Source organism: Streptococcus sp. SN3, assembly GCF_030439905.1.
Genome location: NZ_JAQFJF010000001.1, coordinates 689,987 through 746,392, shown reverse-complemented (window position 1 = coordinate 746,392; position 56,406 = coordinate 689,987). Strand labels below are relative to the sequence as shown.

The 56,406-nt window shown below is 41.6% G+C and carries 59 protein-coding genes and 1 other annotated feature (2 of these 60 only partly in view); of the genes, 48 read left to right on the top strand and 11 right to left on the bottom strand.

Annotated elements, in window-relative coordinates:
* The 8 genes from PCY71_RS03420 to PCY71_RS03385 form a co-directional block, all read left to right on the top strand.
* Positions 1-260: the 3' portion of a PspC domain-containing protein gene (locus PCY71_RS03420; protein WP_023916493.1), read on the top strand. It extends 16 nt beyond the left edge of the window; the window shows 260 of its 276 coding nt (coding positions 17-276); the start codon falls outside the window, past its left edge; its stop codon occupies positions 258-260.
* 71 nt (positions 261-331) lie between these two features.
* Complete coding sequence (locus PCY71_RS03415) at positions 332-820, top strand: histidine kinase (RefSeq protein WP_301412445.1); 489 nt, start codon at positions 332-334, stop codon at positions 818-820.
* Positions 821-832: 12 nt separating this feature from the next.
* The gene (locus tag PCY71_RS03410; RefSeq protein ID WP_048774221.1) at positions 833-1,267 is read left to right on the top strand and encodes a hypothetical protein; all 435 of its coding nucleotides are present in this window, start codon (positions 833-835) and stop codon (positions 1,265-1,267) included.
* Positions 1,268-1,314: 47 nt separating this feature from the next.
* Positions 1,315-1,806, top strand: a complete 492-nt coding sequence (locus PCY71_RS03405; RefSeq protein WP_002909312.1) for an NUDIX domain-containing protein — start codon at positions 1,315-1,317, stop codon at positions 1,804-1,806.
* Between the two features lie 138 nt (positions 1,807-1,944).
* Positions 1,945-2,880, top strand: coding sequence for an HPr(Ser) kinase/phosphatase (gene hprK, locus PCY71_RS03400; protein WP_002909313.1), 936 nt, complete (start codon positions 1,945-1,947; stop codon positions 2,878-2,880).
* Positions 2,873-3,658: a prolipoprotein diacylglyceryl transferase gene (gene lgt / locus PCY71_RS03395; protein ID WP_002894973.1), complete on the top strand. Its 786-nt coding sequence runs from the start codon at positions 2,873-2,875 to the stop codon at positions 3,656-3,658. Before hprK ends, lgt begins: the two co-directional genes overlap by 8 nt.
* A gap of 57 nt (positions 3,659-3,715) precedes the next feature.
* Positions 3,716-4,114: a DUF948 domain-containing protein gene (locus PCY71_RS03390; protein ID WP_002897219.1), complete on the top strand. Its 399-nt coding sequence runs from the start codon at positions 3,716-3,718 to the stop codon at positions 4,112-4,114.
* A 15-nt stretch (positions 4,115-4,129) separates the two neighbouring features.
* Positions 4,130-4,609: a YtxH domain-containing protein gene (locus PCY71_RS03385; RefSeq protein WP_002909316.1), complete on the top strand. Its 480-nt coding sequence runs from the start codon at positions 4,130-4,132 to the stop codon at positions 4,607-4,609.
* A 121-nt stretch (positions 4,610-4,730) separates the two neighbouring features.
* Here PCY71_RS03385 and PCY71_RS03380 read toward each other — a convergent pair whose 3' ends face one another.
* Positions 4,731-5,033 (bottom strand): DUF3270 family protein, encoded by a 303-nt coding sequence (locus PCY71_RS03380; protein WP_009659279.1) that lies wholly within the window; start codon positions 5,031-5,033, stop codon positions 4,731-4,733.
* A 130-nt stretch (positions 5,034-5,163) separates the two neighbouring features.
* Between PCY71_RS03380 and PCY71_RS03375 the strand changes: the two genes are divergently transcribed.
* The 3 genes from PCY71_RS03375 to PCY71_RS03365 all read left to right on the top strand — a co-directional run bounded on the left by PCY71_RS03375 (position 5,164) and on the right by PCY71_RS03365 (position 8,003).
* Positions 5,164-6,093, top strand: coding sequence for a peptidase U32 family protein (locus PCY71_RS03375; RefSeq protein WP_048774328.1), 930 nt, complete (start codon positions 5,164-5,166; stop codon positions 6,091-6,093).
* A 227-nt stretch (positions 6,094-6,320) separates the two neighbouring features.
* Positions 6,321-7,607 (top strand): U32 family peptidase, encoded by a 1,287-nt coding sequence (locus PCY71_RS03370; RefSeq protein ID WP_032912412.1) that lies wholly within the window; start codon positions 6,321-6,323, stop codon positions 7,605-7,607.
* Positions 7,608-7,679: 72 nt separating this feature from the next.
* Positions 7,680-8,003: a CHY zinc finger protein gene (locus PCY71_RS03365; RefSeq protein ID WP_032912414.1), complete on the top strand. Its 324-nt coding sequence runs from the start codon at positions 7,680-7,682 to the stop codon at positions 8,001-8,003.
* A gap of 26 nt (positions 8,004-8,029) precedes the next feature.
* Here PCY71_RS03365 and PCY71_RS03360 read toward each other — a convergent pair whose 3' ends face one another.
* Complete coding sequence (locus PCY71_RS03360) at positions 8,030-8,386, bottom strand: hypothetical protein (RefSeq protein WP_002899965.1); 357 nt, start codon at positions 8,384-8,386, stop codon at positions 8,030-8,032.
* 90 nt (positions 8,387-8,476) lie between these two features.
* Here PCY71_RS03360 and PCY71_RS03355 point away from each other — a divergent pair, with 90 nt between their 5' ends.
* Entirely contained in the window at positions 8,477-8,689 is a 213-nt protein-coding gene (locus tag PCY71_RS03355; RefSeq protein WP_002897227.1) for a YdbC family protein, read from the top strand.
* 24 nt (positions 8,690-8,713) lie between these two features.
* Here the strand turns inward: PCY71_RS03355 and PCY71_RS03350 are convergent, their stop codons facing one another.
* On the bottom strand, positions 8,714-9,259 hold the full coding sequence (locus PCY71_RS03350) for a biotin transporter BioY (protein WP_032912415.1): 546 nt from the start codon (positions 9,257-9,259) through the stop codon (positions 8,714-8,716).
* Positions 9,260-9,730: 471 nt separating this feature from the next.
* On the opposite strand from PCY71_RS03350, the gene PCY71_RS03345 reads away from it, so the two are divergent.
* On the top strand, positions 9,731-10,462 hold the full coding sequence (locus PCY71_RS03345) for a cyclase family protein (protein WP_032912416.1): 732 nt from the start codon (positions 9,731-9,733) through the stop codon (positions 10,460-10,462).
* Between the two features lie 274 nt (positions 10,463-10,736).
* Here PCY71_RS03345 and gorA read toward each other — a convergent pair whose 3' ends face one another.
* Complete coding sequence (gene gorA / locus PCY71_RS03340; RefSeq protein WP_048774218.1) at positions 10,737-12,086, bottom strand: glutathione-disulfide reductase; 1,350 nt, start codon at positions 12,084-12,086, stop codon at positions 10,737-10,739.
* A gap of 209 nt (positions 12,087-12,295) precedes the next feature.
* Between gorA and PCY71_RS03335 the strand changes: the two genes are divergently transcribed.
* The 3 genes from PCY71_RS03335 to PCY71_RS03325 are packed head-to-tail and all read left to right on the top strand — an operon-like array spanning position 12,296 to position 15,409.
* Positions 12,296-13,459 carry an efflux RND transporter periplasmic adaptor subunit gene (locus tag PCY71_RS03335; RefSeq protein ID WP_002897231.1) on the top strand — a complete coding sequence of 388 codons (1,164 nt, stop codon included), beginning with the start codon at positions 12,296-12,298 and terminating at the stop codon, positions 13,457-13,459.
* Entirely contained in the window at positions 13,443-14,141 is a 699-nt protein-coding gene (locus tag PCY71_RS03330) for an ABC transporter ATP-binding protein (RefSeq protein WP_002909326.1), read from the top strand. The genes PCY71_RS03335 and PCY71_RS03330 overlap by 17 nt, the downstream gene beginning before the upstream one ends.
* Positions 14,141-15,409 (top strand): ABC transporter permease, encoded by a 1,269-nt coding sequence (locus tag PCY71_RS03325; protein WP_061592583.1) that lies wholly within the window; start codon positions 14,141-14,143, stop codon positions 15,407-15,409. Before PCY71_RS03330 ends, PCY71_RS03325 begins: the two co-directional genes overlap by 1 nt.
* 99 nt (positions 15,410-15,508) lie before the next feature.
* On the opposite strand, the gene lysS is transcribed toward PCY71_RS03325, so the two are convergent.
* The 6 genes from lysS to PCY71_RS03295 all read right to left on the bottom strand — a co-directional run bounded on the left by lysS (position 15,509) and on the right by PCY71_RS03295 (position 20,805).
* Positions 15,509-16,999: a lysine--tRNA ligase gene (lysS, locus tag PCY71_RS03320; protein WP_002909329.1), complete on the bottom strand. Its 1,491-nt coding sequence runs from the start codon at positions 16,997-16,999 to the stop codon at positions 15,509-15,511.
* A 100-nt stretch (positions 17,000-17,099) separates the two neighbouring features.
* Entirely contained in the window at positions 17,100-17,735 is a 636-nt protein-coding gene (locus tag PCY71_RS03315; protein WP_002909330.1) for a histidine phosphatase family protein, read from the bottom strand.
* A gap of 60 nt (positions 17,736-17,795) precedes the next feature.
* A complete protein-coding gene (locus PCY71_RS03310) occupies positions 17,796-18,281 on the bottom strand; it encodes an aminoacyl-tRNA deacylase (RefSeq protein WP_048774215.1) in 486 nt (161 codons plus the stop codon).
* Positions 18,274-19,122: a DUF368 domain-containing protein gene (locus tag PCY71_RS03305; protein ID WP_032913618.1), complete on the bottom strand. Its 849-nt coding sequence runs from the start codon at positions 19,120-19,122 to the stop codon at positions 18,274-18,276. Before PCY71_RS03305 ends, PCY71_RS03310 begins: the two co-directional genes overlap by 8 nt.
* Before the next feature lie 142 nt (positions 19,123-19,264).
* Entirely contained in the window at positions 19,265-20,122 is an 858-nt protein-coding gene (locus tag PCY71_RS03300; RefSeq protein WP_002894996.1) for a glycoside hydrolase family 25 protein, read from the bottom strand.
* A 206-nt stretch (positions 20,123-20,328) separates the two neighbouring features.
* Positions 20,329-20,805, bottom strand: a complete 477-nt coding sequence (locus PCY71_RS03295) for a glutathione peroxidase (protein WP_002904937.1) — start codon at positions 20,803-20,805, stop codon at positions 20,329-20,331.
* A 154-nt stretch (positions 20,806-20,959) separates the two neighbouring features.
* Between PCY71_RS03295 and PCY71_RS03290 the strand changes: the two genes are divergently transcribed.
* The 20 genes from PCY71_RS03290 (at position 20,960) to PCY71_RS03195 (ending at position 47,047) form a co-directional block, all read left to right on the top strand.
* Entirely contained in the window at positions 20,960-22,192 is a 1,233-nt protein-coding gene (locus PCY71_RS03290) for an FtsW/RodA/SpoVE family cell cycle protein (protein ID WP_002904936.1), read from the top strand.
* A gap of 46 nt (positions 22,193-22,238) precedes the next feature.
* The gene (gene ppc, locus PCY71_RS03285; protein WP_002904935.1) at positions 22,239-25,085 is read left to right on the top strand and encodes a phosphoenolpyruvate carboxylase; all 2,847 of its coding nucleotides are present in this window, start codon (positions 22,239-22,241) and stop codon (positions 25,083-25,085) included.
* 121 nt (positions 25,086-25,206) lie between these two features.
* Positions 25,207-25,677 carry an RNA polymerase sigma factor gene (locus PCY71_RS03280; protein WP_002909338.1) on the top strand — a complete coding sequence of 157 codons (471 nt, stop codon included), beginning with the start codon at positions 25,207-25,209 and terminating at the stop codon, positions 25,675-25,677.
* The gene (locus PCY71_RS03275) at positions 25,664-26,662 is read left to right on the top strand and encodes an anti sigma factor C-terminal domain-containing protein (RefSeq protein WP_002909339.1); all 999 of its coding nucleotides are present in this window, start codon (positions 25,664-25,666) and stop codon (positions 26,660-26,662) included. The genes PCY71_RS03280 and PCY71_RS03275 overlap by 14 nt, the downstream gene beginning before the upstream one ends.
* A gap of 122 nt (positions 26,663-26,784) precedes the next feature.
* Positions 26,785-27,981, top strand: coding sequence for an elongation factor Tu (gene tuf, locus PCY71_RS03270; protein ID WP_002895003.1), 1,197 nt, complete (start codon positions 26,785-26,787; stop codon positions 27,979-27,981).
* A 314-nt stretch (positions 27,982-28,295) separates the two neighbouring features.
* Positions 28,296-29,624 (top strand): lipopolysaccharide biosynthesis protein, encoded by a 1,329-nt coding sequence (locus PCY71_RS03265; protein WP_002909340.1) that lies wholly within the window; start codon positions 28,296-28,298, stop codon positions 29,622-29,624.
* A gap of 6 nt (positions 29,625-29,630) precedes the next feature.
* Entirely contained in the window at positions 29,631-30,623 is a 993-nt protein-coding gene (locus PCY71_RS03260; RefSeq protein WP_002909341.1) for a glycosyltransferase family 8 protein, read from the top strand.
* 36 nt (positions 30,624-30,659) lie between these two features.
* The gene (locus tag PCY71_RS03255; RefSeq protein ID WP_002909342.1) at positions 30,660-31,376 is read left to right on the top strand and encodes a glycosyltransferase family 2 protein; all 717 of its coding nucleotides are present in this window, start codon (positions 30,660-30,662) and stop codon (positions 31,374-31,376) included.
* The gene (locus PCY71_RS03250) at positions 31,376-31,735 is read left to right on the top strand and encodes a DUF2304 domain-containing protein (RefSeq protein WP_002909343.1); all 360 of its coding nucleotides are present in this window, start codon (positions 31,376-31,378) and stop codon (positions 31,733-31,735) included. Before PCY71_RS03255 ends, PCY71_RS03250 begins: the two co-directional genes overlap by 1 nt.
* Entirely contained in the window at positions 31,725-32,504 is a 780-nt protein-coding gene (locus PCY71_RS03245; protein ID WP_002904930.1) for a glycosyltransferase family 2 protein, read from the top strand. The genes PCY71_RS03250 and PCY71_RS03245 overlap by 11 nt, the downstream gene beginning before the upstream one ends.
* Before the next feature lie 24 nt (positions 32,505-32,528).
* Positions 32,529-35,510 carry a rhamnan synthesis F family protein gene (locus PCY71_RS03240; RefSeq protein WP_048774212.1) on the top strand — a complete coding sequence of 994 codons (2,982 nt, stop codon included), beginning with the start codon at positions 32,529-32,531 and terminating at the stop codon, positions 35,508-35,510.
* Complete coding sequence (locus tag PCY71_RS03235) at positions 35,497-36,804, top strand: DUF2142 domain-containing protein (RefSeq protein ID WP_002909346.1); 1,308 nt, start codon at positions 35,497-35,499, stop codon at positions 36,802-36,804. Before PCY71_RS03240 ends, PCY71_RS03235 begins: the two co-directional genes overlap by 14 nt.
* A gap of 3 nt (positions 36,805-36,807) precedes the next feature.
* Entirely contained in the window at positions 36,808-38,055 is a 1,248-nt protein-coding gene (locus PCY71_RS03230) for a glycosyltransferase family 4 protein (RefSeq protein WP_048774210.1), read from the top strand.
* 113 nt (positions 38,056-38,168) lie between these two features.
* Positions 38,169-39,317: a beta 1-4 rhamnosyltransferase Cps2T gene (gene cps2T, locus PCY71_RS03225; RefSeq protein ID WP_002909348.1), complete on the top strand. Its 1,149-nt coding sequence runs from the start codon at positions 38,169-38,171 to the stop codon at positions 39,315-39,317.
* The gene (locus PCY71_RS03220) at positions 39,314-40,249 is read left to right on the top strand and encodes a glycosyltransferase family 2 protein (RefSeq protein ID WP_002909349.1); all 936 of its coding nucleotides are present in this window, start codon (positions 39,314-39,316) and stop codon (positions 40,247-40,249) included. The genes cps2T and PCY71_RS03220 overlap by 4 nt, the downstream gene beginning before the upstream one ends.
* A gap of 5 nt (positions 40,250-40,254) precedes the next feature.
* Positions 40,255-41,061 (top strand): ABC transporter permease, encoded by an 807-nt coding sequence (locus PCY71_RS03215; RefSeq protein WP_002897250.1) that lies wholly within the window; start codon positions 40,255-40,257, stop codon positions 41,059-41,061.
* Positions 41,061-42,266 (top strand): ABC transporter ATP-binding protein, encoded by a 1,206-nt coding sequence (locus PCY71_RS03210; protein ID WP_002909350.1) that lies wholly within the window; start codon positions 41,061-41,063, stop codon positions 42,264-42,266. Before PCY71_RS03215 ends, PCY71_RS03210 begins: the two co-directional genes overlap by 1 nt.
* 16 nt (positions 42,267-42,282) lie before the next feature.
* Positions 42,283-43,953 carry a rhamnan synthesis F family protein gene (locus PCY71_RS03205; protein WP_002909353.1) on the top strand — a complete coding sequence of 557 codons (1,671 nt, stop codon included), beginning with the start codon at positions 42,283-42,285 and terminating at the stop codon, positions 43,951-43,953.
* A 57-nt stretch (positions 43,954-44,010) separates the two neighbouring features.
* Positions 44,011-46,479 carry an LTA synthase family protein gene (locus tag PCY71_RS03200; RefSeq protein ID WP_002909354.1) on the top strand — a complete coding sequence of 823 codons (2,469 nt, stop codon included), beginning with the start codon at positions 44,011-44,013 and terminating at the stop codon, positions 46,477-46,479.
* 79 nt (positions 46,480-46,558) lie between these two features.
* The gene (locus tag PCY71_RS03195) at positions 46,559-47,047 is read left to right on the top strand and encodes an EbsA family protein (protein ID WP_002895031.1); all 489 of its coding nucleotides are present in this window, start codon (positions 46,559-46,561) and stop codon (positions 47,045-47,047) included.
* On the opposite strand, the gene PCY71_RS03190 is transcribed toward PCY71_RS03195, so the two are convergent.
* Positions 47,044-47,241 (bottom strand): ferredoxin, encoded by a 198-nt coding sequence (locus PCY71_RS03190; RefSeq protein ID WP_301280215.1) that lies wholly within the window; start codon positions 47,239-47,241, stop codon positions 47,044-47,046. The two genes, PCY71_RS03195 and PCY71_RS03190, sit on opposite strands and share 4 nt — an antisense overlap.
* 45 nt (positions 47,242-47,286) lie before the next feature.
* On the opposite strand from PCY71_RS03190, the gene PCY71_RS03185 reads away from it, so the two are divergent.
* From PCY71_RS03185 to PCY71_RS03130, 12 genes are all read left to right on the top strand, one after another.
* Entirely contained in the window at positions 47,287-47,724 is a 438-nt protein-coding gene (locus PCY71_RS03185) for an SAG1386/EF1546 family surface-associated protein (RefSeq protein ID WP_002897255.1), read from the top strand.
* A gap of 9 nt (positions 47,725-47,733) precedes the next feature.
* The gene (gene cmk, locus PCY71_RS03180; protein WP_002909356.1) at positions 47,734-48,411 is read left to right on the top strand and encodes a (d)CMP kinase; all 678 of its coding nucleotides are present in this window, start codon (positions 47,734-47,736) and stop codon (positions 48,409-48,411) included.
* 26 nt (positions 48,412-48,437) lie between these two features.
* Positions 48,438-48,568 (top strand) — a sequence feature (ribosomal protein L20 leader region).
* A gap of 16 nt (positions 48,569-48,584) precedes the next feature.
* Complete coding sequence (gene infC, locus PCY71_RS03175) at positions 48,585-49,115, top strand: translation initiation factor IF-3 (RefSeq protein ID WP_002895037.1); 531 nt, start codon at positions 48,585-48,587, stop codon at positions 49,113-49,115.
* A gap of 33 nt (positions 49,116-49,148) precedes the next feature.
* Positions 49,149-49,349, top strand: coding sequence for a 50S ribosomal protein L35 (gene rpmI, locus PCY71_RS03170; protein WP_002895038.1), 201 nt, complete (start codon positions 49,149-49,151; stop codon positions 49,347-49,349).
* A 44-nt stretch (positions 49,350-49,393) separates the two neighbouring features.
* Positions 49,394-49,753 carry a 50S ribosomal protein L20 gene (rplT, locus tag PCY71_RS03165; RefSeq protein WP_000124830.1) on the top strand — a complete coding sequence of 120 codons (360 nt, stop codon included), beginning with the start codon at positions 49,394-49,396 and terminating at the stop codon, positions 49,751-49,753.
* Between the two features lie 214 nt (positions 49,754-49,967).
* The gene (locus PCY71_RS03160) at positions 49,968-50,435 is read left to right on the top strand and encodes a cytidine/deoxycytidylate deaminase family protein (protein WP_101771547.1); all 468 of its coding nucleotides are present in this window, start codon (positions 49,968-49,970) and stop codon (positions 50,433-50,435) included.
* A gap of 33 nt (positions 50,436-50,468) precedes the next feature.
* Positions 50,469-51,083, top strand: a complete 615-nt coding sequence (locus PCY71_RS03155) for a tetratricopeptide repeat protein (protein WP_101771546.1) — start codon at positions 50,469-50,471, stop codon at positions 51,081-51,083.
* Between the two features lie 341 nt (positions 51,084-51,424).
* Positions 51,425-52,615 (top strand): methionine adenosyltransferase, encoded by a 1,191-nt coding sequence (metK, locus tag PCY71_RS03150; RefSeq protein ID WP_101771545.1) that lies wholly within the window; start codon positions 51,425-51,427, stop codon positions 52,613-52,615.
* Between the two features lie 245 nt (positions 52,616-52,860).
* Positions 52,861-54,120 (top strand): UDP-N-acetylglucosamine 1-carboxyvinyltransferase, encoded by a 1,260-nt coding sequence (locus PCY71_RS03145; protein ID WP_002895048.1) that lies wholly within the window; start codon positions 52,861-52,863, stop codon positions 54,118-54,120.
* A 33-nt stretch (positions 54,121-54,153) separates the two neighbouring features.
* On the top strand, positions 54,154-54,705 hold the full coding sequence (locus PCY71_RS03140) for a GNAT family N-acetyltransferase (protein ID WP_002897261.1): 552 nt from the start codon (positions 54,154-54,156) through the stop codon (positions 54,703-54,705).
* Positions 54,698-55,975: a CBS-HotDog domain-containing transcription factor SpxR gene (gene spxR / locus PCY71_RS03135; protein ID WP_009659239.1), complete on the top strand. Its 1,278-nt coding sequence runs from the start codon at positions 54,698-54,700 to the stop codon at positions 55,973-55,975. Before PCY71_RS03140 ends, spxR begins: the two co-directional genes overlap by 8 nt.
* Positions 55,976-55,996: 21 nt before the next feature.
* Positions 55,997-56,406, top strand: the beginning of a protein-coding gene (locus tag PCY71_RS03130) for a methionyl aminopeptidase (protein ID WP_002900015.1). 448 nt of this gene lie beyond the right edge of the window; 410 of the gene's 858 nt are visible here — the first part of the coding sequence; the start codon lies at positions 55,997-55,999; its stop codon lies beyond the right edge, outside the window.

Here is a 56,406-nt window from a genome sequence, read left to right as displayed (position 1 = left end):
ATAAGTTGAAAAAGAATCGACTGATTTCCGGTGTCTTGTCCGGTCTGTGTGATAAATTTGATTTTGATCTGAGCCTGGTGCGCTTCCTCTTTATTATCTTTACTGTGGTCAATTTCGGCTTGGGAATTCTCATCTATATCCTGCTGGCTATGGTTATGCCCTATAAAGAAGACATAGAAGAAGAAATGTATGGAACCGGCCCGCGCAAACGAAAAGAAGCGGAAGCTATCAAAGACGATAAAGACGGCTGGTTTTGGTAATTCTTAATAAAATAGAAAATTTCGGGATGCACTCCCGATTTTTTACTAGATGAAGAGGAGAGAATGATTTTATGAAAAAATTTTCAATCATACGGTATGCATTCAAGTTCTTGCTTTATATTATTCTGTCATATATTGTTAGTTTTGGAGGACTTGGTCTTCTGGCTTTTCTCCTTAAGTTTAACTATGGTACTAGTCTGACAGTGTCTTTTCTAGGGATGATGATTTTTAGCTATGGTTTTTTAAATTTTTTCTTCTTTCTGTTTACACCGCCAATTAGTCAATCTCTGAAAAAAAGTGTTTTGCTACTATCTATTTTCATGCATCCGCTTTTTATTGCAGTTTCTGTTTTCTTTTTGAATATTTCTCATGAAAATGGTCTAAGTAATTGGCTCAATAGTTTTAAAAGCATGATTCCAATATTATTCATTTGTCTTCTAGTTAATACTTCCCTTTATTTCTTAGCCTATTCTATTAAAAAAGCACGTGAGCAGCTACATATAGCTAAACAAATGGAAAAGGCTGAGTCCCTTGATTTATCAGATCATTTTGAAGATTAGAAAGGCAGTATTATGAAACAATTCTCTTTACCGGTGTATTTATGGAAATTTTTCCTGTACTTGATTATTAGTTTAATTCTACATATAGTTCTTATTTTTGCTGCTGGCATGGTAGTAGGAGGATATGCTGGCTTGTTTGTTTTCTTTATAGGTATTCTAGCTTTTCCATTTGGCCTGTGGAATTTATTCTTTTTCTTGAAAGTATTACCTCCGGATCAAAGCTCAAATCGTTTAGTAGGATTTGTATCTATCTTATTTCTGCCAGTTCTAACTCTCATAATTTATGGTTTTGTTGGAGGTATCCAAATAATTATAAACTCCCTTCCTAACAGCCTATTTTATATTTTTGGTATGCTAGTTTCAAATACAATCCTCTACTCTATAGCTCATTCAATCAATCTTTCTAACTATAAAAAGCGATCTATATCTCAAACTGAAATAGACTAAACCTGGAAAATTCAACGAAATCCTAAGCATTTATTCAAGGAGGAAATATGACAGAAGTTTGGAATGCCTATGACTTAAATCGAAATCAACTCCCTCATCTCTTAGTTCGAGGAGAAAAAATTCCTGAAGGACAGTTTCATCTCTGCGTCAATGTCTTGGTTCGCCATCAGGATGGTGATATTCTCTTTATGCGGCGGTCAGCCAATAAAAGCCTTTATCCTGGCTATTATGAGTTCGGAGCAGGAGGGAGTGTGCTGGCTGGAGAGGATAGCCAGACAGCCGCCTTACGTGAATTAAAAGAGGAAACAGGCTTGGTTCCTGACAGCATAAGACTTTTGGAGCAGGTGTGCTCTGTCAAAGATCAGTGCCATTTCGACTATTATGAAGTGCTTGTGTCTGGCGATAAGAGTCAAGTCCGCTATCAGGAAGGCGAAACAGATGCTCATGTCTGGTTGCCTCTGAAAGAGGTCCCAGATTTTGTAGAAAACCATCCCTGTTTTAATAACCAAAAGAAGATTCTTAACAGCCTGCTTGACTAAGACCATGGCTGTTTTTCTATTTTTACTAAAAAGTTGATTTAAATCAAAATATTTTTTCGCTCTAAAATCAATCTTAAAGATTCTTTTGAGGTAAAAATTTGCTATAATAGAAGCAGACAAATTTGAAGGGAGAAGACAATGTCAGTAAAGGTCAAAGACCTCTTAAAAATGTCTCGTCTGTCTCAGGAGTACGGAGATAAAGTTTTACTGGAGAAAGAAATTAAAACTTCAGATATTTCTCGGCCTGGACTTGAAATGACTGGATATTTTGATTTTTATACACCCGAGCGGATACAGCTGATTGGGATGAAAGAGTGGTCTTATCTGATGAAGATGAGCTCTCATAATCGCCATCAAGTACTGCTGAAAATGTTCCAGCCTGAGACGCCGGTGGTTATCATTGCTCGAAATTTAGAGATTCCTAAAGAAATGATTGATGCGGCTGATGAGAAGCAGGTTGCTATTCTTAGAAGCAAAGCCTCTACTAGCCGCTTGTCTGGAGAAATTTCCAGTTATCTTGATTCTCGTCTGGCTGAGAGGACCAGTGTTCATGGGGTTCTGATGGATATCTATGGCATGGGAGTTCTCATCCAAGGGGACAGTGGAATTGGTAAAAGTGAGACAGGACTTGAATTGGTTAAGCGTGGCCATCGTTTGGTTGCGGATGACCGAGTGGATATCTATGCCAAGGATGAAATGACCCTTTGGGGAGAGCCAGCTGAAATTCTGCGCCACCTATTGGAAATTCGTGGTGTTGGTATCATTGATGTCATGAGCTTATACGGAGCCAGTGCAGTCAAAGATTCTTCTCAAGTTCAGATAGCTGTTTATTTAGAGAATTACGATACTCAAAAAACTTTTGACCGTCTAGGTAATGATACAGAGGAGCTGGAGGTTGCCAGTGTCAGAATTCCACGTATTCGGATTCCTGTAAAGACTGGTCGCAATATCTCTGTCGTGATTGAGGCTGCGGCGATGAACTATCGAGCAAAGCAAATGGGCTATGATGCTACAAAGATCTTTGAAGAGCGCCTCACCGATTTAATTAGCCGGAATGAGGTGAAACATGATTGATCCAGTAGCTATCCAACTAGGACCTATCAGTATTCGCTGGTATGCCATCTGTATTGTCACAGGCTTAGTATTAGCCGTTTATCTTGCCATGAAAGAGGCTCCGCGTCGGAAGATTATTCCTGATGATATTTTGGATTTTATCCTAGTGGCTTTTCCCGTAGCCATCGTGGGTGCCCGGCTTTATTACGTGGCCTTCGAGTGGGATTATTACGGTAAGAATCTGATAAAAATCATTGATTTCTGGAATGGCGGAATAGCAGGTATTGCTATTTACGGCGGGCTGATAGCTGGTGCTATCGTTCTCTACTTTTTTTGTAGGAGAAGGCTGATTCACCCAGTTGATTTTCTGGATATTGCAGCACCAAGTGTGATGATTGCCCAGAGTATTGGTCGCTGGGGAAATTTTGCCAACCATGAGGCCTATGGTGCGGCAGTTAAGAGTTTGGACTATCTGCCTAGCTTTATTCGTGAAAATATGTATATCGAAGGCAGCTACAGACAGCCAACCTTCCTCTATGAATCTGTATGGAATCTGATTGGTTTTATTTTGATTATTGTTCTCCGCCGTCGGCCTAAGTTGCTGAGACAAGGAGAAATCGCCGCCTTCTATCTGATTTGGTATGGATTTGGCCGGATGATTATTGAGGGTATGCGGACGGACAGTCTCATGTTTGCTGGTCTGCGTGTTTCCCAATGGCTGTCGCTGATTCTTATTTTTGTTGGAATCGGCATCATCATTTACCAAAGAAAAAAGAAAGCCCCTTATTATCAAGAATAAGAAATGCTTAGAGCCGCTGACTCTTGTAAGAGATGTCTGCAATGAAAGGAGAGAAATATGATAATTGAAATTGCTTATGCTTTACTGGCGGTTGCCCTCATTATCTTCGTGATTTACTTGACGATTACTGTCAAAAATCTGGGCGAAAAAGCTGGTAAGATGCTAGATGAAACAGAAAATACCATTAAGGTCTTGACTTCTGATGTCAACGTGACCCTTCACCAAACCAATGATTTGCTGGCCAAGGTCAATGTCTTAACTGACGACATCAATCAAAAAGTCGCAACCATTGATCCTTTGTTTACAGCTGTGGCGGACTTATCTGAATCTGTTTCAGATTTAAACGTTCAGGCGCGTACGCTGAGTAAAAAAGCAGTGTCTGCTGGTAAGGGAACAGTCAAAACTACAGCTGGTTTATCTGCTTTGCGTTTTGCTTCAAAATTGTTTAAAAAATAAGAAAGAAGGTCTATTATGGGAAAATTTTCATCACTGTTATTGGGAGCTGTCACTGGTGCAGCTGCTGCCTATTTCCTGACCAGTAAGAAAGGAAAGGAAACGACAGATAAGGTTCGGGACTTTGTAAAGGAATATCAAGAAAATCCTGATGATATCCATGAAGCTGTCGTTCAGTCTGCTAAAGACTTTTCAAATCAAGCTGTTAGCGCAATTCAACAAACCAAAGAAAAGGTTGAGAAAGGCGAGATTACAACTGAAACAGTCATCGAATCTGTCAAAGAAACGACAAAATCTGTCGTTGACTACTCACAAGATAAGTTTAACGAAATCAAAGAAAAATTTGATAAAGAAGAAAGCAGCTTAGCTGAGGAAGAACCTGTGATCTTCGAAGAGGGAGAAGAACCTTCAGAAGAAATCATCATTGACTTCGGAGCAGAAGCGACAGAAGGACAAGAAGAAAAGGCTGTTGAAATAGACAGTCAAGAAGAAAAATAAAACAAAGAAGACTAGCAAAATTGCTAGTCTTCTTTGTTTACAAGAATGAAAAAAAGAACCGAGGACTTAAAGCGTCGTCGGTTTTTCTTATATTTTAAAATCGTAGAATCACAAGGTTGGTTTATTTGTTAGTTTGGCGTTTCTTTGCGAACAGGCGATAAGATTGAATGCTAATCAGGCTGGAAGCAATGGCCAAAGTGAAGGACATAAATGTATTCATTTTTAAACTCAAAAATACAAAGCTAAACAAAACTGTCAAGACACAGAAAACAGCAATATTTAAGAAGAAAAAGAGTTCACTTAATCTTGGTGATGTTTCTGCTTCAGGTAAGTACTCTTGATAGAGTGGTGTTTGTTCAGATTCAATTTCTTGGTAGTAGTAGTCAGTTGGGTCATCATATTGTTGGTATTTTCTTACGTGCATAATTCTCTCTCCTTACAGTACCCTCTAATTCTACCATTTTTTTGCAGTTTTAAATATTACAAAAGAGTTACAAAACGAATAAATTCGAATGAAAAACCACTCCTTTATATTTTTTTGCTATAATGGTTTTATGAAAAAGATAATTATTACAGCAACAGCTGAAAGTATAGAACAAGTTGAGGAACTTTTGGAGGCAAATGTCGATCGAATTTATGTCGGTGAGAAAAATTACGGCCTTCGTTTGCCTCATAATTTTAGTTTAGACGAATTAAATCGAATTTCTGATTTGGTTCACCAAGCAGGAAAAGAGTTGACCGTTGCGGTGAACGCTCTCATGCATCAAGAAATGATGGATAAGATCAAGCCCTATCTTGATTTTCTGCAGGAAATTGGGGCAGATTATATTACCGTTGGAGACGCTGGTGTTTTCTATGTGCTGCAGCGCGATGGTTATAAATTAAAGACCATTTACGATGCCTCGACCATGGTTACCAGCAGCCGTCAGATTAACTTTTGGGCTAAGAACGCAGGAGTTTCAGAAGCTGTCCTAGCGCGTGAGATTCCTTCTGCTGAGCTTTTTAAGATGCCAGAAATTCTGGAAATTCCTGCTGAAGTCTTGGTATACGGAGCTAGTGTCATCCATCACTCCAAGCGTCCTCTTTTGCAGAATTACTATAATTTTACTCATATCGATGATGAAAAGACACGGGAGCGAGACCTCTTTCTGGCGGAACCAAGCGATCCGCAGAGCCATTACTCGATTTTTGAGGACAATCATGGTACTCATATTTTTGCCAATAATGACTTGGATTTGATGACCAAGCTGATAGAATTGGTTGACCATGGATTCTGCCACTGGAAGTTGGAAGGGCTCTACACACCTGGTCACAACTTTGTCGAGATTGCTAAGATTTTTGTAGAGGCGAGAGATTTGATTGAAGCAGGCAAGTTTAGCTCAGACCAAGCATTTGTGCTGGATGAGGAGATTCATAAACTGCATCCGAAAAATCGTATTCTCGATACAGGATTTTATGACTATGATCCCGATATGGTAAAATAAACATTGAAACTAGAGCTCCTTTTAGGAGTTCTTTTTTGAAAACAAAAATAATATTTCTAAAACATGAGTAAAAAATAGATGTTTCAAACTATTTTTTGAATTAATTCGAAAAATCCGAAAATTAGAATTGTGAAAATAATTCAAAGAACCTTGCTTTTAGGGGTAAATTACTATAAAATAATAAGGATTAGACATCAACACTTTTATATTGCAAATAGGAGAAAATGATGGCAAGAAAATTGAAACGACCAGAGGTGTTGTCACCTGCTGGTACTTTGGAAAAGCTAAAAGTAGCTGTTCGATATGGAGCAGATGCTGTTTTTATTGGCGGACAAGCCTATGGTCTGCGCAGCCGAGCTGGCAATTTTACCTTTGAACAGATGGAAGAAGGGGTTCAGTTTGCGGCTCGTTATGGTGCTAAGGTCTATGTCGCGGCCAATATGGTCATGCACGAGGGAAATGAAGAGGGGGCTGGTGAGTGGTTCCGCCGTTTGCGAGACATCGGGATTGCGGCTGTCATTGTTTCAGATCCAGCTTTGATTGCTATCGCAGCATCAGAAGCACCTGGTCTAGAAATCCACCTATCGACTCAGGCTAGTGCGACTAACTATGAAACGCTTGAGTTTTGGAAGAACTTAGGACTAACTCGCGTTGTCCTAGCTCGCGAAGTTTCTATGGCTGAGCTGGCTGAAATTCGCCGACGGACTGACGTTGAAATAGAAGCCTTTGTTCATGGAGCAATGTGTATTTCCTACTCTGGACGCTGTACATTATCCAACCACATGAGTATGCGCGATGCCAATCGTGGAGGCTGCTCGCAATCCTGCCGTTGGAAATACGATCTCTACGATATGCCTTTTGGACAAGAACGTAAGAGTTTGAAGGGGGAAGTTCCAGAAGAATTTTCTATGTCCGCAGTTGATATGTCCATGATTGATCGCATACCAGATATGATTGAAAATGGAGTGGATAGCTTGAAGATTGAGGGACGGATGAAGTCTATTCATTACGTTTCTACGGTGACTAACTGCTATAAAGCGGCAGTTAATGCTTATCTAGAAAGTCCTGAAAAGTTTGAAGCTATCAAGCAGGATCTGGTAGATGAGATGTGGAAGGTTGCTCAACGTGAATTGGCCACAGGATTTTACTATCATACTCCAACAGAGAATGAGCAGCTGTTCGGGGCGCGTCGTAAGATTCCAGAATACAAATTTGTGGCAGAAGTAGTAGCCTATGACGCAGACAGTCAGACAGCGACTATTCGTCAGCGTAATGTTATTCATGAAGGGGATCAGGTTGAGTTTTACGGACCAGGCTTCCGTCATTTTGAAACCTTTATCACAGACCTTCGTGATGCTGATGGTAACAAAATTGATCGGGCTCCTAATCCGATGGAGCTTCTGACCATTCACTTGGAGCAGCCAGTAGAGGCTGGCGATATGGTGCGGGCTCGAAAGGAAGGCTTGATTAATCTTTATAAGGAAGATGGTACTAGCGTGACCATCCGAGCTTAATCTTATATTCATAGATGGCTTTTTAATCTAAAAGCCATTTTTATGAATAGAGGTTATCAGAGAGGAAATAGCATGATTCAGGTTTACGGAGATATTCTTGATGAGGAGACTCGCTGCCAGCATTATCACAGTGAGAGAGATATCATAGCTCTTAAGTGCTTTGCTTGTCAGAAATACTATCCTTGCTTTCTCTGTCATGACCGCTACGAAGACCATTCTTTTATGGCCTATCCTGTGAGTCGGTCAGAAGATCGAGTAGTCCTTTGCGGCCATTGCAGGACTGAGCTGACTATTTCTCAGTACCTTGGCTGTGAGGATACCTGCCCTTTCTGCGCTCATTCTTTTAATCCTGGATGCAAGAAGCATCGATCAATTTATTTTCAGACAAATAAATAACTCTTCCATCCAGCTGGATGGAAGAGCTATCTTTTGAAACGACGATTGGTGATGCGAATGTCTTTCTTTTGGGCTTCACGGATATTATTGGGTACGAGACTGATTCGCTTTATGTCCTGCACGCGGATAATAGTGGTCATACTTTTCTTGAAATTCTTGATAATCAGCTGCAGGCGCTCGCGATCGTATTTGACAATATCGCCGGTGAAGCTTTTATCCAGAAAGATAACGTGGACACCAGATTGTTTACGCAGAGCTAACTCGATGGTACGCAGGATGCGGCCGCTGTCCTCTGGTCCTTGTTCATTCTTTTTGCCACTGATAAATTCGTTGGCTCTTTGCAAAATCATTTCGAGATATTTTTTCATAGCTAAAATCTCCATAACTTGTTACAATATATTATATAACAAAATTCCCTAAATTGTAAATTCTTTTACGAATTATTAATTGGAAAATAAAACAAGAGGTGAAATATGGCTGAATTTACATTCGAAATCGAAGAAAAACTTCTGGTCTTGTCTGAAAATGACAAGGGCTGGACCAAGGAACTTAATCGCGTTAGCTTTAACGGAGCGCCAGCTAAGTATGATATTCGGACTTGGAGTCCAGACCACAGCAAAATGGGCAAGGGAATTACACTTTCTAATGAAGAATTCCAAGTTCTCGTGGATGCATTTAAAAACTGATAGAGAAAGCTTTATCAGTTTTTTCTATTTCTCTGAAAAGTAGGGATGAAATTTCAGACTCTTAAAAATAGGAATGCTGATAATGGTGATGGCAACCATTTTTAGCAAGTCAGGCAGGATAAAAGGAGTTAGGCCAACCGCGACCGACTTAGAGAAATCAAATCCTCCCAAGAAATGCAGTCCTAGGATACCACCGACAAAGACGAGAGCGTCACCCAATACATTGGCTATAAAAATCATATAGAAAGGACTGTCCTTATGAGTCAGACTGGATGTCACAAGCGCAAAGAGTAAGTAGAACCAGAGATAGCCGGCGCTAGGGCCAAAGAGAGCCTGAAAACCACCGCTTCCTCCAGCAAAGACCGGCAGACCAATAGCTCCCAGCAGTAGATAAATAAAGACTGACAAAACAGCTTCGCGAGGTTTGAAAATCGTTGCAATCAAACCGACAGCAAAAGTCTGCAGCGTGATAGGAACGGGGCCAATGGAAATAGTTAATTGGGATAGGACAGCTAGGAAGGCAGCTCCGATAGCTGGGAGGGCAAGAAGAAATGCTTTGTTCTTGTTCATAAATAGTAAACCTCTTTTTAATTTTATGGTAACTATTTTAAAAGCTAAATAAAAAAAAGTCAAGTCCTTCTTAATCGGACGAGACAATTATACAGACAGATTCTTATTTTCGTTTCTTGCTTCTGATGAGCAAGATGAAGAAGGCGATAAGACCAAAAATATTAAAGAAAAGGATGCCCAAGGCCGCAAGAAGTTTTTTTGTTTTACTCATCAGTTTTCCTCATTTCTGGATTGCTTTGTACTATCATATCAAAATTTTCAATGTTTGAATAGGCTTCATTAGAAAAATTAGCTATAGCTTTAAACTATATTATTTTCAATAAAAAAGGATTATCTAAAAGAGCTATAAAGAATTGCAGCAGCACACTTTGATTGATATAATAATGCAAAAGTAAATAAGAGTTTTTGCTAGAGGTGTGGGTGCGTAATCAACATCTTCCCAAAGCAAGACTGACTAGATTGGAGAAGGCTATGACAGATTTATTAAAAATTTATCAGGAATTACAGGAGAAAAAATGGGTTAACTTGTCCCATCAGATTAGGGAAGACAGTCCGCATTTTCCAGCTCTGCCTGCCTTGGAGAAGAAGGACATTTTCACTTTGAAAGACGGTTTTCATGTTCAGCAGTTTTCTGTAGTTGGCCAATACGGGACTCATATTGATGCTCCGATTCACTTTGTGGAGGGTGGTCGCTGGTTGGAAGAGATTGAACTAAAAGATCTTTTCCTGCCTTTGGTGGTTATTGATAAGTCTAAGGAAGTAGCAGAAAATCCAGACTTTATTCTGGCCAAGCAGGATATTTTAGATTTTGAAGCGGAGCACGGGCAGATTGAGACAGGAACGTTTGTTGCTTTTCGCTCAGACTGGTCCAAGCGTTGGCCGAGTCAATCAGCTATGCGCAATCTGGATGATCAGGAGATTCAGCATACTCCTGGGTGGGGACGAGATGCTCTAGAGTTCCTTATCCATGAGCGTGGTGTCAAGGCGGTAGGTCACGAAACTTTTGATACAGATGCGGGTATTCCTACAGCGGAGCATGGGCTGCTCAATGAATACTATCTTTTGGAGCAGGACATTTATCAGCTAGAAGTTATGACCAATCTGGATCAGCTGCCGGCTAAAGGTGCTCTCATCTCGATTAGTTTTCCCAACTGGCATCAAGCCAGCGGTTCACCAGTTAGAGCTGTAGCTATTTTACCATAAAGAAAAAGGAGTCTGAGATTTCATTTCAGGCTCCTTGTCTCATATAATAACTAATAAAAAAATCGCTTTTTATAATCTTTGGAATTTCTTGATGGATATTTCAAAGGAATATCAAATGAAGCTGAAATAGCTAAAATTTACAATCTTACAAAAATGTAAGATTCGTCTGTAAAATGAAAGATTAGGTTATGGAACGGTCATCATCTTTATTATAAAATGGTAGCAGAAGTCAAAAAGAGGCTGGAATACCAAACCTCTTCTGATTTTGAATTTTTTATCGCATGGTCACGAATTCTTCTGAGCCAGTCGGGTGAATAGCAACTGTAGCATCAAAGTCAGCCTTGGTAGCACCCATCTTGATAGCAACAGCGAAACCTTGAATCATCTCGTCTACTCCGTAGCCAATACCGTGCAGGCCAACGACCTTTTCATCCTCACCGGCAGTGATGAGCTTGAACTTGGCCTGTTGGCGATGCTGGGTGACAGCTGAATACATGGATGTGAAGCTAGATGTGTAAACGTGAATATTTTCTGCTCCGTAAGTCTTGATAGCCTCTACCTCAGTCAGGCCGACTGTCCCAATAGCAGGATGGGAGAAGACAACAGTTGGAATAGTTGAGTAGTCCATCTTAGCATTTGTTTTACCATTGAAAAGACGCTCAGACAGAGTTCGTCCAGCCTTGATAGCAACAGGAGTTAATTCTTTTTCACCTGTTACATCGCCAAGAGCATAGATACCTGGTACAATAGTGTTTTGATACTCATCTACAGCGATGAAGCCACGTTCATTGAGAGTGACGCCAGCTGCGTCTAGATTAAGGTCTTGAACGTTTGGCTTACGACCAATTGCCCAGATAACATGCTGGGCTGTGTGACTGCTGCCATCTTCAAAGTAGAGTTTGAGCTGACCATCAGGAAGTTTTTCCAGCTTTTGTGGAATCTTATGGGTATGAAGCTGGAGTCCAGAGTTTTCCATTTCTTGGAGTAAACCGTCAATCAGATAGCTGTCAAAGTTGCGCAGTGGTCGATCCTTACGGACAAAAAGGTCTGTTTTAACTCCCAGAGCATGGAGCACGCCGGCTAGCTCGACTGCTATATAGCCTGCTCCGACAATGGCAACAGATTCAGGTAATTCTTCCCAAGCGAAGACATCGTCGGAATTCTCTCCGTAGCCTGCGCCAGGGATATTTGGAATAGCAGCATGAGCACCCGTCGCGATGACAATGTGCTTGGCGCGAATAAGCTCACCGTTGACTTGGACAGTGTTTGCATCCACAAAGCGGGCACGGCCTTCAATCAGCTCAACCCCATTCCGCTTGAAGCTACCGTCATAGGACGAACGTGCTCGGTCAATATAAGCTTCGCGATTTTTCCGAAGGGTAGCAAAATCAAAAGCTTGATTATCAGAGGTAAAACCGTAGTCCGGTCCATAATGCTGGATAGCTTCAGCGATTTGAGCACCATACCACATAATCTTCTTTGGAACACAGCCAACATTGACACAGGTGCCACCTAGTTTCTTTTCTTCAATAACGGCAACCTTGGCACCGTATTCGCCGGCCCGATTCATGGTAGCAATTCCCCCGCTGCCACCGCCAATAGCAATCATATCAAATTCTTTCATTTTGTTAGAATCTCCTTCTATTATATGAGGTAATTGTACCTTTTTTAGCAGGTGAATGCAATAATCTGCTACGGATTTTAGTGGAGTGACTATCTGAGATAAAATAGCAACCATTTGTGAAAAACTGTAAATTTTTTTAGAAGAATTATGATAGCCTTGTGATATAATATAACAAAAGAAAATCGTTTTCATCAAGAGGAGGAAAAGAGATGAAAAAGTTAAAGAAATGGCAATTATTTAGTATTATTGGAGCTGCGATTGCAGTTGTTGCAGGAGCAATTCTCTTCATGTTTCTAAATGGAGGGAATCCTTCTGAGGCACCAATCGATACGACTCCCTTAGTTCAAAAGGCCAAGGAAGGCTCAGTGGCTTCTTCAGTCTTACTGACAGGAAATGTCACAGCCAGCAATGAGCAGTACATCTACTATGACAGCACCAAGGGTGACTTGGAAAATGTACTGGTCAATGTCGGTGACCAAGTGACAGCCGGTCAAGCATTGGTTACTTATAAAAGTGCAGAGGCTCAGGCTGCTTATGATGCAGCTGCTCGGGCGGTTAGCAAAGCCGATCGTCAATTGCATGACTTGCAAACCAATGGTGTGACTGTAAATACGACTGGCGACGAAGAAGCAGATGGTGCGTCTGAAGCTCAGGCTCAGCGTTCTGTAGAGTCTCAAGCAGCTGACCTGCGCGATGCTCGAGCTGATGCAGTGGATAATATGAACAAAGCACAAGCTACTCTCAATGCTTTAACAGTGACCAGTACAGCAGATGGTACGGTCGTAGAAGTCAACCGCGATGTTTCAAAATCAACAACAGGTGCTACTCAAACCTTGGTTCACATCGTCAGCAATGGTAATCTGCAGATTAAGGGTGAATTATCCGAATACAACCTGGCTAACTTGTCTGTAGGTCAAGAAGTGACCATTACATCAAAGGTTTACCCAGATAAGAAATGGACTGGTAAAATTAGCTACATTTCCAACTATCCAAAAGACGGCCAGCAGGCAGCAGCTCAGCCATCTGGAACAGGTGGCAGCGGAACAGCTTCAGGTTCTAAATATCCATTTACAATTGACATTACCAGCGAGATTGGCGAACTCAAGCAAGGTTTCTCTGTCAATATTGAAGTTAAAAACAATACTCAGGGACTCATTGTACCAGTCAGCAGTGTGGTAATGGACGGAGATAAAAACTATGTTTGGGTTCTGGAAAAAGGAGTTGCTAAGAAGACAGAAGTAACGCTCGGAAATGCTGATGCTGAAAATCAAGAAATCTCATCTGGTTTGACAAAGGATAGTAAAGTTATCATCAATCCGACAGATAGCTTGAAAGACGGTCAAGAGGTGAAATCTTATGAAGAAGCTAATTGAGTTAAAAAATATTAATAAGAACTATCGCAATGGAGACCAGGAACTGCAGGTATTAAAAGACATCAGTTTGGAGGTTGAAGAGGGCGAGTTTGTTGCCATCATGGGACCGTCTGGATCTGGTAAGTCTACTTTGATGAATATCATTGGGATGCTGGATCGTCCGACCACTGGTGAATACCATCTAGGAAGCGAAGAAGTCGCTAAGCTAGGTGATAAGAAGCTGGCCAAGGTTCGAAATAAGCAAATCGGCTTTGTCTTTCAGCAGTTCTTTCTCTTGTCTAAGCTTAATGCCTTGCAAAATGTGGAACTGCCCTTGATCTATGCAGGTGTCGGTCTATCTAAGCGCAAGTCCTTGGCCGAGCAGTTTCTGACCAAGGTGGAGCTGGACACGCGGATGCATCACCTGCCTTCAGAGCTTTCCGGAGGACAGAAGCAGCGGGTAGCCATTGCGCGTGCTTTGGTCAATAATCCCTCTTTGATTCTGGCTGACGAACCAACAGGAGCCTTGGATACTAAGACTGGTGAGCAGATTATGGAGCTCTTAACTGAGCTCAATCGAGAAGGGAAAACCATTATCATGGTGACCCACGAGCCTGAGATTGCTGCCTATGCCAAACGGCAGATTGTCATTCGTGACGGTATTATCTCATCTGATAGCGCTAAGGAAGGAGGGCTAGCCTAATGCAAAACTGGAAATTTGCCATTAGCTCCATTCTTGGACACAAGATGCGGTCTTTCCTGACCATGATTGGGATTATTATCGGAGTGGCTTCGGTTGTGGTTATCATGGCCTTAGGAGATTCTATTACCCGGCGGGTCAATGAGAGTTTTACCAAAAGTCAGAAAAACATGCGTCTCGTTTTTTCTCCTAAAAAGAGCAAGGACGGCTCCTACACACAGACGGCTGATCTCTATTCAGTAAATGTAGAAGATGAAAGCGAGGAAGTGGTGGAACCACCCAAGGCCCAGGAAGCATGGGTTAAGGAATTGACTCATATCAAGGGAGTGGACGGCTACTATGTGACCAACTCAGCTATGGAAACCTTTAGCTACGAAAATAAGCAGGCTGAGCGCGTCAACTTTGTCGGAGCAAACATGACCTATATTCAAGTGAAAAAATACAAAATCATTGCTGGTCGCGCTTTGAGGCAGCAAGACTATCAAGGCTTTGCCAGTGTTGTGCTGCTGGACGAAGATCTGGCTGCGAACCTCTTTTCTTCCGCTGAAGAGGCCATCAATAAGATTGTTACAGTGGGGGCCAGTAACTATCGGGTGATTGGGGTTTATAGAGATCCTGAAACTGCTGCTGCATCTGGCTCCATGCAGGTCTATGGTGGTAATGCCATTACGACCAATACTCTCATAGCTGCAAACTTTGGAGTCGATGAAATTTCAGAGATTGTTCTTCGAGTGAATGATACAAGCTTAGTTCCAGAACTTGGCCCTAAGGTTGCCAAGAAATTAACAGAAATTGCTGGTCTGCAACAGGGCGAATATCAAGTGACAGATGATAGTGCCCTCTATCAGGAAGTACAAAATATTTATGGTGCAATGACGGGTGTTATCGGAGCCATCGCCGGAATCTCTCTCTTTGTTGGTGGTATCGGCGTTATGAATATCATGCTGGTATCGGTCACTGAGCGAACTCGTGAAATCGGTCTGCGAAAAGCTCTGGGAGCAACACGTGGCAACATACTGATGCAATTTTTGATTGAGTCTATGATTTTGACACTGATTGGTGGGTTGATTGGACTGGTTCTAGCTGCAGGACTTGCGTCTGTACTGGGCTCGGCTATGAGTCAAATGCTGGAAGGAACACCAGTAACGGTATCTCTACCGGTCAGCATCGTTAGCCTTCTTTTCTCAGCAACCATTGGTGTTCTCTTCGGAATTTTACCTGCCAATAAAGCCTCTAAACTGGATCCAATTGAAGCACTGAGGTATGAATAGTACAACAAAAAGTCTGGTTTCCCAGACTTTTTTATGATGTAAAAAATCCCGCTGGAATTCCAGCAGGATTTGTTTTCTTAAGATTGTATAAAATACAGATTATTTCATCGTTGGGAAGAGCAGGACATCTCGAATGGTAGTTACATCTGTTAGTAACATAACCAGACGATCGATACCGATTCCTAGGCCTCCAGTTGGTGGCATACCGTATTCCAGAGCTTCGACAAAGTCATAGTCAATGCCAGTTGCTTCGTCATCGCCCAGTTCTTTGGCTTTTGCCTGTGCTTCAAAACGAGATAATTGATCGATTGGATCGTTCAACTCGGTGAAGGCATTGGCATATTCTTTGGTCATGATGAAGAGCTCGAAACGGTCCGTGAAGCGTGGATCTTCTGGATTTTTCTTAGCCAGAGGTGATACTGCTACAGGGTGACCGTAGACAAAGGTTGGCTGAATCAAGGTTTCTTCCACAAATTCTTCAAAGAAAGCATTGATAACATGACCAACTTCGGTGAAGTGCTTTTCAAGCGGAACTTTCTTTTCCTGAGCCAAGGCAACAGCTTCTTCAAAACTCATATCTTGCCAGAAGTCAACACCAGTAATTTCCTTGATGGCGTCAACCATGTGAACGCGTTTAAATGGTTCATTGATCTTGATTTCAGTTCCTTGGTAGTTGACCGGTCCATCTCCATTGACAGAAACAGCAGCGTGTTGGATAATGCCTTCAGTCAAGTCCATGATATCTTGGAAATCTGCATAGGCTTGGTAAACCTCGATGGAAGTGAACTCTGGATTGTGAGTTGCGTCCATCCCTTCGTTACGGAAAATACGGCCAATCTCATAAACTCGCTCCATACCGCCAACGATAAGACGTTTAAGGTGAAGCTCGGTTGCAATCCGTAGCACCATGTCAATATTTTGGGCATTGTGGTGGGTAATAAATGGACGGGCAGCAGCACCGCCTGCTTCGTTGTGGAGAACAGGAGTTTCAACTTCAAGGAAACCTTGCCCATCTAAGTAACGGCGGATTTCTGAGATGATTTTTGAACGAGTCACAAAGCGTTCAAAGCTTTCACGGTTGGAAATTAAATCCAAATAACGCTTGCGGTAGATGGTTTCGACATCTGTCAGGCCGTGGAATTTTTCAGGTAGGGGACGCAGAGCCTTAGACAAATGAGTAAGGTGGGTTGCCTTGATAGAAAGCTCCCCCATATCCGTCCGCATAATCTCACCTTCGATACCGAGGAAATCCCCTAAGTCCGCCTTTTTGAAGATTTCATAATTTTCTTCACCAACAGCATCTTTACGAACATAAATCTGGATTTGGCCTTCACGGTCTTGGATGTGGGCAAAGCCAACCTTTCCTTTGCCGCGCTTGGTCATGAGACGGCCAGCTATAATAGCTGTTTCATTGAGTTCGTTTAATTCTTCTTTATCTTTATCGTTGTATTTTTCTTTCAGTTGAGCAGAGTTAGCAGTCCGCTCAAAGCGTTTGCCAAAAGGGTCAATTCCCTGCTCAGCCAGCGCAGCCATTTTTTCACGACGGATAATCTGCTGGTCGTTTAATTCCTCAATATGTTCAGTAGTCATGTTTTTCCTCCAAAAGTTTTCCTACCTATTTTATCACAAAAGATAGGGAAATTCATCTATATTTGGCTATAAAGTAAGAAAAAAAGCTAGAAATCCAGCCTTAATTTTCTGCCTTTTCAAGCAAGTAATCCGTATTATTCCAAGTGATCAGCTCAAAATTCTCAAAGTCTTCTGTTTCAAGGATGGTGATGCTGGCGTTGGTCAGACCGCCATTCTTGCGCAGGAGAGGTGTGTCATAGCCCAGCATGGTTCGAATGCTGGCGGTTAAGTTAGCACCGTGCCCGACAATGAGCACTTGTTCGTAGTTCTTGTCCTTTAAGGTCTTGATAAAGGAAATGGTCCGGTGGGTCGTATGGTAGACTGACTCAGCGTCAAAAAACGTATGATTAAATTGCGAAAGGTTGTGGCGGAAGGCAGTCATCTGGTGCGGATAGATGGCTTCTATGGTAGAGATTTTTGCGCCTTCCAGTTTTCCCAACTGCCATTCTCGCAGTTCAGGTACTGATACGATTTTAGTCGGAAACTGGCTTTCTTCTTGAATAATTTCAGCAGAGCGAACGGCACGTGGGAGATCGCTGCTGTAAATCTTGTCAAATTGTGTCTGAGCCAGATGTTTTCCTAGGTTATGCAGTTCTTCAACGGCGGTTGGCAGCAGTGGCGAATCACCGCTGGCTCCCTGAAAGCGGCCTTCCTGATTCCATTCCGTTCTTCCGTGTCGGACAAAGTATAATTTCATAGTGGTTGATGTTTCTTTCTTATTAGAGTTTATTGAGATATTAGGTGCAGTATTGAAGAATTATGAGCTAGTATTTTCTTTGAGGTCTGCAAAGTCAGCTTGAACAAAATCCGCCAAATCTTGAGCCTTGATTTCGATACTGCGGCCGACTTCGCCGGCAGAAACGATAATGCTATCTCGCTCTAAAGCTGACTGGTCGATATAGATTGGAAAGTTGTGCTTTTGACGGATACCGACAGGATTGTTGGCTCCGTGGACATAGCCCGTTGTCTTTTCCAAGTCTTTCTGAGGAATCATGCTTACTTTTTTATTGCCGGAAATCTTGGCCATTTTCTTTTCGGATAGATGTTCTGTGATAGGCAGAATACCGATCAGTGTGCCAGTCTTGTCTCCTGTCAAGGCCAAGGTTTTATAAATCTGCGAACGGTCCAAACCATCGGCTGGCTGTTCAGCTAAGGCATTTAGCTGCAGACCTAGATGTTCAATCTTAGCCTTGCTTAAAATTTGCTCAACCAATGTTTTTTTGATTTTTGTTTTTTTAGCCATTTGTATATCTCTCTTCTAATTGCGACATCCAGAGTCCCAGCCAGGTTCCTAGACCGAAGAAAAAGGCTGCAAGAACAAGTGTCAATATAGAAACTCCCTGATAGCTAATGCTTTCAATGTTTCCTGCTTGTGGCACTACAATGAGAAGTGTACTGGATAGGACAATGCCAATAATAAAGTGATAGACACGAGAGTAGTAGTTTTTCAAAATATGATCCATGAGCTTAGAGAAGAGAATCAGTGCTAAGGCACCACCGATTCCGATAGGAAGAAAGGTGCCCAAGAGATCCAGTTTGCGAAAGCCATTCAGCATAGGGGCATAGAGTCCTAAAATCAGGAGAAGGTTGGACGGACTGAGTCCGGGAATTAAAATGCCTAGTGCAATCAAAGCTCCTGCTAAGATGAAAGAGAGAAAGTTAGCTGGCAAGGTGCCGACCATGCCATTTAAGGAATAAAGAAAGATTCCTGAAAGAATGAGGCTGACCCAGAAAACGAGAATATCAGTCCGATCGCGCTCACTTTTAGCGACAGACTCTTTAATAAGACTGGGAACAGTCCCGATGATAGCTCCAGCAAATCCCCAAAGGACAATCACTTTGTAGTTATCCAGCAGCAGATTGACAGGATAGGAGAAAGCGGCAATTCCTAAAATCATTCCGATTCCAACTGGTATGAAATAGAGAACATTTTCGACGAAGTTTTCTTTTAAATGTGCTAAAAAATGAATCAGGCGCTCGTAAATACCTAAGATAGCTGCTAAAACACCGCCTGAAACTCCTGGCAAAATAAAGCCAAGTGCAATGACCATTCCTTTGAAAATTCTATTCAACCAAGAAATCATTGTATTTCCCTTTTCTAATTTCATTTATCAAATCATTATATCATAAAATATAGGCTTTATTAAGAGGGAACAGCTGGAAATTTCCTATTTTTTGACAATAAAAAACGACAGCAGTCTTTGAGATTTGAGCTGTCGTTCTGAGCTATTGGCTTTCTTTAGGAACTGTAAATAGCTTTTGATAAGTAGCTGTCTGGTCTTTCAAGGTTGACAGCTGGTTCAAATCAAGATAATGAGAGAAACCAGTCAGCTGACCTTGTGATGTGTACTGATGCAAGTCGTAATCTTGCTCAGTATTTGGTGCGGCATTGTAGTAGCCGTCGTCATTACCATAAGTCGGAATCCAAATTGCTGTGAACTTATCGGTAGAGATGCTATGCTCCTCCATAAAATAAGTTCCAATATAGATACCAATATTTTTTACACCAAGTGACTCTAGCTTGGCTCGGAAAGCTTCAACTCCCGCATTCATGTCAGACATGGTCTTTTCTTCGACGTCTAGCCAATAATAGGTTGGATGGTACTTGGCAGAGGCCTTGTAGAAACTTTCAGCTTCTTTTTCCATTTCCTTTTTGCTATTGGCGGCCACATAGGCATAGACAGCGACAGGGATATTGCGCTTTTGAAATTCTTTGATATGTCTTTCATAAGACTTGTCCAGACCATTCAGATGGGTTGCTGCGTTTTCTTTTTTTGCCTGCGCTCCACTATGAACACGGACAATTACTCCCGAAACATTCTGGGCGAGTAAGTCGTAATTAATCTCACTTGGCAGCTGCCAGCCAGAAATGTCAATGATTGGTCTGGAAATAAACTCTTCATCCAAGGACGAATCGTCAGATGTTTCCTCTTTTTTTGAGGAACTTGGAGTTTGTTTAGTTTGTGAAATTTTTGCCTGTGCTTGCTTTTCCTGAGAGTCAGTAATTTGCTTGCTTATCAAAATAAAAGCGATAAAAGAAGCAAAGAAAATTAGGATTGCAAGCGGTTTAATCCTCTTCCTCATACTGGTTTATTTTAACTTAAAACAAATAAAAAAGCAAAAAATATCCCCAGAATTGCTGGAAAATGAATGAAATGTAATATAATTGAAATATTATAAAGCAAAAACAAGATGTTTTGAAAGCCCAAAATGTCTTGTTTTTAAAGACCTTAGCCAAGCTGTGGAAGATGAGTTACCGTTGGATAAATCGTTTTGCTTTTTCCTACCTTTTATAATAGCTTTTGAATGAGTTCTTCTATCTTTTGGGGAGAGGTTTGTGGAGAGAAGCGTTTGATGACTGTCCCGTCTCGACTGACCAGAAACTTTGTGAAATTCCATTTGATCTTCTCACCCAGAAGACCGCACTTTTCTTTTTTGAGCCAGTCAAAGAGTGGAGCAGTATGAGGACCATTGACATCGATCTTAGCAAATCGGGGAAAGATCGTTCCGTAGTTAAGGCTGCAAAAGCTATTGATGTCTGCAGCGTCTCCAGGGGTCTGCTGGCCAAACTGATTGCAGGGGAAATCCAGGATTTCAAATCCGTCTTTCTGATAGCGTTCATAGAGTTCCTGCAGTTCTTGGTACTGAGGAGTGAAGCCACAGCCGGTCGCTGTATTGACAATCAGCAGAATCTTTCCTTTATAATCACTCATTTTTTGCGGACTTCCATCTTGTTTTTGGATTTCGATATCATAAATGTCTGTCATGTTATCCTCCTTTGTTTGCTTCCTATCTTATCACAATTTTATGTAAAAGAGAGAAAGCAAGGTCTTATTGTCCCAGTCTCTGCACTAATGCTTTTTTTTCAATCCAAAAGGTGGTATAATGAGAATTGAATTTTTAGAAGTTTAATGGTGAAATATGAAAATTGACAAGAAGCACTTGTTGAATTATTCCATCTTGATTCCCTATTTGATTTTATCTGTTTTGGGATTGATTGTGGTCTATTCAACGACGAGTCCTACCTCGATTCAGGCCGGAGGAAATGGTTTTGGCATGGTCTTGAATCAGGGGATTTTTTGGGTAATAAGTCTCTTTATAATTGCGCTCCTATATAGAATCCGCTTGGGTTTCCTGAAAAAAGGAGGCATCCTGACTATAGTTATCTTTGCTGAAATAATCCTTTTGCTCTTATCTCGTTTTATAACGGGGACTATTAACGGCGCTCATGGTTGGTTGAGAATCGGAGCTTTCAGTGTTCAGCCTGCTGAGTATTTGAAGATTATTCTGGTCTGGTATCTAGCTTTTCGCTTCACTAAGAGGCAGGAGGAGATAAAGGTCTATGACTACCAAGCCCTGACCCATAACCATTGGTTTCCTAAAGCCTTTAACGACTGGCGGACCATGGTGGCTATTCTGATTGGGATTGTAGCGATTATGCCAGACCTTGGAAATGCGACTATTCTATTTTTGACCGTCGTGATAATGATTGCTGTCAGCGGGATTGGCTATCGATGGTTTTCTACGATGCTGGGAGCCATTGTCAGTGTTTCGGGATTGGTTCTGGCGAGCATTTGGTTGATTGGGGTTGAGCGCGTGGCCAAGATTCCAGTCTTTGGGTATGTGGCCAAGCGTTTCAGTGCTTTCTTCAATCCCTTCAAGGACCTGTCTGGCTCAGGCCACCAATTGGCTAATTCCTACTATGCTATGAGTAACGGCGGCTGGTTTGGTCTAGGCTTGGGGAACTCTATTGAGAAGCGCGGCTATTTGCCGGAAGCTCATACAGACTTTGTTTTTTCTATCGTGATAGAAGAATTTGGTTTCTTTGGTGCCAGTCTGATTCTGGCCTTACTCTTTTTCCTGATTCTGAGAATTATCTTGGTAGGGATTCGGGCAAAGAATCCATTTAACTCCATGATGGCTTTGGGAATTGGCGGTATGATACTCATGCAGACCTTCATCAATATCGGTGGAATTTCAGGTCTCATTCCTTCTACAGGAGTAACCTTCCCCTTCCTATCGCAGGGGGGGAACAGTCTTCTGGTCTTGTCAGTAGCCATCGCCTTGGTACTCAATATTGATGCCAACGAGCGCCGTGATGCCCTGTATGAGCAGATGGAAGCGGAGGCACAAGATCAGTCTGAGGAATCTTAATCGCAGTTTGTGTGAACAGTTGTTGCAAAAATGAAAGGTGCAGATTATGTCGTTTAACAAATTAGAAAGCTACAGTAATAAAGAAGTAATTCGAGAAGAAGTCGCTATTTTGACAGACTTGCTTGCCGATATTACTCGGAATCTTCTCAGCCCTGAGACCTTTGAAAAAATCTCCCTCATGGAAGAGCTGGCTGTTAACTCCAAATATCATGAGTTAAAAGCGATTGTAGAAGAGCTAACGACGGATGAAATGGTTTATATTTCTCGTTATTTCTCTATTTTGCCGCTTTTGATTAATATCTCAGAAGATGTTGACCTAGCTTATGAAATCAACCACCAGAACAATATTAATCAAGATTATCTTGGGAAGCTGTCAACAACCATTGACCTGATTTCAACGCGGGAAAATGCTCAGGAGATTCTGGAGAATTTGAATGTTGTGCCAGTACTGACAGCTCACCCGACCCAGGTCCAGCGCAAGACTATTCTGGACTTAACCAATCATATTCATAGTTTACTGCGTCAGCATCGAGATGTTAAAGCAGGACTAGTCAATGAGAAGAAGTGGCTAGGAAATCTCCGCCGCTATATTGAGCTTATGATGCAGACAGATATGATCCGTGAGAAGAAGCTGAAAGTGACCAATGAGATTACCAATGTCATGGAATACTATAACAGCTCTTTCCTACAAGCAATTACCAACTTTATGGTTGAATACAGACGCTTGGCAGAAGAGCGGGGTATCAAGCTGGATAATCCTAAGCCTATTACCATGGGAATGTGGATTGGCGGAGATCGAGATGGCAATCCTTTTGTAACCGCAGAAACTCTGAAACTGTCAGCCACCCTCCAGAGTGAAGTCATCCTCAACTATTACATTGACAAGGTTTATACACTCTATCGCACCTTTTCGCTCTCGACCAACCTCTCAGAAACCAGTCAGGCAGTAGCAGAAATGGCAGCTCTGTCTACAGACAAGTCTGTTTATCGGGAAAATGAGCCTTACCGCCGTGCTTTTCACTATATCCAGTCCAAGCTGATTCAAACCTTGCTTTACCTAAAAGAAGGCAATTTCTCAAATGATGGTCAGCGATTGACTGACCGAGCTGAGGAAAAATTTTCTGCGAAGGCTAACCTTTCTGTCAGCAATAAGGGAAGAGAAATCATTCCTAATTATATCCAGTCTCGTATCAGCGAGACCCTGACTGAGCTGAAGAAGGAGGAGACACCTTCTTACAAAACAGCTCAGGAATTTAAAAAAGACTTGCAGGTCATTTATGATTCTCTTATTGAACATCATGGGGAAGCTTTGGTAAGTGGCGACTTGACTGAACTTCTCCAAGCGGTTGATGTTTTCGGCTTCTTCTTGGCCAGCATTGATATGCGTCAGGATTCCAGCGTTCATGAGGCTTGTGTGGCTGAGCTCTTGGCTTCAGCTAATATTGTCCAGGATTATAGCAATCTATCGGAAGAAGAAAAATGCCAGGTTCTCCTCAAACAGCTGCTAGAAGATCCTCGTATCCTGTCAGCTACTCATGAGCCTAAATCCGAACTCCTTCAAAAAGAACTGGAGATTTTCAAAACAGCTCGTCAGCTAAAAGATGCCATTGGTGAGGAAGTTATTAAGCAGAATATTATCTCTCACTCGACCAGTGTATCAGATCTACTTGAGTTGGCTATTATGCTTAAGGAAGTAGGGCTGATTGATGAAAACGGAGCACGTGTCCAGATTGTTCCGCTCTTTGAAACCATTGAGGATTTGGACAATTCCTGCGATACTATGGAGAAATACCTATCTCTGCCAATTGCGCAGAAGTGGATTGCCTCTAAGGATAATTACCAGGAAATCATGCTGGGCTATTCAGACAGTAATAAGGACGGTGGCTACCTATCTTCTTGCTGGACTCTCTATAAGGCTCAACAGCAGCTGACAGCTATCGGTGATAAGTTTGGCGTGAAAATCACCTTCTTCCATGGCCGGGGTGGTACGGTGGGACGCGGTGGCGGCCCAACCTATGAAGCAATCACATCTCAGCCACTCCGCAGTATCAATGACCGGATCCGTCTGACTGAGCAAGGCGAAGTTATTGGAAATAAATATGGAAACAAAGACGCAGCCTACTATAACTTGGAAATGCTGGTGTCTGCTGCCATTAACCGCATGGTAACTCATAAGAAGAGCGATAGCCATACTTCTGATAAATATGAGCGAATCATGGACCAAGTAGTCAATCGCAGTTATCAGATTTACCGTGATTTGGTCTTTGGTGACGAGCGTTTTTACGATTATTTCTTTGAATCCAGCCCTATCAAGGCTATCTCTAGCTTTAATATCGGTTCTCGTCCAGCTGCCCGTAAAACCATCACTGAAATCGGTGGCCTCAGGGCGATTCCATGGGTCTTCTCATGGTCTCAAAGTCGGGTTATGTTCCCAGGCTGGTATGGTGTCGGGTCGAGTTTCAAGGAATTCATTGATGAAGACCCAGAAAATAACTTAGCCTTTCTGCAATTTATGTATAAGAGATGGCCGTTCTTCAAGTCACTCTTATCAAATGTAGACATGGTTCTGTCTAAGTCAAATATGAATATCGCTTTTGAGTATGCGCAGCTTTGTGAAGATCAGAATGTGCGAGATATTTTCAATATTATCTTGGATGAGTGGCAGCTAACTAAGGATGTCATTCTAGAGATTGAAGGTCATGATGAGCTCCTAGCAGAAAACACATATCTGAGAGATAGCTTGCACTATCGTATGCCTTACTTTAATGTTTTGAACTATATCCAGCTAGAACTGATCAAGCGTCAGCGAAATGGCCAGCTCACACCTGATCAAGAAAAGCTGATTCACATCACCATCAACGGTATTGCGACTGGTCTGAGAAACTCTGGCTAATACAAAGAGAAAATCGGAATTGTTCCGGTTTTTTCTATTTTTGTAACCAAAGGGCTACTTAATTCGTTATACTAGTGAAGGAGGGGGTGAGCTTATCAAACTAGATGAATATGAAACAATCTTGATAGGCTTTGCTCGCGAGATTGTCTCCTATCTGCAGAAGTCAGGGGCTTCTAAAGTGGAAGCAGAAGATGTAGTTCAGGACGTTTTTGTCAAGATGTTGGAAACAGAGGTTATTATTCCGGCGGAAAAGATGCGAGCTTGGATGTATCGAGTTTCCATCCGGCGCTATATCGACAGATATAGGAGAGATAAGCATTATTTGGAGATTTTGCGAAAAGAATTTTTTGGAAAAGATCTTGTCAATCCCTTTGAAAATGAAGATTATGAGCTGCTAAGAAGTATGATAGAAGATCTGCCACTCAAGGAAGCCACGCTTTTAGAACTCTATTATTTTCAAGATTTCACGGTCAAGGAGATTGCCCAAATCATGTCTTACTCAGTTAGCAAGGTCAAGATTCAGCTGATGCGCAGTCGTGCTAAACTCCGAAAGGAGCTGGAAAAGAAAGGATATCGAAATGGAAACATTTGAAAATGTTGCAAAGAAAAGCAGAAGAAAAAGAATCTGGAAGACAGTCGCTATTAGCTCCGTTGTATCTTTAGTTCTCTTAGGTCTTCTAGGAAAGGGGCTGGCAGAATTAACCTCTGGTAACGGACGAGACTTACAAAAACAGTACGAAGTTATGTCCGAAATCGCCTATCCTAATGTTGACTATGATAGTCTTTACCACACTCAAACTTCCTTTTTTTCAGGGACCTTACGTTCCGATCGTTTCAAGGATTTAGATGGAGTGAAGGTGGCTTATCCTTCCTATGAGGGAAACTATTCACTCATAGGTGCTTTTAGAGATCCGACTGCGGAAGGGACTTATTTGTCTCTCTCAGGAACCTATACGCGAACCTTGCGTCAAAAATATCCTGTCTTCTATAATATCAATGCCAAAGGGACAAAGGATAGTAATTCTATGCCTAAAGAGTTGGCTTCTGTCAAAGAAATGCCGAATCAATTGGTGGAAGTAGCTTTGACTTTTGATAAGCCTTATACCTATAAGGAAATCCAGCAGATGATACCGAACAATCTCAAAATCAACTGGTACTGGATTGGCAGTCAGTCAGAAGATAGTGAAAATGGTATTGAACTGTATTCTGATCCCAAGCTGACCTATGGAGCTAACGCTAGTCTTCTCTTTACTTATGATTCAGATGTTAGGAAGAAGGCAAAAGAGGCTAAGAAAGAGCAGCAGACTTTCTTGGATTATCTGAAAAAGGCAGATAAAAATCTTTTCCCAAGTGTTAGTGGGTACAACATGTACAATGAGGTTGAGTCCTATCTCAAGAAATTTGGTCAGCTAGATATTCGTGAAGCAGAAAATCGGGATCAATTGACCTTTTCTGGTATTATTCTGACTGGGAAAGCTGAGAATTTCAGCCAATTAGAAGGGAAAGAATGGATTGCTGCTTCGAGTATTGGTGCTTCCGTTTCCAATCAGCCTTACTATCAGTTAGACAAGGAATAATTCACAAAAAAATGCTAAAAGACTTGCATTTTCATTTAAATTTGATAAAATAGTAAGGAAAGTTAGACTGTATTGCCTACTGTCTATCTATAAAATATATTTTATTGGAGGCTTTTACTCAAATGGCAAAAGAAAAATACGATCGTAGTAAACCACACGTTAACATTGGTACTATCGGACACGTTGACCACGGTAAAACTACTTTGACAGCAGCTATCACAACTGTATTGGCACGTCGCTTGCCTTCAGCAGTTAACCAACCTAAAGACTATGCGTCTATCGATGCTGCTCCAGAAGAACGCGAACGCGGAATCACTATCAACACTGCGCACGTTGAGTATGAAACTGCTAAGCGTCACTACGCTCACATCGACGCTCCAGGACACGCGGACTACGTTAAAAACATGATCACTGGTGCCGCTCAAATGGACGGAGCAATCCTTGTAGTAGCTTCAACTGACGGACCAATGCCACAAACTCGTGAGCACATCTTGCTTTCACGTCAGGTTGGTGTTAAACACTTGATCGTCTTCATGAACAAAGTTGACTTGGTTGACGATGAAGAATTGCTTGAATTGGTTGAAATGGAAATCCGTGACCTCTTGTCAGAATACGACTTCCCAGGTGACGATCTTCCAGTTATCCAAGGTTCAGCTCTTAAAGCTCTTGAAGGTGACTCTAAATATGAAGACATCATCATGGAATTGATGGACACTGTTGATGAGTACATCCCAGAACCAGAACGCGATACTGACAAGCCATTGCTTCTTCCAGTCGAAGACGTATTCTCAATCACTGGTCGTGGTACAGTTGCTTCAGGACGTATCGACCGTGGTATCGTTAAAGTCAACGACGAAATCGAAATCGTTGGTATCAAAGAAGAAATCCAAAAAGCAGTTGTTACTGGTGTTGAAATGTTCCGTAAACAGCTTGACGAAGGTCTTGCAGGGGACAACGTAGGTGTGCTTCTCCGTGGTATCCAACGTGATGAAATCGAACGTGGACAAGTTATCGCTAAACCAGGTTCAATCAACCCACACACTAAATTCAAGGGTGAAGTTTATATCCTTACTAAAGAAGAAGGTGGACGTCACACTCCATTCTTCAACAACTACCGTCCACAGTTCTACTTCCGTACAACTGACGTTACAGGTTCAATCGAACTTCCAGCAGGTACTGAAATGGTAATGCCTGGTGATAACGTAACAATCGACGTTGAGTTGATCCACCCAATCGCCGTTGAACAAGGTACTACTTTCTCTATCCGTGAAGGTGGACGTACCGTTGGTTCAGGTATGGTTACAGAAATCGAAGCTTAATTCGATTCCGTTCCCAGATAACAATTATAATCAGACACTAAACCTCGTGAAAACGAGGTTTTTTAGTATACAGAAGAATAAAAGGTAGTCGGTAATCTCCAGAATAGATAGCTTGATTTTGCAGAACCACCTTTAAGATGATTTAGGAAACGGAAAGAGAAGAAGTATAGATATAAGCTTGATAGAAGTTTTGTCCTTTTTAATTAGGTTGGGGAAGAAAGTATCATTTAAAAGAGAGATTCTTTCAAGAAGGATTTTCACTTTTCACTGAAAGTATAGTATAATAAGAAATAGAATACATTTGGAGAAGAAAAATGCCCTCAAAATCAGGATCATCACCTTATGCTAAAAATAATGACGGTAATAAAGAAATAGAAAAAATAATCTCAAAAGAAGGACTGAAAAATAACTATATATGGAACATGTTGGGGACAGTCTCATCTTCATTGATATCAGTCGTCTTGCTTCTACTAGCTTCTAGATTTCTAGATTCAAGAGATTCTGATATTTTTAGTATTGCTTATGCTCTTGGTCAGCAGTTCTTTGTTCTAGGTTATTTTCAAGTTAGAAATCTGCAATCTACGGATGTAAAAGAAAGATACCAATTTGGTTCTTATCATAATACGAGACTTTTTACGGTCTTTTTGATGATTTTAACATCGTTTATCTATACTCTATGGCAAGGGTATGATGTTTACAAATCTAGTATTATTTTATTGCTTGTTGTTTATCGGGCTATAGATGCGTATTCAGATGTTTTTCAAGGATTATTTCAGCAAAAAAATAGATCAGATTTAGCCGGAAAGGTGCAATTCTATAGGAGCTGGATTTGTATGTTAATATTTGCGATAGTCCTGTTGCTTACAAAATCATTGATGGTAGCTAGTATTGTTATTTGTTGTGCGAATTTTATTCTGACCTTCCCCTTAGATTTCAGAAACTGTAGATTACATTTTTCTCAGGAAAAGTTTTCGCCTAAACTCCATGATGATAGAAAAAATGTGTATTCTATTTTGAAAAATAGTTTTCCCTTGTTTTTAAATGGATTTTTGATAACGTATATCTATAACGAGCCAAAAATTGATATTGATTACCTTTTGACAAATGGCTATTTTTCATCTGGGGTTCAAAGAGACTTTAATGTTCTATTCATGCCTGTCTTTGTCCTATCCCTTTTATTCTTCGTCCTGAGACCGTTGACTACACAGCTTTCTATTTATTGGAACGAGAAGAAATTTACACTATTTTTCAAACAGGTCAATACTCTAAATCTAGTAATGACTGTTTTAGGACTTGTTATTGTTATTTTGGGCTATCTGATTGGTACAGAAGTGCTTAGTGCTGTCTATGGTATCAAATTACAGGAGTATAAGCTTCCTTTCACTATATTACTTATAGGCGGTATTTTGAATGTTTTTGCTCTAGTGGTTGATATCATTATGACCATCTTTAGAAAACAGCATTATCTGATGATAGCCTATTTATTGACATTTGCTGTTTCAAAATTTATTACTTTACCATTTATTCGTGATCAAAAATTGCTGGGAGCTGCTAATTCCTTTTTAATCTCCATGTGCGTCTTTTATGCAACAAGTCTGATTATTTATGGCATTGCTAAAAATCAGGAAAAAAGAAAGAAGTAGAATTTTATGAATATCTTATTTACATTAAATGATGCGTTCGTACCTCAAGTTGCAACCTGTATGTGTTCTATATTTGAGAATAATAAATCTGCTGAGAATATTACAGTATATTTAATTGGCGAGAGGATAAGCCAAGAGAATCAAAACAAATTAAAAGGATTTGCTAAAAGTTACGATAGAAAAGTTTGTATTATTTCTATAAATAATATCGCAGACTATATTGATTTTGATTTTGATACAAACGGTTGGTCTTCAATTATTTTGGCACGTCTTTTTTTAGATAAACTTCTTCCACAAGAAGTTGATAGGATTTTATATCTCGACGGAGATACACTAGTTCTAGAAGATATAGGTTCTCTTTTTTATAGCGACTTAGGAGATAAGGTAATAGGTATGTGTCCCGAACCAACTGTGGATAAGTCAAGAAAGGAATTTCTAGCTTTGAAAGAGCACCCCTATCATAATTCGGGTGTCCTATTGATCGATCTAAAAAAATGGCGTAGGGAAGAGATTGGTAAAAAGGTCATAGAATTTTATCAATTTCATGAAGGAAAGCTATTCGCACCAGACCAAGATGCCTTAAATGGAGCCTTGAAAGAGCAAATTTTTACCTTGCCAATTTCCTTTAATTATTTTAATATTTATGATGTCTATCCTTATAAAACGTTGAGTGAATTAAGTAAGCCAACTAAGTTTATGTCACAGGAAGATTTTAATCATTTTCGGAAAGCACCTACAATTATTCACTATCTAGGTGAAGAGAGACCTTGGCGGAAGGGGAATACACATAGGTTTAAAAAGGAGTACCTCTATTATCTACACAAAACTCCATGGAAGGATACACCAATGGAAGAAGGTTGGCAGCTGTATTTTGTTTGTTTTAGAATCTTTAATATTGTTATGAAGCCTTTTCCAATGCTAAGATATAAGATTATCAATTCCCTAATTCCGAGCTTTATGAAATATAGAAAAAAACAGTTGCAGAAAAACAAAAAATAATGTGATGACATGTTATAGAAAGAATAGATTAAATTAATGAAAGTTTTAATGATAATTCCTGCTTATAATGAGGAAGAAAGTATTTTAAATACGGTTATGAGCATTGTAGAATATCGGAAGAAAGTTGATTTTGACTTAGACTACGTAGTTATCAATGATGGATCCGTTGACAGAACTAAGGAGATTTTGGACAGCCATCATCTGAATGCTATTCATTTGGTTATGAATTTAGGGATTGGCGGAGCTGTTCAGACGGGCTATAAGTATGCTCTTGAGAAGGATTATGATGTGGCCGTACAGTTTGATGGAGATGGTCAGCATGATATTGAGTCGCTGGATGCTTTGCTGGATCCTATTCGTCGTCAGCAGGCTGATTTGGTTGTTGGTTCTCGTTTTATCGGTGACAAGTCTTCGGAATTTCAGACGACTTTTATGCGGCGTTTTGGCATTACCATTATTTCAGCTTTTATTAAATTAACAACTGGCAAAAGGATTCTGGATACCACATCAGGCTATCGTTTGGCCAATCAAGACATTATTAGACAATTCGCTGCGCGCTATCCTATCAAGTATCCTGAGCCAGAATCAATCGTCCATATCTTGAAGCGGAAATATAAAGTGGTGGAATCACCAGCCAATATGTTTGAACGTGCAGGAGGAGTCTCTTCGATTACTCCTATTAAGTCCATTCGCTATATGATTGAAGTTTGCTCTTCGATCTTGATTGCTGCTTTTATGAAAGAGAGTGAATAATGTCCATTTTGTCTATTGTTATGCTAGTGGCTTCAGTTCTATTCCTGTATTTTGTCTTTCGGAATATCAATCAAAACAATATTTTATTTGAGCAAGCCTTTATGTGGATTATTATTGGCTTTGTAATGATTGTTATCTCTATTTTTGATTGGATTCCAGTTTCGATTGCCAAATTGTTGGGCTTTGAGCTGACCTCAAACTTTGTCATGTCCTTGGCCATCTTTTTCCTACTGATTATTGTTTTTTTACATACTATTTCCATTTCCAAGCAAAAGGAGCAAATCAAGCAGTTGGTGCAAGAATTGTCTATCATGAAGCAAAGAATGTCCAAGTTAGAGAGTGAAAAAGATGAAAAATAACCATACCTGGGTGATTTGCGCCTATGGCGAGAGTGAATTTTTAGAAGCTTGTATCCTGTCTTTGCAAGCTCAAACCTTGCCATCAAAGATTATCTGCTATAGCTCAACACCGTTGGATTCAATCAAGCAGCTGTGCCAGAAGTACGGTATTCCTTTTTACACGAAAGAAGGCGGTGGTATCGGTAAGGACTGGAATAATGCCCTTTCCTTTGTTGAGACTTCTTATGCTACCATTGCTCATCAGGATGACTACTATGAGCCAACTTATCTAGAAGCAGTGATGCAAAAAATAGAGCAGTCGAAGGACATTCTCATTGCCTATACAGACTATTTTGAAGAGAAAAATGGAGTCAAAATTCCGGCTAATACTAATCTGAAAATCAAGACTCTCATGCTTAAAACCTTGAATCTGATGCCGGCCAGCCGTTTTTGGAGAAATCGTGTCCTGGCTTTTGGAAATCCTATTTCCTGTCCGGCGGTAACTTACAACTTAGAGGCATTAAAGGATTTTCGATTTGATGAGGAAATGCGCGTGAGTCTGGATTGGTATGCTTGGTACAAGATTAGCGCCTATAAGGGTCGCTTTGCTTATATTTCTGAGAAGCTTATGTGCCACCGAATTCATGGAGAGTCTGAAACAACCAAGACCATTTCAGATAACACTCGGACTAAAGAAGATTTGTTCATGTATCAGCTTTTCTGGCCAAAGTGGGTGGCAAATCTGATAAATAAAGCATACATGAAGAGTCAAGATGCTAACTCAAACTAATAGAGTTATTTACAAGGAAAGTATATGAAAGATTTAATATCTGTTGTTGTAACTTGTTACAACCATCAAGATTACATTGAACAGTGTTTGCGCAGTATTTTTGAGCAGACCTATCGAAATATTGAGTTACTGGTATTGGATGATGGCTCCTCTGACCATTCTGCTGAAATCATAGAGTCTGTCTTGGTGGATTCCCCTTTTTCGACGCGGTTTGAAAGCCATGAAAATATGGGGGTTGTCAAGACAAGAAACAAGGCTTTGCAGCAAATTCAAGGCACTTATTTTATTTTTGTGGATAGTGACGATTTTCTGGATTCAGACTATATTGAGAGCTTCTATACAAGCATGGTGCAAGAGGAGGCAGATATTGTCTATGGTGATTTGTATAATCCTGATAAAAAGGAGTTCTACCTTAAATCACGGCCATTTGACAAGCTAGCTTTCTTAACGGAGAATTATATTTCCAACTGTTCTCTCATTCGTCGTTCGGTTGCTGATGGTATTTATTATGATGAAGCGCTGAATCGTGAAAAACTGGAAGACTATGATTTTCTTTTAAACTTAATTATCAATCAAGGTGCGAAACCAGTTTATAATGTAAAGACAAAGCTGAATTACCGGGTCTTTGATAAGGAGTCAATCTCTAAACGGGATTCTACGAGATATCATTACGAAATGTATCTGAAAATCCTGCGTAAGTATGTGAGACAGATACCAGATGAAATTTACCAAGCTCTGGGCAAGAACATATTTACACTGGAAGGTCGTTTGGATGAGTTGATTCAGCATATGGATAAAGTGAACGACTATGTTCTTGAACTGCAGGAGGATCAGCGACAGTTATATAAAAATCTAGACTCCTTGAAATTCAGGCTGAGAACGATAAAAGAACAGCGAGATGAGGCTATTCAGGAGCAATTTCGTATTCGCCGATCTATTTCCTATCGACTGGGGAATGGCATGATTACGCCATTGAAACGTCTGGCTCGATTAGTCAAAAATCCTCGCAGTATCAAAGCTGCTTTAAGTCGGATTAAGCAACAGCTGGTTCGTTTGAAACGCCAAGTTAAGTCTCCTAAGGTTTATTATTATCAATGGCTACGGAACTCTCAACGAGAAAAAGCTTTAGCTTCAGTTTCAAGTGGCGAAAAAGTCTTAATTTATGTCATTTTTGAATCTGAGCCACGCTTGCAGCAGTATAAGACTATCTTTTTAGAAAAGTTAGCAGTTTTGGCTGATAATACTCTCATCGTCGTTAATGGTGGACTGGCTGCAGAGGATTTAGAAATCTTAGGACAGTATGGTCAAGTCTTGGTGCGGGATAATACCGGCTATGATACGGCAGCTTTTCGTGAAGGCATTCTTTCCTTAGGAAAGGAAACGCTGCAGCATTGTTCTCAGCTGATGCTCGTCAATGACACCAATATCGGCCCTATGAGTGATTTGGCGGCTGTCTTTCAAACTATGGCTGGCCGAAATCTTGATTTTTGGGGAATTTCCTATGGTGAGACCCAGGAAGATATTACTGGATTTAACCGCTATGGTTACATTCCCAATCACCTACAGTCTTATTTTTTGGTGATTGAGCCTTTGCTGCTTCAGTCCGAAGAATTTTACGACTATTGGGAAGTGCTGACTGACACGGATTCACGGGAAGAAGCTATCGGAAAGCATGAAACGACTTTTACCAAGTACTTTGCTGACTTGGGCTATCGTTACGATGCCTTGGTTCACGAAAATCGGGATTCGGCTATGTATATTCATCCATTAAGGATGTTAAAGGCGGGCAGTCCTCTGATTAAGTATACTTCTTTGAAGAATTATGATGATCAGCAGTTTTTATGGCAAGGTCTGGAAAGAGAGTCAGAGGTTCCTGATGTATTGGACTATGTTCGGGAGAAGACAGACTACCCAGTGGAGATTCTTGAGAATATCGTTCAAAAATTCAAAGATGTGCCTCGTGATCAATATATCCTCATCATTGACGGTGTAGAGAACATCATTCCGCAGTGTACGCGCTACCGTGTTCTCAATAAGGCAGAGCAGCTTAGAAAGAATGGATTTGCTGTGAAAGTGGTCAATGCGTCTGAGTTTAGTCTGACTCAAGCCCTGTATGCCAGCCACATCATTATCTACCGCGCTCCTTGGTCCGCCCAGCTCCAGCTTTTATGCGATTTGGCTCGGGAAGAGCATAAGCCAGTTTATTTTGATATTGATGATTTGGTCTTTGATACCCTTTATACGGACCAGCTAAGCTATACCCAAGGCTTGTCTGAGAAGGAAAAGGGCAATTACGATGCTAGTGTCAAGAATTACGGGAAAATGCTGGCGGCTTGTGATGGGGCGATTACCTCCACTAATCAGCTAAAAGAGGAATTGCTCAAATACAAGGACTCAGTTCTGCTGAATCGTAATCTGGCGTCCAGCGAATTGATTGCGGTTAGCTCGCAGTTCTTGAAGGAAGACTTTGGTGCAGACGACAGAATCAAAATCGGTTATTTCTCTGGTTCTATCAGCCACAATGAAAATTTTGAACTTATCAAGCCGGCTATCAAAGAAGTGCTTGACAACTACCCATCCGTGGAGCTTCATATTGTAGGGCACTTGGATATCCCTCAGGATATGAAACAATATTCGCGGCGTATTATCGTCCATGAGTATGTGGACTGGAAGGCCTTGCCTCAGCTGATTAGTCAGGTTGATATTAATCTAGCTCCGTTGGTTGACTCAGTCTTTAATCGGGCTAAGTCAGAAATCAAGTGGATAGAAGCAGCTCTGGTCAAGGTACCAACGATTGCCAGTCATATTGGTGCTTTTTCTGACATGGTGATTGACGGTCAGACGGGACTTTTGGCTAAAGATAGTGAATGGAAAGAAAAGCTGGAGAGCTTGATTCTTTCTGCTGATTTACGTAGAGAACTGGCAGAGAACGCCTACGCTTTTGTATTAGAAAATTGCAGTTTAGATAAAAAAGATGAAATGGTGACTTATTTTGAAAAGAAATAAAGAAGTAAAAGTTGAGAATATTTTCTTATTATTGGCAAGTGTCTTTGTCTTGACTTTTATGATTGCACAACCGATTAATCGAGTGCCTGATGAGACCAATCATGCTCGTATGACATGGGAAATCTTCCATAAACCGACTAGTCGAACATATAAATGGATGGATAAAATCCCATCCGCTCCGAATGTTTCTCCGGCAGAGTACAAGCAGCTGTTCTCAGAGAAGATAGATCTGGCGCAAGAAGAGTTTACCTTTGGCTTTAATCTCAAGGCTATCTCTTTTCTGCCTCAGCTACTAGGTATGACCTTGGGAAGCATGCTTTATCCGTCAGTAGGCTTCATCGTGATGATGGGGAGGCTCTTTAATGCTTTGGCATATATCATCGGGGTTTATCTGCTGATTAAATACTTCAAATATGGCAAAAAAGCTCTGCTTTTCCTATCTCTTTTGCCTATTATGGTCCAGCAGGCTGCTTCTCTCTCTTACGATGTGATGAGCTATCTGGAGATTATGTTGGCGGTTGGCTTTTTGACCAATATTGCCTACCATAAGAAATTTACCAACAGAAATGTACTTGAGCTTTTGGTGATTTCTATAGGCCTCTTTGTCACCAAACCGAATAATGTTCTTTTGTTAGGCTTGCTGCCTTTTGTTGACTTTGAGTTTGAAGGATTCCTTGCGGTTCTGAACAAGCCTTTTGCGGCAACCAAAGCTTTTGTAGCTCGTTATCGCTCTATCTTCTATCTACTTGGCTTTTTAGCTTTCTTTCTTGCCCTGCATCTAGCCTTTCGAAATCAGGGTGGGCTCTTGCACTATGGCCAAGTTTTGCTGAATACGCTCTTTAAGCAAAGTGTTAATGGCGACTTGAATACGATTTTGACAATCGGTATGTTTGGCTTTTTGGGGAATTTTACTATCCAGCTGCCGCTTTGGTTGATTTTTATTGATGTGGCAGTCTTGGCGCTTATCTTCTTGCAGTCGCAGAAAGATTTTATGACCAAGGGCTATACAGTCATGTCGCGTTATCTGTTTCTGGTTCAAGTGATTGCTGTTGTGTCGATTATGTATCTGCAGTGGACGCCCATCGTTCTAGGTAAAGGTGCCATGATATCTGTTGGTGCTCAGGGACGTTATTTTACACCCTTCTTGATCTTACTGCTACCAACTGTTGCTAATCTAGGGACCTTGGACATTAAAGACAGGGTGGTGAATCGAATGATGGTTGGGACTCTGTTAGCTAACTTCTTGGTCTCCCTTTACTTGATGGTGCCCTTTTATTGGAATGTATTAGGATAAGCTATGAAAAAAAAGATATTATTCATTTCGCCGACTGGAACGCTGGATAATGGAGCTGAAATCTCTATTGTCAATTTGATGGAATACTTGGTCCAGACGGGCCATCAGGTTATCAATGCGATTCCGGATTATCATGTAGCCGTTCAGCAGGACTATATATCCAGCTTGGCAGCCTTGGGTATTGAGACTATAGCCTTGCCGTCAGTTAAATGGTGGTGGGAGGACGCTCCTGGTGGCCTACCAGACAGTCCTGAGTCTAGGTCTCGCTCTTATCAAGAAAATACCTCAGTGCTCAGAAAGATACTAACGGAGCGAAAGATTGATTTGGTTATTACCAACACGGTCAATATGTTTCAAGGTGCAGTGGCAGCGGCCTGCGAGAATGTTCCGCATTTCTGGCTGATTCATGAATTTCCTGACGGAGAGTTTGGTTACTATAAGGGAAAGCTAGATTTTATCAGTGATTATTCGCAGGAAATATTTGCAGTTAGAGGTGCCTTGCAGAGACAGTTACAGGAGCTGCTACCAGACAGAAAAGTCTTGTCTTTTGCCCCTTTTACGAAAATTCAGCCTACTGATACAGAAGAAAAGGATAGAGCCGAAAGGCGTATTGTGTCAGTTGGACGTTTGACAGAGCGGAAAAATCAATTAGAATTGATAAAAGCCTATAACCAGTTATCTCAGCCAAAACCGCCCTTAGTTCTGATCGGAGCCTGGGATGAGGAGTACAAAAAAAGATGCGATACTTATATCTCTGAACATCAGGTCAAAAATATTAGTTTCTTGGGACACAAGGACAATCCTTGGGCAGAGGTGACGGCAGCAGACCTAGCGGTATTTCCGTCTGCAATGGAAACCTTTGGCTTAGTCTATATTGAAGCGATTATGAATGGCCTTCCGACCATTTTGTCGGACAATCCTGGTCATCTATCCGCCTATGAAATCTTTGAAGAAGGTCAGCTGTATTCATCTGGCAATATCGAACAGCTAACAGATAAGATAAACGCTGCCTTGGCAAATTTTGAGAGATTAAAAGACCAGTCGGTGGCCAATCTTGACAAGATTCAAGAGTGTTACACAGTTCAGAGTGTTTACCAAACCTTATTGGATAAGATTGAAAACACTGAAATGTACCAGGTTAACTCCTTGCGTCATGTCAAATGCTTATTGGATACAAATTTACCTTCTCAACAAGCCAGCTCTTTCTTACGCAAAGTGAAAAATAAGCTGTTTTCTGGTAGAAGAGGTTAAAGAAAGAAAAGGACAAGTGCAGCCGTGGCTCTACCTGTCCTTTTTGTATTATACAAACACACTAGAAAGTGGTATAATAGAATGGATTGTAAAATCTTGAATTGAGGGAAATCATGAAACATGTCTTCATCATTGGGAGTCGGGGACTTCCTGCCAAATATGGAGGATTTGAAACCTTTGTCGAAAAATTGACAGAGCATCAAATCTCTTCTCAAATCCAGTATCATGTGGCTTGCTTATCAGATGATGAAGCTTTTCATCATTTTGACTACAAGGGAGTTGACTGTTTTACAGTCAAGCCACCTAAGCTTGGCCCAGCCCGCGTAATTGCCTATGATATGATGGCTGTCTCCTATGCCCTCAAGTTTGCTAAAAAAGAGCGGATTGAACAGCCTATTTTCTATATTCTTGGAAATACGATTGGTGCTTTTATCTTTCCCTTTGCTCATCGTATCCATCAGGCAGGCGGTAAATTCTTTATCAATCCTGACGGGTTGGAGTGGAAGCGGGCCAAATGGTCTAAGCCAGTTCAAGCCTATCTCAAGTATTCTGAAAAGGTCATGACTAAGCATGCAGACTTGGTTATTGCGGATAATCAAGGCATCGAAAGCTATATTCAAAAAGCTTATCCTTGGTCTACAACGACCTGTATAGCTTATGGAACCGACCTTTATCTGTCCAATCTGACGGAAAACGAAGGCAAGGTCAGGGTCTTCTTTGAAAAGTGGACCAGTAAGGAAAAAGACTATTACCTGATTGTCGGACGCTTCGTTCCTGAAAACAACTATGAAACCATCATTCAAGAGTTCATGAAATCCAAAACCCAACGTGATTTGCTGATTATCTGCAATCATGAGGGCAATCCCTATTTTGAAGAACTCAAGCAGAAAACAGGCTTTGACCATGATTCTCGCATTAAATTTGTTGGGACGGTCTATGATCAGAATCTGCTCAAATATATCCGTAATCATGCTTTTGCATACATACATGGGCATGAGGTTGGTGGGACCAATCCGGGACTCTTGGAAGCACTGGCTCAGACAGATGCCAATCTGGTGCTGGATGTGGACTTTAACCGTAAGGTAGCAAAAGAAACGGCTCTGTACTGGCAAAAAGAAGAAGGCCAGCTGGCCCAGCTCATTGACCAAGTAGATGCTCAAACTGATTTTACGGAGCTAGGTCAAGCCGCCAAAGAAAATATGAAAGAAAACTACACCTGGGAAAAAATTGTGGGTGAATACGAGGATTTATTTTTATCATGAAAGTGACCATTCTTCTGTCCACCTATAATGGGGAGCAGTTTCTGGCCGAGCAGATTAAGAGTATTCAAGAGCAGACATATAGGGACTGGCAGCTGCTGATTCGTGATGATGGCTCTACAGATGGGACGCGGGCTGTCATCGAAGACTTTTGCTGCAAGGATGACCGCATTGCCTTTATCAATCGGGAAAATCCACAAAATCTAGGTGTCATTCAGAGTTTTCATAGCCTGCTTCAATACCAAGATTCGGATTTCTATCTCTTTAGCGACCAAGATGATGTTTGGCTGCCAGACAAGATTGCCATGCAATTGGCTGAGGCAGACAAGTATGATAGCAGTCAGCCCTTGCTGGTGTATACTGACTTGAAGGTCGTGGATCAAGAGCTACAGGTTGTTCACGAAAGCATGATTCGCACTCAGTCAGATCACGCTAATACAGAACTAGTCCAAGAGTTGACGGAGAATACGGTGACGGGTGGAGTTTCTATGATAAATCGCGCCTTGGCCCAACTTTGGACTGGGAAGGAAGAGCATGAACTGCTCATGCACGACTGGTATCTGGGCTTGCTGGCTGCGGCTTTTGGCAATCTAGTCTATATTGACAAGCCGGGTGAGCTCTATCGTCAGCATTCAAATAATGTGCTGGGAGCTCGAACGCTCAGAAAACGAGTAAAAAACTGGGTGCGTCCCCATGTTCTTTTTACCAAATATTGGAAATTGATAAAAGACAGTCAGATCCAGGCTAGAAATTTGCTAGTCCTGCCGCTGACTGCTGAAAATAGAGAGTTAATTGAGAACTTTGTGACCATTATGGAGGTGCCTTTTAAAGAGCGCTGGCGCAGGATTCGCCGATATGGTTACCGTAAAAACCGCACTTTTCATACGCTTGTTTTTACGAGCCTCATTCTCACAAAGTTTGCTTATAAGGAGTAATATTCATGGATTTTTTTAGTAAAAAAAATCGAATTCTTTTGAAAGAATTAATCAAGACGGATTTTAAATTGCGTTATCAAGGGTCCTTGGTCGGTTATCTTTGGTCGATTTTGAAGCCATTGATGATGTTTACTATCATGTATCTGGTCTTTGTCCGTTTTTTGCGCTTTGATGACGGGACCCCTCACTATACAGTAGGACTCTTGCTGGGGATGGTCTTCTGGTCTTTCTTTACTGAAGCCACTAACATGGGCATGCTTTCCATCGTTTCTCGGGGAGATTTGCTTCGTAAATTGAACTTTCCAAAACATACCATCGTCTTTTCATCGGTTCTTGGAGCAGCTATCAATTTTCTGATTAATCTAGTCGTTGTTTTCCTTTTCGCCTTGATCAATCAGGTGGAATTCGGCTTGCATACGCTAGTAATTATTCCTCTTTTTCTGGAAGTATTGGTCTTGGCAATGGGCTGTGCCCTCATGCTGTCTTCCTTGTTTGTGAAGTATCGGGATATTGGACCGATTTGGGAAGTGGCTCTTCAAGCAGGAATGTACGCCAGCCCGATTATCTACTCTCTGAACTTCCTTTTGGATGGTAAAAAACTTTTTGTAGCTAAAATTATGATGCTCAATCCGATTGCCCAGATGCTGCAAGATATGCGCCATTTCATTGTTGCTCCTGTCAATGTCAGAGGCTGGGATATCGTGAACAACAAACTAATCGCCCTTATTCCCTACTTGATTCCTTTTGTGATATTGGCTCTAGGTTTGTTCTTCTTTAATAAAAATGCTAAGAGATTTGCGGAGATTTTATAATGTCAAATAATATTGCAGTAAAAGTCGACCATGTAAGTAAATTCTTTCGATTGCCTACTGAGGCTACTCAGAGTTTAAGAACCAGTCTAGTCAATCGTTTTAAGGGAATCAAAGGCTACAAAGAACAGCATGTTTTGAAAGATATTTCCTTTGAGGTCGAAAAGGGTGACTTCTACGGGATTGTCGGGCGCAATGGCTCTGGTAAGTCTACCCTCCTTAAAATTATCTCTGAGATTTATATTCCGGAGAAGGGCAAGGTAACTATTGATGGTAAGTTGGTTTCCTTTATTGAGCTGGGTGTCGGATTCAATCCAGAACTAACTGGCCGCGAAAATGTCTATATGAATGGTGCCATGCTGGGATTCTCAACAGAAGAAGTAGACGACATGTACGATGATATCGTGGAGTTTGCTGAGCTGGGAGAGTTTATGAATCAAAAACTCAAGAACTATTCTAGCGGTATGCAGGTGCGTTTGGCCTTTTCTGTGGCCATCAAGGCTCAGGGTGATATTCTGATTTTGGACGAGGTCTTGGCTGTCGGGGACGAAGCCTTTCAGCGTAAGTGTAATGACTATTTCAAAGATCGCAAGGAGTCAGGTAAGACGACCATTCTGGTGACCCATGACATGGGAGCTGTTAAAAAATATTGTAATAAGGCTGTCTTGATTGAAAATGGCTTGGTCAAGGCTATCGGCAATCCAGATGATGTGGCCAACCAGTATAGTCTGGACAATGCGACTGAAACAAAAGCCATGAACGAAGGATTTCAGGTTGAGAATGCAGCGGTTTCTGATTTGAAGGTTAAGCTCTTGCATTCGCCTCAGATTTCACCTGAACAAGAGATTGAATTTGAAATTTCTTATCAGGTAAATCAAGACCTACCGACCTATGTTTCCTTTTCTCTGACAGATATCGATCGAACTATCTGGCTTTACAATGATAATTCCATGGATCAGCCGACAGAAGGACCTGGACAGAAGCGCTTGACTTATAAGTGCCATGTGTCACAGATAAATAACGCTAAGTTAAAGCTGCAGGTTTCAGTGCGGGATCAGGAAGAACAAATTCTAGCCTTTGCAGACTCTCAGAACAACCCAGTTATCTTAGTCAATCGTCAGGATATTAAGGATGACGATGTCTCTGCTAAGGATTCTGCCACTGGCTTAATCCAGCGTAATGGCAGTTGGAAGATTTCTCAATCATAAAGAATAAGGTATTTTCATGGAACGAATATTACTCTATGTTCATTTCAATAAATGCAATCATATAAGCGGTCATGTCTTCTATCAATTGGAGCAGCTAAAGCCGCTTTTTTCTAAGATTCTTTTTATTTCAAATAGTCCTTTGAGCGATGAGGACAAATGCCGGCTGAGAGAAGATTTGGGGATTGCTGACTTGCTTGAGCGGGATAATCAAGGCTTTGATTTTGCAGCTTGGCGTGACGGTATGAACTGGCTGGGTTTTGATACTTTGCAGAACTCAGACTCTCTGACTCTCATGAACGACACTTGCTTTGGTCCACTATGGGATTTGGCGCCCATTTATCAGCACTTTGAGGAGGATTTGCAAGTCGATTTTTGGGGAATGACTAATTTTCGCAAGACCAGATACTTTGAAGAACACCTGCAGAGCTACTTCGTCATCTTTAAGCAGTCAGTTCTTAAAGACAAGGCTTTCCGAGAATTTTGGTCGCAGGTAGAAGATTTTGCTGACGTTCAAGATGTGATAGACCATTACGAGACCCAGTTTACCAAGCGTTTTGTAGAGGCAGGATTCAGATATCAATCTCTCCTTGATACCCGTCAGGAAGTAGCGAGAGAATTGCTTCATCCAGATTTTTCATACTATAAGCCTCTTAGAATTCTGGAAGCGAAGGTTCCTTTTCTAAAGGTGAAGGCTCTCACAGGTAATCCTTTTTTGGCTAGATATTTGCTGGAAGAACTTGAAACCAACTCATCCTATCCGACTTCCCTGATTAGGGAACACCTGTTCTATCATTTTGGCCCAGACCTTCCTTGTTTGCTGCAGGACAAGTATTTGTCCCAATCGACTTCAAGCTATCGGACAAATCAGTCTGTCCTCCTGCATATCCATGTAACGAATTTTCCTATTTTTCAGCAGTATCAGGAAAAGCTATTCTCTCTAGCGTCTCAGTACCAGTATTTGGTGACAACAAATCTTCCAGAAATGCTGAAACAGCTACAGACAGCGCTGGCTCATCTGGACGATAAAGTGCAGATTGTCCTAAGTCAGAAATCTCATGCCTTGCTTGCCATGCTAGAGCAGAAGGAGATTCTCCAAAACTATGTTTATATTGGTCATCTATCTACTCATAGAATAATGGAAAATCAGGCTGTTTTTGACCAAGCTATGCGCTCTGATTTGATAAATATGATGGTTGATTATGCAGATGCAAGCATAGAAGCGCTAGAGCAGGAGTCTGCTGTAGGGCTGGTTATTCCAGATTTGCCGCGCCTAGTCAGAGATGGCTTGTTTGAGTCAGAACCGCCGCTTCCAAGTCTGACTGCTGTCTGGCAGGAAGCTGGTTTGCATAAGTCTTTTGACTTTATGACCGCCCCTTCTCTAACGAGAGTCTATGGCGGCTTCTTATGGTTCAAATATTCTGCTTTGACTAGTTTGTTCCAGATGAAGAGCTTAGAAAGCTTGCCATCCTCTGAGCAGGAGTTGTCTGATGTTTTAGAGCATTTATTGGTTTATATAGCTTGGGACAGTCATTATGATTTCAAGATTATGCCCTTATCTTCCCTCCCCTCTTTACTGGACTTGCAGAGGAAAAGGGAAGAGTTGACCGAGCAAAAAGAAAAATTAAGTCAGAAAAATTTATCTCAAAAGATTAGAAATCGTTTGTCCAATCTTTTAAAGAAAAAGTGAGATTCTTGGTTTACAAAAAATCTCGCTAGAGAATATAACTATTTACCAGAAAGAAAAATGAAATTTTTACTCAACCACTATAAGCAGTTCTCATACCTGCTGATTAGTTTTTTATTTTTAGATATAGTCGCTGTCACGACAGTCTTATTATTGGAGGAAGGCGAAGATTTGCGGAGCTATCCAGCCTTGTGGCTGGCCTTTCTGATGTTGCTTCCTCTTTTGTTTGGCTTGGGCAAGCTTTTGTCTCAGCTCTTCAGCAAAAGATTTTTCCTATGGTCAGCTATTATTTACGCTCTTTATACAGGATTTTCTTACTTACTGACAGTAACGCAGCATGTCAATGATTTTGAGTTCAAAGCAGAACGGGTTTTCAGCAATCATTTTTGGCAGTTTAACTCCCTGCCTGGCTTGCTTTTGATTTTCTTATTTGCGTATATTTTTATCCATTTTCCAAAGCTTAAAAAACGCTTTCCAGGTAAGTTCTTGCAGGTTAATAAGAAAAATAGAGAGGTACTGGAAAATCTTTTTCTCTCCCAATTCTTTCTATTTCTTGCTTTGATGGACGATAAGATGCCGGAATTGCTGCATCACCAAAGCTATTTAGTGAATTTCCTTGAGGAAGGCAAGTTGGATATAACGCAGAACTTTGTGCTAACTTTCCTCTGCCTTATCGCACTAATCTTTATCCTGCTTTCTCTCCCCAGCTTTCTAGCTGTTAAGGGATTGCGTGAACTCGCTCAGAATAAAGCCAGTGTTTCTGTTGCTTTTGTGTTGAGTGCAGTGTTTGCTCTTATCTTTAACTATACAATCCAAAATAGTATCCGAGGAGACGTGATTGTTTTGGATCAGTATCTTTTCACTGGAGCCAGTCTCTTTCAAATCATTGTTTTTTTCATGATTTTTATGGCTCTTTACCTGATTTTCAATCATTTTCTCCTGCCAACTATGCTGATAACAGCGCTAGTAGTGGTTGCTACCATAGCCAGCAGTCTGAAATTTCAGTATCGCCAAGAGCCAATATTGCCTAGTGATATGGTCTGGCTGAGAAATCCCAAGACTCTCTTTGACTTTCTCGGAGGCAATTATGGATTTTATGCTATCTTGGGACTAGCTGCTCTAGGCGCTCTTTATTGGTATTTGCGTAAGAAAATCTTGCCAGGAAAGCTCATTACCCTTCTTAAATACCAGCTCCTCTTGCTAGTCCTGCCCCTGGTCTTTTTCTTGGGAGTCATGGATATATTTGCTACTAAAAAGAATGGCAAAATAGTAGAGAATATCCCAGTTATTTCGATCTTAAATAATTTCCATGACCTGACTTGGATGGGAAATACTGTCAATTCACAGCTGCGCTCCCTTTCTTTTGTCTGGTTTTCACAGATGTCGGATACAACCATGATTGAGCCGCGTGGCTATTCTAAGGAAAAGATTCAAGAGATAGAAAAAAAGTATAAGAATCTTGCGGAAGCTATTAACAAAGAACGCCAGAATAAAATCGAAGATCAAACGGTAATTTATATTCTGAGTGAAAGTTTTTCTGACCCTGCTCGGGTTGACGGCGTTACTATGTCTGAGAATCCAATTCCTTATATTCAGGAAGTTAAAACTCGCACCACCAGTGGACTGATGAAGTCAGACGGCTATGGTGGAGGAACGGCCAACATGGAATTTCAGACCCTGACTGGTTTACCTTTTTATAATCTGTCTCCGTCTATTTCGGTTCTCTATACTGAAATTGTCCCGAGGATGAATAGATTCCCTTCCATTAGTGATGCTTATTCATCTAAGAATCGGACAGTAATCCATCTGGCCTCCCCTAGCAATTATGCCAGAAATGTCATTTACCAGGATTTGGGATTTGATACCTTTATTCACTATGGTACTAAAGGCCTAAAGGGTGATAATATAGGTGGTAATTACAGCGATAAAACGACTTATAATCAGGTCTTGGAACATTTGAATGGCAAGCAGGGACAGTTTTTCTCTGTCATGACCATGCAGAACCACATGCCTTGGAGTGAGCCCAATCCTGTCTACATGTCTGCCAGCTATCCTGACTTTAGTAAGGAAGGGAACGAATCTCTTTCCAGCTATGTCAGAATGCTTTACCATACAGATCAGGCGACTAAGGAGTTTTTGGAGAAGCTTTCAAAGGTAGATAAAAAAGTAACAGTCGTCTTTTACGGTGACCATTTGCCTGGTCTCTATCCTCAGTCAGCCTTTAAAGAAAATCCAGAAAGCCAATATCTGACAGATTATTTCGTTTGGAGTAATTATGAAACTCCTAAACTCGATTATCCAAGAGTCAATTCTAGTGATTTCTCCGCTCTCTTACTGGAGCAGACCAATTCCAAAGTATCACCTTACTATGCTTTATTAACAGAAGTATTGCATAAAGCCAGTGTCGATAAAAAGGAATTGGACGAAGAAGCTCAAGAAATAGCAGATGATTTGAAACTGATTGAGTATGATATGGTCAGAGGCAAGGGCTACTTGTCCGATAGCTTCTTTAAGACAGCAAAATCATAAATAAAAAAATAGAATAGGCAAGTCTACCTGTTCTATTTTTTCTTAATTTATGCTAAACTAATAGTATGGGGGTGTGAGCATGATAAAGATTTTCGGTAAGGTTCGCTATCACTGGCAGCCAGATGTAGCTATCCTGATAATATATTGGTCTTTATCGGTCATTCCGATTTTTGTTGGCCTGGCTTTGATGTATGAAAGCTCACGAGTGCCAACTCTTGTTCTGTTTTCTTTCTTCTTATTCATGGTTTTGCTGGGAATGGGAGTCCATCGTTATTTTACCATTTATGACGATGGAACCTTGCGAATTATCACAGCCAATCCCTTTACTCCGATAAAGGTCAAGATTTCAGATATTGAAAAAGTCGAAGTGACTAAGACGTCAATTACCTTATATTTTAAAGGGCAGAGCCGCAGCCGGAGTTTTTGTATGCGCAAGTGGCCTAAAAAATATTTTGTCAATGCCCTGGCCCTTAATGAGCATTTTAAGGGTGAGGTAGAATTAGTAGATAATTTTACCCATATTGACTATTTTGAAGCATACTATGGCAGTCAGTCCAAAAAATCCTAGTCTTTCAAAAGAGCTCGGGTTGGGCAGTTTTTGATGGCTTCCACGACATCGGGATCCTCAGCTATTTCCTTTTCTAGGAGCTGGTCGTCCTGGTAAAATTTGACGATGCCATTGTCATGATAGTCAAAGAGATCAGAGTAGGTTTGACAGAGCCCACAGGCAATGCACCGTTCGGGAATGAGTGATACTTTCATACCCATATTGTAATAAGATTTTAAGAAAAACTCAAGGAGGAAGTCATGGAAAAAGAACCATGGGAAGAAGATGTATACGATAACGGAGAAGATAAGTTGAAACGAACTAAGAAGTTTAGCGCCTTGAATGCAGACCGCTTGTTGACCATATTAACCATTATTTTCTGTATTTTAGTAGTTGCGGTGGTGTGCTTCCTGACCTATCTGTCTACTGGAGGGAGTAATAGACAAACCCAAATGGAAGGTTTCTACGGCACTTCAGCAGCAAGTTCCAGCAGTGAAGCGTCTTCTACAGCAGAGCAGCCAGCGGCAAATACCACAGAATCATCTGAAGGGACTCTGACTGTTCAGCCTGGTGAAGGTGAGGCAGCTATTGCGGCGCGTGCAGGTATTTCCATTGCCAAGCTGGAACAGCTTAACCCTTCTCATATGTCTACTGGTTCTTGGTATGCCAACCCAGGTGATGTTGTGAAGATTGAGTAGGAGCCAGCCATGAAACAGATTCAAATTGCGATTGATGGTCCAGCTTCCAGTGGAAAATCGACCGTTGCCAAGATTATTGCTAAAGATTTTGGCTATACTTATTTAGATACAGGAGCCATGTACCGGGCTGCAACCTATCTGGCTCTGCGGCATCATCTGACGGAAGCAGATGCCACTGAAATTGTAGACTTGCTCAATAATCATTCGGTCAGTTTTGGTCGAGCAGAAGATGGCGAGCAGCTAGTCTTTGTCGGCGATGTGGATGTGACTCACCCAATTCGGGAAAATGAAGTCACCAATAATGTTTCCTGGGTATCTGCCATTCCTCAAGTCCGTGAGAAACTGGTTGCCTTGCAGCAGCAAATTGCAGCTCAGGGAGGGATTGTCATGGATGGCCGTGATATTGGAACGGTTGTCTTGCCTCAGGCTGAGCTCAAGATTTATCTGGTAGCCTCGGTTGATGAAAGAGCTGAGCGCCGATATAAGGAAAATCTATCTAAAGGCATTCCTGCTGACTTGGAGAAACTGAAAGAAGAAATTGCAGAGCGGGATTATAAGGATAGTCACCGCGAGGTTTCGCCATTGAGACCTGCAGACGATGCCATTCATTTTGATACCACGGGTGTTGGTATTTCTGAAGTTGTTGCATTTATCGAAGAAAAAGCGAAAAAAATAATTGACAAATAAAATGAAACTTGGTATGATAGTAGAGTTGAGAAAAGCAGAAGTGAGAGCTTCTCGCCTTGCGACTAACGTTGTCTGGCTCTACAGGATTCAGTTTCAGTAATGAAATATTATCGTGTAGTGCGGGTTTGCGTTAGCAGGTCCGCACTTGTTTTTCTCTAAAAATAAAAAAAGAGGTGAAAACCATAGCAAAACAAGACTTATTCATCAATGATGAAATTCGTGTGCGTGAAGTTCGCTTGATCGGTCTTGACGGCGAACAATTAGGTATTAAACCGCTGAGCGAAGCGCAGTCTCTTGCGGATGAAGCAAATGTCGATTTGGTCCTGATTCAGCCACAAGCTAAACCACCTGTTGCAAAAATTATGGACTATGGCAAGTTCAAATTTGAGTACCAGAAAAAACAAAAAGAACAACGCAAGAAACAAAGTGTTGTTACTGTGAAGGAAGTCCGTCTCAGCCCAACCATTGATAAGGGAGACTTTGACACTAAACTTCGCAACGCACGCAAGTTCCTTGAAAAAGGAAATAAAATAAAGGTATCTATCCGCTTCAAAGGCCGGATGATTACCCACAAAGAAATCGGGGCTAAAGTTTTAGCAGATTTTGCTGAAGCGACTCAAGATGTTGCTATCATTGAGCAAAAGCCTAAGATGGATGGACGTCAGATGTTCATGCAGATGGCGCCAATTCCTGACAAAAAATAGATTGTCAGAAAGATAGAAAAAGGAGAAAACATTATGCCAAAACAAAAAACACACCGCGCATCAGCTAAGCGTTTCAAACGTACAGGTTCTGGTGGCTTGAAACGTTTCCGTGCTTACACTTCTCACCGTTTCCACGGAAAGACTAAGAAACAACGCCGTCATCTTCGCAAAGCAGGAATGGTGCATGCAGGAGATTTCAAGCGTATCAAAGCAATGCTTACAGGTCTGAAATAAGAACTACTGTAATGATTATCTAGGAAATATTGGAGGAAATATAAATGGCACGTGTTAAAGGTGGCGTTGTATCACGCAAACGCCGTAAACGTATTTTAAAATTAGCTAAAGGTTACTATGGAGCAAAACATATCTTGTTCCGTACTGCAAAAGAGCAAGTAATGAACTCTTACTACTATGCATACCGTGACCGTCGTCAGAAAAAACGTGACTTCCGCAAACTTTGGATCACTCGTATCAATGCGGCAGCTCGTTTGAACGGACTTTCATACTCACAATTGATGCATGGTTTGAAATTGGCTGAGATTGAAGTTAACCGTAAAATGTTGGCTGACTTGGCTGTTAACGATGCAGCAGCTTTCACAGCTCTTGCAGATGCAGCTAAAGCTAAGCTTGGTAAATAATTAAAATAAGAACTGAGGATTTCCTTGGTTCTTTTTCGATAACTCTTAATGAAAAGTATAAAGAGATAAATAGTCTGCCATGCAACTTATATTATAGATAAAGGCATGTTTGCTGATAAGACAGCTTTCATGATAAAGCTAGTTAAAAATAGGAATTTACGATATAATAGAAAAAATACTTATGTGAATAAAAAATCAGTAGAATGGAGAAATTATGTCAGAGAATCGTTTGGCTTGGGATCAGTATTTTGCGGCTCAGGCTCTCTTAATCGCTAATCGCTCAACCTGCAAGCGAGCCAAAGTTGGCGCTGTCTTGGTCAAGGATAATAAGGTTATTTCAACTGGTTACAATGGCTCTGTTTCGGGGACTGAGCACTGTATTGACCATGAGTGTTTGGTTATTGACGACCACTGCGTACGGACCTTGCACGCTGAGGTCAATGCTATCTTGCAGGGAGCCGAGCGGGGAGTTCCTAGGGGATTTACGGCTTATGTGACCCATTTTCCCTGCCTCAACTGTACCAAGCAACTACTTCAGGTCGGCTGCAAACGGGTAGTCTACATCAACCAATATCGCATAGATGACTATGCTCAGTATCTCTACAAGGAAAAAGAAGTGGAATTAGTTCATTTGCCGCTGGATGATGTCAAGAAGGCCATTGCTCAAACGGATTTAGTTTAGAGGAGAAGTTCTGGAGGTAAAAGGAGAAGGCAGATGAATGATAAATTGGCAGCTGCTTGGCAGCATTTCTTTGAAGGACAGTTAAATAAGGCCGAAGAACTAGAGCAGCAGCTGGAAAAAGATTCCTTTAGCCGCTGGAATTTGCGAGCTTATCTTGCTGTAGAAAGGCAAGATTATCAGAATGCTTTTGCAAATTTGGAGCTTTATCTGATTCAGGCTCAGAATGATGGTGATATTGAAAATGAGCATATCGCTTATCATCAGCTAGGTTATGTTGCTAGAGTTGCGGGAGATTTTTATCAAGCTTTAGAGTGGATAGAAAAAGAAGCTGCTTTCCTAGCGATGTACTTCCCAGATGACCATTATCGTCAATCAGTTAATCTCTATGAGTTAGGCTATCTAAATCTTAAATTAGGCCGATTGACTCAAGCTCAGGAGTTTATGCGAAAGGCGAATATCTGTGCTAAGGAGTCAGATGATGTGATCAATCATGCATGTAGTTACCGAGGCTTGGGTGAAATTGCTCAAGCTTTGGGAAATCTCAAAGAAGCAAGAACCAGCTTTGCGGCTGCTATCAGACTTTTTGACCAAGCTGGTGATGCTATCGGTAAGGCGGAAGTTGAAGAGTTGTTAGCAAGCTGCCCTTAGTTTATCATTGCAATAAAGCTATAGTTTTCGGCTATAGCTTTTTCTATTTAAAAAATTCTGAATTTTTTAGCGAAAAGTGGTATAATGAGGAGGTTATATAGTCCCGATAAGGTGGTAGGAAACTTCTATCAGTACTTTGTAACTCGCAAACAATGACGGCTCCAAAGTCGCTCGTCATTCTACGGTTGCCGCTATGCTGCGGTCACCCTATGCGCCTTACTAGCTCAGAAATAAAAAGGTATCGTTTTTATTTCTTTTGCGTCGTAACTCGTAGGTGACAAGATTTTCATCATTTTGGAGTTTGCTTATTTGTTTAATATTTTTTAAGGGGGGACATTTCTATGTCAGAACGTAAACTTTTCACGTCTGAATCTGTATCGGAGGGACATCCCGATAAGATTGCAGACCAAATTTCCGATGCTATTTTGGATTCTGTCTTGAGTCAGGATCCAAATGCCCATGTGGCTGCTGAAACAGCCGTTTATACGGGCTCGGTTCATGTTTTTGGTGAAATTTCGACCACAGCCTATGTGGATATCAATCGTGTGGTTCGTGATACCATTGCAGAGATTGGCTACACCAATACAGAGTATGGCTTTTCGGCAGAGACGGTCGGTGTGCATCCATCTTTAGTGGAGCAGTCGCCAGATATTGCTCAGGGTGTCAACGAAGCTCTGGAAGTTCGTGGGAATGCGGATCAAGATCCATTGGACTTGATTGGTGCTGGAGACCAGGGGCTTATGTTTGGCTTTGCGGTGGATGAAACGCCGGAGCTCATGCCGCTGCCTATCTCGCTCAGTCACAAGCTAGTCCGTCGATTGGCGGAATTGCGCAAATCAGGAGAGATTGCCTATCTGCGACCAGATGCTAAGTCTCAGGTGACCGTTGAGTACGATGAAAATGACCAGCCAGTGCGCGTGGATACGGTAGTTATTTCGACCCAGCATGACCCAGAAGCGACTAATGAAGAGATTCATCGTGATGTGATTGAAAAGGTAATTAAAGCAGTTATCCCAGCCCAATATTTGGATGATAAGACGAAATTCTTCATCAATCCAACCGGTCGCTTTGTAATTGGCGGCCCGCAAGGTGACTCTGGCTTGACTGGACGTAAGATTATTGTGGATACTTACGGCGGTTATGCTCGTCATGGTGGCGGTGCCTTTTCTGGTAAGGATGCAACCAAGGTCGACCGCTCAGCTTCATACGCAGCTCGTTACATTGCTAAAAACATCGTGGCGGCGGGACTGGCCAAGAAAGCAGAAGTGCAGCTAGCCTATGCCATTGGTGTGGCTCAGCCGGTTTCTGTACGGATTGATACTTTTGGCACTGGTACTGTTGCAGAAAGCAAGTTGCAGGAAGCTGTTCGTCAGATTTTTGATTTGCGTCCGGCCGGCATCATTCAAATGCTGGATCTGGAACGTCCAATCTATCGTCAGACAGCAGCTTATGGCCACATGGGTAGGACAGACATTGACCTGCCTTGGGAAAAGTTGGATAAGGTAGAGGATTTGAAAGCAGCAGTCCAGTAAGATGACAGTTCTCAATTGTAATGATTGAGAACTTTTTTATATAGGCAGTTTTTACAAGGCAAGCAGTCTAGCCTTGCGCTTCTCTCAGTCTTGGTAATACTGTATTTTTCTGAAAGAACTGTTGAAAAAGCAATTTTCCCTGTTTCATTTTAATTTCAATTGTCTTATTTATCCAAAAGTATAGGAAATTTCCCGAATCTGTGGTATAATAAATGGCAATACCTTGAAAGAGCTTTATTTTAAACATGAAAAAAATTGTAATACATGGTGGTCGCCCCTTAAAAGGAGAGGTGACTATTAATGGTGCTAAAAACAGTGTCGTTGCCTTGATTCCGGCTGTGATTCTGGCGGATGATATTGTAACGTTGGATGGCGTTCCGGATATTTCGGACGTGGATAGTCTGATTGATATCATGATTGCCATGGGGGCTAGTGTTACTCGCTCTGAGGACAGTCTGACGATTGATCCGCGTGGTATCCAAAACGTCCCTATGCCTTATGGGAAAATCAACAGTCTAAGGGCTTCTTATTATTTCTATGGAAGCTTGCTTGGTCGCTATGGTGAAGCAACAGTAGGTCTGCCTGGTGGTTGTGACTTGGGGCCGCGTCCTATTGACTTGCATCTCAAGGCTTTTGAAGCCATGGGGGCTAAGATGACCATGGACGGCAACTACATGAACCTATCCACAGGAGGTCAGCAGCTGAAAGGCGCTAGCATTTATATGGATACGGTCAGCGTGGGTGCTACCATCAATACGATGTTAGCTGCTGTCAAGGCCAAAGGTCGGACTATTATTGAAAATGCAGCGCGGGAGCCAGAAATCATTGATGTGGCAACTCTCTTGAATAATATGGGAGCGCACATCCGTGGAGCAGGTACTGATATTATCACGATTGAGGGGGTTCCACACCTCCATGGAACTCGTCATCAAGTAATTCCAGACCGTATCGAGGCAGGGACTTATATCGCTCTTGCTGCAGCTATTGGACAGGGAATTCAGATTAATAATGTCCTTTATGAGCATTTAGAGAGTTTTATTGCCAAGCTTGAGGAAATGGGTGTTCGGATGACGGTTTCTGAAGACAGCATTTTTGTCGAAGAGCAGCAAAACCTGCGAGCTATCAACATTAAGACTTCTCCTTATCCAGGCTTTGCAACTGACCTACAACAGCCCATCACTCCGCTCTTGCTGACGGCTAATGGCCATGGTAAGATTACGGACACCATCTATGAGAAGCGGGTTAACCATGTGGCGGAGCTGGCTAAGATGGCAGGCAAGATTTCGACCAGCAGCGATCAGATTGTCTATGAGGGACCAAATCAACTGCAGGGAGCTCAGGTCAAGGCGACCGATTTACGAGCAGGAGCTGCCTTGGTTATTGCAGGTTTAATGGCTCAAGGAAAGACAGAGATTACTAATATCGAGTTTATCCTGCGCGGCTATTCTAATATTATTGAAAAATTAACAAGTCTGGGTGCAGATATCCAGTTGATAGAAGAATAAGCGTTTTTCGCTTATTTTTTGTAGAGGTAGCAGATGAATTTGTGGACACATTTAGCAGCCTGCTCATTTATTGAGACAGAGCATGCTTTTTTGCGGCCTATTGTCTTTGAAGATGCAGGGGCCCTATATAAGATTGCGTCCAATCCGGAAAATACTCAGTTCATTTTTCCGACAGAAGCAAGCCTAGAGGAAAGTGAATACGTCATTGCCAATTTCTTTATGAAAAATCCTCTGGGGATTTGGGCCATTTGTCACAAGGAAACGCAGGAAATGATTGGCTCTGTCAAGTTTGAAAAGATGGACGAGATCAAGAAAGAGGCTGAGTTAGGTTATTTTCTGCGGCAAGACTACTGGGGCCAAGGACTAATGACAGAAATTGTCCGAGAGATTGCTTTTCTATCTTTTACCCGCTTTGACTTCAAGCGCCTCAGTATTATCACTCATGCAGAGAACCTAGCTAGTCAAAAGGTGGCTCAAAAATCTGGCTTCAGCCTCTACCGGCAGTTTAAAGGGAGCGATCGGTACACGAGGAAGATGAGAGATTATCTGGAGTACCGTTATGAGAGAGGAGATTTTAATGAGTAAGCATCAGGAAATTTTAACCTATCTTGAAAATCTTCCAATTGGCAAGAGGGTCAGTGTCCGCAGTATTTCAAACTATCTGGGAGTTAGTGATGGGACGGCCTATCGAGCGATCAAGGAAGCGGAGAACCGCGGTATTGTTGAGACCAGGCCTCGGAGTGGTACGGTTCGGGTCAAGTCCAAGAAAGTTGTCTTGGAGCATCTGACCTACAAGGAAATTGTTGATATTACTGGCTCAGAAGTATTGGCTGGAGAAGATGGTCTAGAAAAAGAATTCAATAAATTTTCCATCGGAGCCATGACGGAGCAGAATATCCTACGCTATCTGACAGAGGGCGGTCTCCTGATTGTTGGAGACCGGACGAAAATTCAGCTCTTGGCTCTGGAAAATGAGAATGCGGTGTTGGTTACTGGAGGTTTTGAAGTCAGCTCGGAAGTTCTAAAGATGGCTAATTTGCTTAATATACCGGTTCTCAGGACCAAGCACGATACCTACACCGTTGCAACCATGATTAATCGTGCCCTGTCTAATATGCAAATCAAGACCGATATTTTAACAGTGGAGCAGGTATATCGCTCTAGCCACGAGTACGGCTTCTTGCATGATACTGATACTGTTCGTGACTATCTAGACTTGGTTCGTCGCAATCGCGCCAGCCGGTTTCCGGTTATCAACCAGCAGCAGATGCTAGTGGGGGTAGTAACCATGCGGGATGCTGGGGATAAGTCTCCTCTGACAACCTTGGACAAGGTCATGACGAAAAACGTCTTTATGACAGGCTTATCGGCTAATATTGCCAATATCAGCCAGCGCATGATTGCAGAAGATTTCGAAATGATACCAGTAGTGCGCAGCAATCAGACCTTGCTGGGTGTGATTACGCGGCGGGACATTATGGAAAAAATGAGTCGTTCTCAGATTTCCAGCTTGCCGACTTTCAGTGAGCAGGTAGGACAGAAGATTAGCCGTCAGGATGATTTGTTTTCCTTTACTGTTGAGCCTTTTATGCTGGAGCAAAATGGTGTGCTGGCCAACGGTGTGCTGACAGAAATTTTGACTCGGATTACCCAGCAGCTCATGGTCAACAGCGGCCGCAGCCTGATAATCGACCAGCTGATGATTTATTTCTTTCAGGCGGTCCAGATTGATGACCTGCTGCATATCCAGCCGCGTATTATCCGTCAGACTAGGCGGACAGCCATTATTGACTTTGAGATGTATTTGGAAGCGATGCTGGTTGCCAAAGCCACGATTACAGTGAAAATTAATTAAGAAGAGGAATTTAGAGAAAGAATGATTACTTTAAAATCACAGCGTGAAATTGACTTGATGGACAAGAGTGGAGATTTTCTGGCTTCTGTCCATATTGGTTTGAGAGACTTGATTAAGCCAGGCATTGACATGTGGGACATCGAAGAGTATGTCCGCAAGCGTTGTAAAGAAGACAATGCGCTGCCCCTGCAGATTGGTGTTGAAGGGTCTGTCATGGACTATCCTTATGCGACTTGCTGCTCTCTTAATGACGAGGTAGCCCATGCCTTTCCCCGTCATCAGAAACTGGTAGAAGGCGATGTCATCAGCGTTGATATGGTTGTTGGCTTGGTCGATAAGGCAGAGCTGGATGTGTCCAAGCTAGACTTTGACAATGTAGCACAGATGAAGCAGCACACAGAGAGCTTCCGGGGCGGTGTGGCAGACTCTTG

What these genes read in the sequence shown, in the direction of transcription:
- PCY71_RS03190 (WP_301280215.1), bottom strand. Translation starts at nt 47,241, where the DNA reads ATGAAAGTATCACTCATTCCCGAACGGTGCATTGCCTGTGGGCTCTGT.
- PCY71_RS03215 (WP_002897250.1), top strand. Translation starts at nt 40,255, where the DNA reads ATGGATTTTTTTAGTAAAAAAAATCGAATTCTTTTGAAAGAATTAATC.
- PCY71_RS03250 (WP_002909343.1), top strand. Translation starts at nt 31,376, where the DNA reads ATGTCCATTTTGTCTATTGTTATGCTAGTGGCTTCAGTTCTATTCCTG.
- PCY71_RS03330 (WP_002909326.1), top strand. Translation starts at nt 13,443, where the DNA reads ATGAAGAAGCTAATTGAGTTAAAAAATATTAATAAGAACTATCGCAAT.
- PCY71_RS03360 (WP_002899965.1), bottom strand. Translation starts at nt 8,386, where the DNA reads ATGGAGATTTTAGCTATGAAAAAATATCTCGAAATGATTTTGCAAAGA.
- PCY71_RS03265 (WP_002909340.1), top strand. Translation starts at nt 28,296, where the DNA reads ATGCCCTCAAAATCAGGATCATCACCTTATGCTAAAAATAATGACGGT.
- cmk (WP_002909356.1), top strand. Translation starts at nt 47,734, where the DNA reads ATGAAACAGATTCAAATTGCGATTGATGGTCCAGCTTCCAGTGGAAAA.
- PCY71_RS03335 (WP_002897231.1), top strand. Translation starts at nt 12,296, where the DNA reads ATGAAAAAGTTAAAGAAATGGCAATTATTTAGTATTATTGGAGCTGCG.
- PCY71_RS03300 (WP_002894996.1), bottom strand. Translation starts at nt 20,122, where the DNA reads ATGAGGAAGAGGATTAAACCGCTTGCAATCCTAATTTTCTTTGCTTCT.
- hprK (WP_002909313.1), top strand. Translation starts at nt 1,945, where the DNA reads ATGTCAGTAAAGGTCAAAGACCTCTTAAAAATGTCTCGTCTGTCTCAG.
- PCY71_RS03220 (WP_002909349.1), top strand. Translation starts at nt 39,314, where the DNA reads ATGAAAGTGACCATTCTTCTGTCCACCTATAATGGGGAGCAGTTTCTG.
- tuf (WP_002895003.1), top strand. Translation starts at nt 26,785, where the DNA reads ATGGCAAAAGAAAAATACGATCGTAGTAAACCACACGTTAACATTGGT.
- PCY71_RS03240 (WP_048774212.1), top strand. Translation starts at nt 32,529, where the DNA reads ATGAAAGATTTAATATCTGTTGTTGTAACTTGTTACAACCATCAAGAT.
- lysS (WP_002909329.1), bottom strand. Translation starts at nt 16,999, where the DNA reads ATGACTACTGAACATATTGAGGAATTAAACGACCAGCAGATTATCCGT.
- ppc (WP_002904935.1), top strand. Translation starts at nt 22,239, where the DNA reads ATGTCGTTTAACAAATTAGAAAGCTACAGTAATAAAGAAGTAATTCGA.
- rplT (WP_000124830.1), top strand. Translation starts at nt 49,394, where the DNA reads ATGGCACGTGTTAAAGGTGGCGTTGTATCACGCAAACGCCGTAAACGT.
- PCY71_RS03140 (WP_002897261.1), top strand. Translation starts at nt 54,154, where the DNA reads ATGAATTTGTGGACACATTTAGCAGCCTGCTCATTTATTGAGACAGAG.
- PCY71_RS03380 (WP_009659279.1), bottom strand. Translation starts at nt 5,033, where the DNA reads ATGCACGTAAGAAAATACCAACAATATGATGACCCAACTGACTACTAC.
- PCY71_RS03410 (WP_048774221.1), top strand. Translation starts at nt 833, where the DNA reads ATGAAACAATTCTCTTTACCGGTGTATTTATGGAAATTTTTCCTGTAC.
- metK (WP_101771545.1), top strand. Translation starts at nt 51,425, where the DNA reads ATGTCAGAACGTAAACTTTTCACGTCTGAATCTGTATCGGAGGGACAT.
- PCY71_RS03325 (WP_061592583.1), top strand. Translation starts at nt 14,141, where the DNA reads ATGCAAAACTGGAAATTTGCCATTAGCTCCATTCTTGGACACAAGATG.
- PCY71_RS03375 (WP_048774328.1), top strand. Translation starts at nt 5,164, where the DNA reads ATGAAAAAGATAATTATTACAGCAACAGCTGAAAGTATAGAACAAGTT.
- PCY71_RS03390 (WP_002897219.1), top strand. Translation starts at nt 3,716, where the DNA reads ATGATAATTGAAATTGCTTATGCTTTACTGGCGGTTGCCCTCATTATC.
- PCY71_RS03230 (WP_048774210.1), top strand. Translation starts at nt 36,808, where the DNA reads ATGAAAAAAAAGATATTATTCATTTCGCCGACTGGAACGCTGGATAAT.
- PCY71_RS03145 (WP_002895048.1), top strand. Translation starts at nt 52,861, where the DNA reads ATGAAAAAAATTGTAATACATGGTGGTCGCCCCTTAAAAGGAGAGGTG.
- PCY71_RS03345 (WP_032912416.1), top strand. Translation starts at nt 9,731, where the DNA reads ATGACAGATTTATTAAAAATTTATCAGGAATTACAGGAGAAAAAATGG.
- PCY71_RS03160 (WP_101771547.1), top strand. Translation starts at nt 49,968, where the DNA reads ATGTCAGAGAATCGTTTGGCTTGGGATCAGTATTTTGCGGCTCAGGCT.
- gorA (WP_048774218.1), bottom strand. Translation starts at nt 12,086, where the DNA reads ATGAAAGAATTTGATATGATTGCTATTGGCGGTGGCAGCGGGGGAATT.
- PCY71_RS03260 (WP_002909341.1), top strand. Translation starts at nt 29,631, where the DNA reads ATGAATATCTTATTTACATTAAATGATGCGTTCGTACCTCAAGTTGCA.
- PCY71_RS03305 (WP_032913618.1), bottom strand. Translation starts at nt 19,122, where the DNA reads ATGATTTCTTGGTTGAATAGAATTTTCAAAGGAATGGTCATTGCACTT.
- cps2T (WP_002909348.1), top strand. Translation starts at nt 38,169, where the DNA reads ATGAAACATGTCTTCATCATTGGGAGTCGGGGACTTCCTGCCAAATAT.
- PCY71_RS03205 (WP_002909353.1), top strand. Translation starts at nt 42,283, where the DNA reads ATGGAACGAATATTACTCTATGTTCATTTCAATAAATGCAATCATATA.
- PCY71_RS03185 (WP_002897255.1), top strand. Translation starts at nt 47,287, where the DNA reads ATGGAAAAAGAACCATGGGAAGAAGATGTATACGATAACGGAGAAGAT.
- spxR (WP_009659239.1), top strand. Translation starts at nt 54,698, where the DNA reads ATGAGTAAGCATCAGGAAATTTTAACCTATCTTGAAAATCTTCCAATT.
- PCY71_RS03370 (WP_032912412.1), top strand. Translation starts at nt 6,321, where the DNA reads ATGGCAAGAAAATTGAAACGACCAGAGGTGTTGTCACCTGCTGGTACT.
- PCY71_RS03350 (WP_032912415.1), bottom strand. Translation starts at nt 9,259, where the DNA reads ATGAACAAGAACAAAGCATTTCTTCTTGCCCTCCCAGCTATCGGAGCT.
- PCY71_RS03365 (WP_032912414.1), top strand. Translation starts at nt 7,680, where the DNA reads ATGATTCAGGTTTACGGAGATATTCTTGATGAGGAGACTCGCTGCCAG.
- PCY71_RS03255 (WP_002909342.1), top strand. Translation starts at nt 30,660, where the DNA reads ATGAAAGTTTTAATGATAATTCCTGCTTATAATGAGGAAGAAAGTATT.
- PCY71_RS03210 (WP_002909350.1), top strand. Translation starts at nt 41,061, where the DNA reads ATGTCAAATAATATTGCAGTAAAAGTCGACCATGTAAGTAAATTCTTT.
- PCY71_RS03245 (WP_002904930.1), top strand. Translation starts at nt 31,725, where the DNA reads ATGAAAAATAACCATACCTGGGTGATTTGCGCCTATGGCGAGAGTGAA.
- PCY71_RS03415 (WP_301412445.1), top strand. Translation starts at nt 332, where the DNA reads ATGAAAAAATTTTCAATCATACGGTATGCATTCAAGTTCTTGCTTTAT.
- rpmI (WP_002895038.1), top strand. Translation starts at nt 49,149, where the DNA reads ATGCCAAAACAAAAAACACACCGCGCATCAGCTAAGCGTTTCAAACGT.
- PCY71_RS03385 (WP_002909316.1), top strand. Translation starts at nt 4,130, where the DNA reads ATGGGAAAATTTTCATCACTGTTATTGGGAGCTGTCACTGGTGCAGCT.
- PCY71_RS03315 (WP_002909330.1), bottom strand. Translation starts at nt 17,735, where the DNA reads ATGAAATTATACTTTGTCCGACACGGAAGAACGGAATGGAATCAGGAA.
- PCY71_RS03290 (WP_002904936.1), top strand. Translation starts at nt 20,960, where the DNA reads ATGAAAATTGACAAGAAGCACTTGTTGAATTATTCCATCTTGATTCCC.
- PCY71_RS03155 (WP_101771546.1), top strand. Translation starts at nt 50,469, where the DNA reads ATGAATGATAAATTGGCAGCTGCTTGGCAGCATTTCTTTGAAGGACAG.
- PCY71_RS03195 (WP_002895031.1), top strand. Translation starts at nt 46,559, where the DNA reads ATGATAAAGATTTTCGGTAAGGTTCGCTATCACTGGCAGCCAGATGTA.
- PCY71_RS03200 (WP_002909354.1), top strand. Translation starts at nt 44,011, where the DNA reads ATGAAATTTTTACTCAACCACTATAAGCAGTTCTCATACCTGCTGATT.
- PCY71_RS03355 (WP_002897227.1), top strand. Translation starts at nt 8,477, where the DNA reads ATGGCTGAATTTACATTCGAAATCGAAGAAAAACTTCTGGTCTTGTCT.
- PCY71_RS03405 (WP_002909312.1), top strand. Translation starts at nt 1,315, where the DNA reads ATGACAGAAGTTTGGAATGCCTATGACTTAAATCGAAATCAACTCCCT.
- PCY71_RS03295 (WP_002904937.1), bottom strand. Translation starts at nt 20,805, where the DNA reads ATGACAGACATTTATGATATCGAAATCCAAAAACAAGATGGAAGTCCG.
- PCY71_RS03275 (WP_002909339.1), top strand. Translation starts at nt 25,664, where the DNA reads ATGGAAACATTTGAAAATGTTGCAAAGAAAAGCAGAAGAAAAAGAATC.
- lgt (WP_002894973.1), top strand. Translation starts at nt 2,873, where the DNA reads ATGATTGATCCAGTAGCTATCCAACTAGGACCTATCAGTATTCGCTGG.
- PCY71_RS03310 (WP_048774215.1), bottom strand. Translation starts at nt 18,281, where the DNA reads ATGGCTAAAAAAACAAAAATCAAAAAAACATTGGTTGAGCAAATTTTA.